Genomic DNA, 57,671 nt, shown 5'->3' on the forward strand with positions numbered 1-57,671 from the left:
TCTGACTTTATTTTTACAACTCCAAATTAATTTTACTCTTTTTTTTACCCATCCCCCAATTCCCTGATTCCCACCTTTTTACTATGCTCATGCTATGTAACGCTCAGTGTTTCTTCCATTTTTGGGACTGCAAAGGTACGCCTCTTTTTACCCTTTGTCAAGGCCTTTCCCCAAAGTTTTTTAGCCCCTATTCCTTACTCCCCTTATCCTCAGCTATTTATAAATTACCCCATCCCTAAAGTTTATATTAGTTCTTGGTTTTGTGCAATAATATAAGGCAATAAACGCCGGATTCAGCATATTCGCTCCGAATTATACAATTATTCATTCTTATTACCAGCCACGGCGCCAGTATTTAGAGGCTGCAAAAACTTAATAAACCGATTCTTTGTTATGACCCATACACTTCTACTATATATAATAGGTATGCTCTGATACTATATATATATAAGTAGAAAACCACTGACACTTATATTATATGAAAATCCCTGTCAATCTCATTACCGGCTTCTTAGGCGTGGGTAAAACCACTGCCATCAAACATCTGCTGGCGAGCAAGCCCACAAACGAGCGTTGGGCTATTATTATTAATGAATTCGGTGCTGTTTCTATAGACCACGCCGCTATTGATGAAAAAGATGGGCTCACCATCCGGGAGGTGGCAGGGGGGTGCATCTGTTGCACGGCCAATGTGCCGATGCAGTTTACACTCACCACGGTTTTGCGACAACAAAAGCCAGACCGTATTCTGATAGAACCCACCGGGATGGGGCATCCGGAAAACATACTGGATTTGCTGCGTAACAAATTCATGAAAGATATACTGGAAGTAAAAGCAACTATCTGTCTGGTTGACCCAAGGCGTTGGGCGCAGACAGACTTCAATGCACACGAAACTTTTCAGGATCAGATAAATCTGGCTGATGTACTAGTTGCCAGCAAAACTGACCTGGCCGGTGAAGCATTAACGCAGCAGTTTACTGAATGGGCAAAGGCGTTGTACCCTCCAAAATTATTGGTAGAGGCGGTAAGCAATGGCGAGTTAGATTATCGCTGGTTAAATATTGATGCTTTCGCAGAGAGAAAGGCACAGTTTGCACCACACACGCATGAACATACCCATACCCACCAACACGAAGAAGAATTACAGGTACCTGCTGTTGGTAATCCGGTAAAAAAAGAAAGTCATGGCCTGGGGCTGTATGGCTGCGGCTGGATTTTCTCTCCGGATGAACTTTTCAATCTGCCCAAGTTGCGTCAGTTTTTCAGTACCCTGACGGGAATAGAACGAGCCAAGGGTGTTTTCAGAATCGGGAAAGACTGGGTTTTGATTAATGCCGCCGACGGGCAATTTACTGTACAATACATTGCTTACCGACGCGACAGCCGAATTGAGCTGATTGCACCTCAAAAACCAGACTGGGCTGGCTTGGAACAAAAACTGATGGCCTGTTTGCTTGAAGTACCCGTGGCCTGAAGCCTTATACTATATACATTATATATATAAAGAAATTAAACTTAAATTTGCATTATCTATTTTAGATAGGCAATACCTCAAGGAACGTTATACGATAGATTAATCTGATTATTGAAGAACCTATATGCAGAACCTAAAAATTTACAATACGCTTTCACGCCAAAAAGAAGAGTTTAAACCGATTAATGCCCCCTATGTGGGTATGTATGTTTGCGGGCCTACTGTATATAATTATGTACACCTGGGCAACGTGCGTACATTTCTTACTTTTGATGTGCTTTACCGGTACCTGACCGAGATTGGCTATAAGGTTCGCTATGTAAGAAATATTACCGATGTGGGCCACCTGGTGGGTGATGGCGACGAAGGAGAAGATAAAATTGGCAAAATGGCCAAACTGGAAAAACTGGAGCCGATGGAAATTGTGCAACGGTATACCAACGATTTCCACAAAGTGCTTGAGCAATTCAATTTTCTGCCGCCTAGTATTGAGCCTACTGCCACCGGCCACCTGGTAGAACAGATTGAAGCCGTAAAAATTTTGATTGATAAAGGCCTGGCTTATGAGTCGAACGGCTCTGTTTATTTTGATATCAGTAAATATAATGCAGCAGGTAACGACTACGGTAAGCTATCAGGAAGAATTCTGGAAGATTTGCTGAACGAAACCCGCGAGTTGGACGGACAAGCAGAAAAGCGAAACCCGCTTGATTTTGCCGTCTGGAAAAACGCAAGCCCCGAGCATATTATGCAATGGAAGTCGCCCTGGGGAATGGGTTTCCCGGGCTGGCACTTAGAGTGTACCTGTATGAGCACCAAGTATCTGGGCAAACAATTTGATATTCATGGCGGTGGTATGGATTTGAAGTTTCCGCATCATGAGTGTGAAATTGCTCAGGGCGTAGGCATTACCGGTACAGAGCCTGTTCGTTACTGGATGCACTCAAATATGTTGACAGTAAACGGACAGAAGATGTCGAAATCGTTGGGAAACTCATTTTTACCTGCTGAGCTTTTTGCAGGCAGCCACCCGCTGCTTGACCAGGCCTATAGCCCCATGACGGTTCGGTTCTTCATGTTACAATCTCAATACCGCAGTACTCTGGATTTCTCGAACGATGCTCTGCGTGCGGCTCAGAAAGGTTATAGAAGATTGATTAACGGTTTACGAATTGTGAAGACCCTTACAATTGGTATTAACGATAAACCGGCAGACACGGTTCTGAGTGAGTTGATAAATGATGCGCAATCTGCGGTAGTTGACAAGCCGGCAACGGCAACCCCGGCAGTAGAGATAGCAGTCGACCAAAAGAAAAAAGAAGACATTGAGAAGACCGTTCAGGCTTTTTATGAGGCCATGAATGATGACCTGAACACCGCAGTGGCCATTGCACAGCTTTTTAATTTGCTGAAATATGTAAACATGATATACATGAATCAGCTGAACCCGAGAGCCCTTGGCGAAAATACCTTCAACTTATTGAAAGAAAAGTTTGTGGTATTTTTGGAGCAGATTTTAGGTCTTAAGGAAGAACCTATAGCACAGGGCGATGGTATTCTGAGCGGTATGTTGTCGTTATATAAAGAATACAAATCAAGCCAGAGATACGACAAAGTTGATGAAATAAGAGCTTACTTTAAATCAAACGGCATGACAATTAAAGACATGAAGCACCGCATTGACTGGGCATGGGAGGAGTAAAGCACGGTGTCGACTTCAGTCGGCACATATCTGTTAGCAATGTTCTCTATTTAAATAGCGCTCGACTTTAGTCGGTTTTTCGAATTAGAAAGCAACAAAAAAGGTAGCATTTTAACGTGCTACCTTTTTTGTTGACATCGAGGCATTGGCCACTCCTCAAGCACAATTACTTTTACTTACTCTTCTCCTAAAAACGGATATTTATAATCAGTCGGCGAAACAAAGGTTTCTTTAATGGTACGTGGTTGTACCCAACGGAACAAATTCAGGATAGACCCGGCTTTATCGTTAGTGCCTGAAGCACGGGCTCCACCAAATGGTTGCTGACCTACTACTGCTCCGGTTGGTTTATCATTAATATAGAAGTTTCCGGCTGCATCTACCAGCTTTTTAGTGGCCAGATCAATGGCATAACGGTCTTTGGCAAAGATAGCCCCGGTTAACGCATAAGGCGAAGTGGAGTTAACCAGTTCCAGGGTTTGCTCAAAATCAGCGGCTTCATAAACATAGATTGTGAGCACCGGGCCGAAAATCTCTTCACACATGGTTACATACAGTGGGTCTGATGTTAATAAAACAGTTGGCTCAATAAAATACCCTTTAGATTTATCGTAGTTTCCCCCTGCAATTATGGTTATTTTGTCGCTCTTTTTAGCATTATCAATATAAGTAGCAATTTTGTCAAAAGCTCTCTCATCAATAACCGCATTTACAAAATTAGTGAAGTCTTCGGTGCCGCCTATTTTTATCTCTTTCAAATCTTCCACTATGTATCCTTTCACTTCTTCCCAGATATTTGAAGGAATATAAGCACGCGAAGCCGCCGAACATTTTTGTCCCTGATATTCAAACGCCCCACGAACCAAACCCGTTGCCAAGGCTTTGGCATCGGCCGACTCATGTGCCATCACAAAATCTTTACCTCCGGTTTCACCCACAATACGCGGATACGATTTATACAAATGGATGTTCTCGCCAATGGTTTTCCAGATGGTTTGGAAGACCCTCGTACTACCTGTAAAGTGAATACCGGCAAAATCTGGATGTTTGAAAATCACATCACCGGCCACTGGGCCATCTACATAAATAAGGTTGATTACGCCATCAGGCAGGCCCGCCTCACGGAAAACCTCCATAATTACCTGTGCTGAGTATATCTGGGTATAGGCAGGCTTCCATACTGTAACATTACCCATCATGGCAACGCAAGAAGGCAAATTACCTGCTATGGCCGTGAAATTGAATGGTGTTAAAGCAAATACAAAACCTTCTAACGGACGATACTCCAGTCTGTTCCACATTCCTTTTGATGACTCCGGCTGCTGAGTATAGACCTGCTCCATAAAGGCTACGTTGAACCGCAGAAAGTCTATGAGCTCGCACGCTGAGTCAATTTCTGCCTGATAGGCATTTTTAGATTGCCCCAACATGGTAGCCGCATTGATTCTGGCCCGGTATGGCCCGGCCAGTAAATCGGCAGCTTTCAGAAAAATGCTGGCTCTTTGCTCCCACGAGAGTGCTGCCCACGCCGTACGCGCCGCCAAAGCGGCATCAATAGCGCGTTGCACATGAGATGCGTCACCCTCGCTGGCATACCCTAATATATGTTGGTGGTCGTGCGGAGGCGAAAGTTTAATCTTGTTAACGGTATAAACCAGCTCACTGCCAATATACATAGGCACGTTTATCTGTTTCGAACGGGCATCGGCAATGGCTTTTTTTAATGCAATTTTTTCAGGAGAACTTTTAGCATAACCCAGAACCGGTTCGTTTACCGGAGCAGGTACTTTAAAGACAGTGTTATTCATGATTGATGAAGGGGGATTTTTTGCCAAAATTAGAGGAAAATTCAGATTTGTCTGAATAAATTTCCGGTCTATTTTGCTGTACCTGAATGTATAACAGATTTAGGCGGGTTTGAGTTTAGATGTGCACCAAAAAACAAAGCCCATCTGTACACCGGAGTATTCAGATGGGCTTGTAACTATTTGCGTTTCACCTCTACAACTTCACCCCCGACAATCTGCTGATTTCCAGTTTTGCCAGTAATATCTGATAATCATATTGCAACAGGCTGAATTTTGCTTCCTGTACAGCCGTTTCAGACGTCTGAATTTCCAGTGGAGTACTCACCCCATTTACCAGACGTGCTTTGGCCAGTTTCAAACCGTACTCTGCCTGATACACATTTCTTTCGGCTAAAATACGTTTTTGGGTGGCTACTTTTATATCATTAAAAGCATTTTCAATGTCACGGTTTATCTGCGTTTTCTGTGCCTCGGTGCTTTGTTTGGCAGCATCCAGATTAATGCGGGCAATTTGTGTGTTATACGCACCGCGCTTTCCGGTATAAATCGGGATATTGAGCTTTACACCCAGTAAGGTATTGAATCGCCATGCGTCAATGTTGGGTTGATACCCATTTCTGATACCCACAGCTCCGTTGGCCGCCAGTTGTGGCAGGTTTGTCATTGACGATATCTTCACGTCTTGTGCCAGTGCGTTTTCGCGGGCCAGTGCCGTTTTTATGTCCTGATTATTGGTAACGGCCTCGCTGATAGCCCCCTGAGCATCGGCAATCGGATAGTTGTATTGCAGCTCAGCATTGGCCGGAACCTGCTTTCTGGCATCAGAGCCTATCAGCGCGCTTAAGAAAATATATTGTTTTTCTAGTTGCCCCTGCAAATCTACTACCCGTATCTCGGCATTTTTATAGCGTACCTGTACTTGTACCAAATCATAGTCCAGGGCATCGCCACTTTTCAGGCGGTCGCTGATAATTTTACCGTTTTCTTCTACCAGCTTAACCTGGTCTTGCTGCACAACAATGGCCTTTTGGATATAAATAATACTATAATACAACTGCGCAACCTGATAAGCCAGAGTTTGTTTAAGGCTCTCAATGCTCTCGCGCTGTTGCTGCATATCCAGCAGGGTTTTCTGTACACCCGCCTTAAAACGGCCCCAGTCATAAATAACATAAGAGGCATTTACGGCCGTATTGTAGTTGTTATGAGGCTGAAACTGCAATTTACCGTCGAAACCCTGAATCGGTATAACGGCTTCGGCTACGGGGTCAAGTCTTGTGTAGCCCACCTCTCCGCTAATCTGGGGTTTCAGCCCGCTTTCCTGCACTTTAATTCGGTAGTCGCCGGTATTCAGTAATTGCACCTGTTCTTTTACTCTTGGCGAATACTCAATGGCCTGCTTCACTAAAGAAGCCAGCGCCTCATTCGGGTTCTGTGCAAGGGCTACCTGACTGAGAAGCAATAAGAGAGTTATGGTTATTTTCGGAAATTTCATTGTTAAAAACTTAAATATTTTTGAATGATACCTGTCATTAATGAGACTCTGCGGCAGCCTTGGCGGCCTCTGCTGCTTCGGCAGCACTTTTCTTTTTAGTGCGCAGCAATACAACAAGGGGCAATACACATATAAAGAATAATGATATGATTCGGAAGGTGTCCAGATATGCCAGATAATACGCCTGCCTGTCTAGCAGCAACTCCAATTGCCTGTATGCCTGTGTGGTGGCATGTATTGCATCGCCCGACTTCGACAGGAATGTCATCTTGAGACCATTGAGCCGTTCCATAAATAATGGGTTACTCGGTACGTAGTTGGATACCAGATCTGACCGGTGCTGTGCATACTGTATAGCCACATAGTTGTTGGCCAAGGCAATACCGAAAGCCCCACCCAACTGGCGTATCATATTGGTTAGAGAGATACCCGCCCCAAACTCATTGGGCTTTAAACCTGCCACCGAGGCATTGATAAGGGGTAGCTGCAAAAGTACGGTTCCTAGTCCGCGCATCAGCTGCATGGGGTAGAAATCCCAGCGGCTCATATCGGTAGTTGCGGTACCACTATAAAAACCAAAGAAGGCAAATATGAGAATACCGGCAACGACAAATGGTATTGGTGATGCGCCAGCCGACATCCGCCGACCAAGAATAGGGAACAACGGCAGGATGGTTAAAGTCGGGAACAAAAGTGAAAGGCCCGTTTCATAAGGTGTAAAACCATTGATACGCTGCACCAGAACCGGATATACGAACACAGAAGTAAACAAGCCAAAGCCTGAAACCATTACAAAAATGCTTGAAAACGCAAAGTTACGGTTTCCGAAAACCCTGAGATTAACCACAGGGTGGTCTGTATTGAGCTCCCGGCCTATGAAACCCACAATGCCTAATACTGCCACCAGGCTCACAATCATTATTTCTTTTGATTGAAACCAGTCTTTCGATTCTCCCTTTTCAAGCACATACTGCAGGGCTCCAATACCAATCATCAATAATAATATACCCGGGTAATCAATCTTTATCTGGTCTTTTTTAGTACCCTCACCAGCTTTTTTAGGTATATAAAGAATGGTCAGAATAGTAGCAATAATACAGATGGGTACATTAATAAAGAAGATGTCGCCCCATGTATAATTATCTACGATGTATCCACCCAGAGTGGGGCCGAGTGTAGGGCCTAATACAATACCCATACCAAAAAGCCCTGAGGCTGTTCCGCGTTCTTTACCCGGGAAGGCGTCAAACAAAATAGCCTGAGACGTTGACAGCAAGGCTCCGCCGCCTATACCCTGTATGAACCTCCAGAACACCAGTTCCCAAAGACTACCCGAATTACCACAGAGGTAAGACGATATACCAAACACAACCATTGATACGAGGTAGTAATTCTTTCGCCCGAAATACTCTCCCAAAAAGCCTGTCATGGGTATAATAATTACGTTGGCTATGGCATAAGAGGTAATAACCCAGGCAATATCTTCAATGGTAGCCCCTAACGAGCCAGCCATCTGATTCAGTGCTACGTTTACAATCGTTGTGTCTAGCAGCTCCATTATGGCTGCCGTCACTGTTGTGAGAACGATAATAAACCTGGAAGCACCTACAGCTTTATTTTCTATTTCTACTGTATTTTCCATGTAATTTTTTTGTGGGTGTATGCCTTACTTCAGTTTCACTTCCACTTCAAGGCTCATGCCTGCGCGTAGTTTGTCGCGGTATTTTTCTACATGGTCAATGGCAATTTTTACTGGTATTCGCTGGGTAACTTTCACAAAGTTTCCACTGGCGTTATCTGGTGGCAGCAATGCATATTTGGCTCCGGTGGCATCAGAGAAATCAATAATTTTGCCTGTCAGCTCCAAATCAGGGAAGGCATCCAGCTTAATAACCGCCTGCTGGCCTATTGCCAATCTGCTTATTTGCGTTTCTTTAAAGTTAGCCACAACCCAGTATAATGAGTCCTGCACAATGGTGGCCAAAGTTTGTCCGGGTTGTATGTATTGCCCAGGCTCAACGCTTTTCCGGCCTATTTTACCATTTTCGGTAGCATAGATTTTAGAGTAAGTCAGTTTTAGTCTTTGCTGGTCAATTTTAGCTTTTTGTACAGCCAGCGCTGCTTCTGCTTTGTGTAGGTTACTGCCTAGTATATCCAGGCGCGATTTAGTAGCGGCAATGTCTTGTTTTTGACCATCATACTGGGCATTAAGCACATCCAGACCCGACTGGCTGTCTTCTGCCTGGCGGCGGGTAATGGCATTGTCAGCCAGTAGCTTAGCATCTCTCTCTGAGTCTCTTCTAGCTTTATCTTTTCGCAAAGCGGTAGCCTTCAGGTTAGTTTCAGCCGCGCTGATTGTCATTTTTGTGTTTTTTATGTTGGCTTTTGCGTTTTCAACATCTGTTAATAATTGCTGATAAACGGCTTCCATTTCGGCCAGGGCCAGTTGTTGTTCCTGGTCGTCTATATCTACCAGTAGCTGGCCTTTCTTTACCTGTTCAAAGTCTTTCATGTTTACGGTATTCACGTAACCCCCTACACGTGGTACCACCGGTACCGAATAAGTTTCTATCTGGGCATTATCTGTTGACTCGTGCCCCTGCCCATACTTGTAGCTTTGGTAAGCATAGATGCCGGCGGCAAGCACAACGATAAGTAAAATGATACGTGGAATGTAATTTTTAATGCTTTTTTTTTGCGGAGTAGCCATCTTAATCCGATTGTTTTGTTTTTGCGTTTGTTCTTAGAATTAGTCAACTAAATTGACGATGCAAATGTAAACCAAGTTTACTAAATTAGTCAAGCATATTGACTAATTTATTTTTTCTATATAATTTTGTATCAGTACACAAGAAATCATGAAATTTAGTGTTTTCATTATGCATCAATATGAGTGCTTTGAATCTGAACAACAACAATGAACGAAGAAATTTTCAAGGAAATAGTTGCTTTTAAATCTAAAAAGGAACGATTAATGGGACGGCTTTTAAGCAAGACCTACAGGTATTTGAGCGATCTGGCAGGAGAATATGTGCAGAGTATCGGCTATACCAATTTCAGAATAGGCCACATTGTAGCTTTGGTACACATAGATTTAGAGGGGACCAACATCAATAATCTTTCTCAGCGCGCCTGCGTAACCAAACAGGCCATGAGCAAACTGATAAAGGAATTACAAAATGAAGGATATGTAAACGTGGTAAAAGACCAGGCAGACGCCCGTGCGCTGATAGTAAGACATTCTGAAAAGGGGCTGCAGGCATTGCTTGACTGGAAAAGGTGCATGGAACATGTGAACGATAAATTTGCAGAAATAATAGGAGCCGAAAAACTTGAGCAGCTAATGGATATTCTGTTTGAGCTGGTAAGCCACTATGAAGGCACGCAATACGGAAAAGTAAACGACCTTAAGCATATTATTACACATGGGCATTTGCTTAAAATGAAAAACATTGCCTTTAGTGGTTCGCCGGCGTAGGTTAAGGCCTGTTATTTAAACTTATTACATAGCCAAAGTGTCTCGCCATACCCGGCCTTATTGTTTTTGGGCTATTTTGTGTAAATACTTTATGCACTTCTGCTTTATTGTATATCAGAATATTCCATCGTAAATGGTTAATATCAGCCGCCTGATTGATATTTTTACAGACAGATTTGATTTAATCTTTGACAAACAATTCTGAATAGAATAGTTTTGTATGATGAAACTTAACTCTGCAAAAAAAAACAGATAGATACGTGTTGAAGAGAATCCTGACCATTGCCCTGATTGTATACGTTGCCGTTTTCGGATTAGCCGTATTGTTTCAGCGTTTTATTATACTACACCCAGAAAAACTGGACAAAGATTATGCTTTTGAGTTTAAAAATGCCCAGGAGTTTTATTTTGCTACTGAGCCTAAAATTAAGCTGAATGCCCTGATGTTTACAACGGCGGCTAACCCGCGTAAAGGTGTGGTTATGTATTTGCACGGCAACTCGCGCAATATAAAAGCCTGGGGTAAATATGCCGAAGACTTTACCTCAAGGGGATATGATGTAATTATGTACGACTACCGGGGGTTTGGAAAAAGTAATGGCCGCCTGGATGAAAAAAATCTGTTGAGCGATGCACAGACCGTGCTTAAAGATATTCAGCGGAGATACCCACCCAGAGACATTATTATTTACGGGCGCTCGCTGGGCACCGGAGTAGCCACCAGACTGGCTATGGATAATGATGTAAAAATGCTGATTCTGGAAACACCCTATACCAGCCTACCTGCTATTGCGTGGAGCCGCCTGCCAATTTATCCGTATAGCAAAGTCAGTGAATTTATTTTACCTGCTGAAGAGTGGATAACGAAAGTAAAAGCCCCGTTGTATCTATTTCATGGTACCGACGACCAGGTAATTCCGTACAGCCATAGCCTGAAACTGGCTGAGATATTAAAGAAAAACCCCGATGACATACTCACTACCTTACCGGGAGGACGCCATCGGGGTTTAAATAATTTCAAGGAATATCAGACCAAACTAGATGAGATTCTGAAATAATGCCTAGCGGAGTTTGAGCGTTACCAGACACGCCACCGCCAGCACAATGCCTACTATCAGAAAACGGGTTACAATCTTTGACTCATGGTAACCTTTTTTCTGAAAATGATGGTGTAATGGCGACATCAGGAAAAGCCGGTTTTTCTGAGCAAATTCAAGCCCTCGCCTTCTTTTCTGATATTTGAAATAACTTACCTGCAAAATCACCGAAATATTCTCTACCAGAAAAATACCGCACATAACCGGTATCAATAGTTCTTTACGCAAAGCCAACGCCAGCACCGCAATAACACTGCCCAGCATAAGGCTACCGGTATCACCCATAAACACCTGTGCCGGATACGCATTATACCACATAAAGCCTATACAGGCCCCCACAAAGGCAGAGCAGAAAATCACTACCTCGCCAGAGTTCGGGATCATCATGATGTTAAGATATTGTGAAAACACCTTATTGCCTGATAAATAAGCAAAAATGGCTAATGTTAAACCTATTATGGCCGATGTACCAGCAGCCAGGCCGTCAATACCATCAGTAATGTTAGCCCCGTTTGATACCGCCGTAATGATAAAAATCACTATTAATACATACGGAATCCAGGCCATGCTTTCTGGTAAAAAACTACCTAGAATCTGATAATCTACCTCATTATTTTTGGTAAAAGGCACCGTGGTTGTCAGTGAGTGTACATCTACATACTTTTGCACTTCTCCTACTGCCGTGCTTATTTTTGCTTTTTCATAGACTCTGATTTTTACATTATCGTTGAAGTACAAAGTAAGACCAACAATCAGCCCCAGGCCAACTTGCCCTACTATTTTAAAACGGCCTTTCAGCCCCTCTTTATCTTTCTTAAAAACCTTTATGTAGTCGTCGGCAAAGCCTATGCCGCATGTCCAGATGGTAGCAATAATCAGCAATACAATGTAGACGTTATCCAGGCGTGCAAATAATAATACCGGAATCATGAGCGATGCCAGAATAATGAAGCCACCCATGGTAGGTGTTCCTTTTTTCTGCATTTGGCCTTCAAGACCCAGGTCTCTGATGGTTTCACCAATCTGAAGTTTACGGAGATAGTTAATGAGCCGTATACCAAAAATTGCCGCAATTAAAAGCGATAAAACAATAGAGCCCATGGCACGAAAAGTAATGTACTGAAACACCCCCGCACCCGGGAAATTGAAGGTCTTGTCAAGGTAAGCAAATAAGTAGTAAAGCATAGGACATTGGTTTTTAGGAAAGTGTAGCAAAGATAGTTTTTTTTGAAGTTTTCAGAAAAAAAACGGTTTTTTTTTGATTAAATACACTAAAAGTTAACAATCAACAACGAACGGAATATTGTGGCCCATGCCTGTATACGGGTACGCGTAATGCGCCGGATGTGATTCCTGGTTATTCTGATACTTTTTTGACAAAACATGACTATATATTATCATAGATTAAAAAAAACAGGGTAAATATTTGATTATACAACGTTTTTTAACTTTTTTTGTATGGTATATTTAGCGTTTGACAACAGAATTTATTGATATAAATTTCCGTAACTTCTTTATTGAAGTTCAAAGATTTTGAATCCTCCGCCAGTCGGAGTATTCATCATAGGTTAAAGTATTTTCGTCTTGGAAAGGCATTCGGGAATCCTGAATGCCTTTTTTGATAAATAAGAGACTGCATAAAATAAAAGTATTAGCCAAATGCGTATTATTTTTGCGTTCTTTACAGCCAATACTCTTTAGCACAGAGGTAATATTTATGAAGATACCGCTTTATCGGCAAATCCAGGCTCATTTAAAAGAGGCTATTACTTCAGGGCAACACTCAGAGGGTAGTTTGCTCCCATCTGAAAACGAACTGTGCGTTGAGTTTAATGCCACCCGCATGACCGTCCGGCAGGCACTAAACGAACTAGTGAAAGAAGGATACATTACACGCCAGCACGGCAAGGGCAGCATTGTAACCGCCAACCGGAAATCGCTGGGGTTGCTTTCTTTGAAAGGCTGGACAGACGTAGTAACTGCCAGCGACCGCCACGGCACCACCAGCATATTAGATGGGCCAGTAATACATACCATTACCGAGCCTATTTTTAAACACTTACTTCAACAGGAAATTCATACAGAATTTGTATTTTTGAAGCGCTTGCGTTTTATGGACGAAGTGCCCATAATGCTTGAGCAAACGTATTTTCCGAATGTTAACCTGGAAGGTATGACAGACCAACCACTGATTGATGGTTCGTTGTTCCGCACGTTATTTATGCGGTATCATATTGATGTTACCAGTATGCAGCAGGAAGTACGGGCAATTGTTGCCACCAAAGATATTGCCAGCCTGCTTAAAACCAGGGTGAAGTCGCCGGTTTTGCAGATTTTACGTAAATACGGCACATCAAAAGAAGGATTTTACATATATAGTCTGATATACTGTAATACAGAAAAATACGCCATTAGTAGTTTTAATTAAGATACCGCACAGCGGTTGCCCCCACCCCTGAAGGGGGCCTTATTCTTTAACCAAAATTAATTCCTCATCAGGGGACAGAGGTTTTATTTCACTATGAAAAAAATTAAAGTTGCCGTTGTCGGAACGGGTTTTATCGGGCCCGCTCACATTGAAGCCCTACGCCGTTTACCCAATGTAGAAGTGGCCGCACTTTGCGAAGCTAACATTGACCTGGCTACTGAAAAAGCTGCCAGCCTTGGAATTGAAAGAGCCTATATCTTTGAAGACTTGCTGAAACAGGAAGACATTGAGTGTATTCACATCTGTACGCCTAATTTCCTGCATTATTCTCAGTCAAAAGCAGCTTTACTGGCTGGCAAACACGTAGTTTGCGAAAAACCTCTGGCTACCAAAATTGAAGAAGCCGAAGAGCTGGTAAAAATAGCAGCCGAATCAGGTCTTGTTAATGCCGTTCATTTCAACCTGAGATATTATCCGTTGGTTCGTCAGATGAAAACCATGCGCGAAAAAGGCGACCTGGGTGAAATCTACTCTATTCTGGGTTCGTATCTGCAAGACTGGCTTTTCTACCAGACAGACTACAACTGGCGTTTGGAGCCGGACAAATCTGGCGATTCAAGAGCTATTGCCGACATCGGTTCACACTTACTTGATGTAACAGAATACATTACAGGCCTGAAAATCACCGAGGTAATGGCTGATTTCTCAACTGTACACAAAACACGTCTGAAACCATTAAAAGCTATTGAAACTTACTCTGGCAAAATGTTGCAGGCTTCTGATTACCAGGAAGTACCTATCAATACCGAAGACCACGCCAACGTATTGCTGAGATTTGATAACGGCAATAAAGGAAGCGTAACCGTTAGCCAGGTTTCGGCGGGTCGTAAAAACCGTTTGAACCTTGAGATTTCGGGTTCAAAAGCTAATTTTGAATGGTGCTCTGAAAAACCAAACGAAATGTGGATTGGCAAACGTGATGGCGCCAACCAGGTTTTAATGAAAGACCCATCGTTGTTTTATCGTGAAGCCACAAGCCTAATCAGTTTCCCGGGTGGGCACAACGAGGGTTTCCCGGATACATCAAAACAATTGTTTAAAGAAGTTTATGCTGCCGTAGCAGAAGGCAAACAACCGGAGAACCCGACGTTCCCTACATTTGCTGATGGCTTGCGTGAATTGCTTATTTGTGAGAGAATTATTGAAAGCCACCGCAAACAAGCGTGGGTTAAAATATAATTATGGCTCTTACCAGCCAGGAGGGCGGTCATTCTTTTATAGAGTGGCCGCCTTTTTTATATATTTGTGCTTGATTTTCACACTAAAAGAAGCAACATGAAGATCGGTTTGTTTTTTGGTTCGTTTAATCCTATTCATATAGGACATCTGATTATTGCCAATACAATGGCCTATACTACCGACCTTGAACAAGTTTGGTTTGTGGTGTCGCCTCAGAACCCCTTCAAGAAAAACAAAGGCCTGTTGCATGAATTTGACAGGCTGACCATGGTAGAAAAGGCGATTTCGGATAATTATAAGCTAAAAGCAACAGACATTGAGTTTTCAATGCCTAAACCCAGCTACACCATAGATACACTAGCCAAATTGACGGAACGGCATCCAAACCATGAATTCAAGCTGATTATGGGCGAAGACAATCTGGTACAGTTTGAAAACTGGAAAAACTACGATAAGATACTGGAGTATTATGCACTGTATGTGTACCCCAGGCCCAATACGCCTGAGCATAAGTTCAGGAACCACCCGAAGGTTAAGTTTATAGAAGCGCCTTTGCTTGATATATCAGCCACATTTATACGCAACAGCATTAAGGCTGGCAAGCCCATACGCTATATGGTAAGCGATATTGTAGAAGAGTATATACGCTGGAAAAAATTCTATCTGTAAATCAGGCTCCTATCTGTTTGGCCAATATCTCTATGCCCTCGGTAAAGCTAACAGGGTTGTATCCCAGCACTTCGTTCGATTTCGTTAAATCAAAACCTGTTCTTGGCGGGCGTTTGGCAGGTTGCGTAAAGGTGGTGGAGTCTGCCTTGGAAATTAATGATTTATCAAGGTTAAAGTAATCGGCCGTCATGATGGCCATTTCGTATGGAGTCAGGAAGTCTTTTCCTGAAATATTATAAATGCCTTCTGCTTCTTTTTCTGAAATCAGCAAACATCCTTTGGCTAAATCTTCAGCCAGTGTAGGGGTTCTCCACTGGTCGGTTACTACTTTTATGTTTTTCCCGTCTTCAAGCGATTTCTTCACCCACAGAATAATATTGGTACGGCTCATATCATGAGCAATGCCATATACCAGCACAGTGCGGGCAATTGCCCAGCGAATATTGCTGTTTATTACTATTTTCTCTGCTGCATATTTGCTCCAGCCATAGAAGCTGATAGGGTTAGCCTCGGCGTCTTCTTTGTAAGGGCCGTTTTTACCATCAAAAATGAAGTCGGTTGATACATGCAACAAAAAACAACGGTTTCTTTCGGCTGCTTCAACCAGATACTCTACTGCGTTTACGTTCTGTTTCCAGCAATCGTCTTTGGCTGTCTCGCACATGTCTACATTGGTCATGGCCGCCGTATTAATAATTACTTCAGGTTTAATGCGGTCTATAACCTCTTGCACCTGGGTTTTATCAGTAATATCCATGGGTGTGTAGGTATAGCCTTTAGTAAACGGCAGCCGGTTTTCACCTCTTGCTGTTGCATATACGTCATGATTAGTTGTGTTAACCAGAAGCTCAACCAGCTTTTGCCCCAACAAACCATTTGAACCTGTCAGTAAAATTTTCTTCATATCTTGTGTATTTCTTCTACGCTTTATTGATGGCTATTTTTTGTTCGTGGAAATCAACGGATTATCAATCCGTTGTACGTTTTGACGGATTACCAATCCGTCCTACTCATACTTATACCCATACCGCTTCATGATTTTTTTCTTCTTCATCTTCTTCACTGTCATGCTCATTTTCACGTCTTTTAGCGGTCGGTCGGCTTTATCACGTGGTTGGGCGGCAATGGTGTCTATCACATTCAGGTTGTCAATTACCTCACCAAAAACGGTATAATTATTATCAAGGCGGGGGGTACCACCCATGCCCAGGTAATCGACTCTTTGCTGGTTGGTGTAATTCATTTTGTTGCGCCCGGCCACTGTGGTCAGCTCATCGTCTGTCAGCTTTTTGCCTTGTACAATATAAAACTGGCAGGCACTTGATTTCTTCTCTGGGTTATTATCACGGGCAGCAGCCAAAGCCCCTTTTCTGTGCACATGGTTAGGCTTAAACTCAAATGGTATACGTTCCATGTCTCCACCACCATTGCCCAACATGTCGCCGGGTTTAGCTTTTCGCGAATTAGGGTCACCACCCTGAATCATGAAACCATCTATAACACGATGAAACAAAAGGCTGTCGTAAAACTTTTTCTTAGCCAGTCTGATAAAATTTTCTTTATGCAGCGGCGTATCATCAAACAAAACCATGTGCATGGTTCCGTAGGTGGTTTTCAGGGTAACAAGATAGTCTTTCTTTGATTTTTTTTGAGCAAAAGTCAGTGAAGAAACAAGCAAAAAACTAACAACAAACAGACCTTTTTTCATGCTTTGATTAATAATATGAGAGGCACAAAAATACAATAATTATTGATAGCGCTAAACATTTTTTGGTGGCTCCCAAAGTTCTATTTTGTTACCTTCGGGGTCTAGTATCCAGCCAAACTTACCGTATTCGGTATCATCAGGCCCGCCAAGAATGGTTACACCTTCATCTTTCAGCGCCACCAGCAGTTCATCCAGATTTTCTACCTGGTAGTTAATCATAAAGTCTTTTTTGCTTGGCTCAAAATAGGTGGTATCCTTCTTAAAAGGGTTCCAGGCAGTTGAGGTCAGGTCGTCCGGATTATCCTTTCTACGCCATTCAAAAATACCTCCCCAAGCCTCGGAGTCAATACCCAGATGCTCTTTGTACCAACCCCTTAAAGCTGTGCTGTCTTCCGATTTAAAGAATACACCACCAAGGCCTATTACCCTTTTTTCCATTACAATAATGTTTTATGATAAAATATAATTGTTTGACACAAACTCATTGAAGGCCTCGCTTTTCAGAATCTTCCTGAACCAAACTGTGTAATAATGTGGGTTTCTTTGTGCCTCTTCAGTAATTTCTGCTACCGAAACCCACTTGTAAGCAATCACCTCGGTGGGGTTTACTTCAAATGTTTCATTATATATACCCATAAAAACGTGGTCTATTTCGTTTTCTGTCAAGCCGTTGTCAAAATGAGCTATGTAATGAAACTTGTATAGAAAGTCGAGAGAGGTAGTGAAACCCATCTCTTCTCCTAATCTTCGTTCGGCGGCAGATTTTATTTCCTCATCTACATTAGGGTGCCCGCAACAGGTGTTTGTCCATAAACCACCAGAATGGTACTTGTCTAATGCGCGTTGATGAATAAGTAATTCGTTGTTATCATTGAATACCAGAACTGAAAAAGCCCTGTGTAGCAAACCCTGCTGATGCACCCACAATTTCTGCCCGCTTCCGGTTGCTTCATCAGCATCGTTTACCAAAATAATTTCTGTTGTATCTATGCTCATGCTTTCGTGTTTAGTTTTTACACTAAACGCTATATTAATCAAATTGTTTAGGCCGCTGTTCAGGATTTCTCTGCCAGAAGCTTATCTATCAGACGGTTAAAATCACTCACAAACGCATCGTAGTACTTACCTGTACCGGGGCCCGAAAACCCGGTGTGAATTTTACGTACCTGCCCTTTTTTATCAATAACAATAGTGGTCGGGAAACCAATAACCCTGTTCAGCATAGGTAGTGTTTTTGATGCTTCATCTTTATTGTTGGTTCCTGCCAGCAACACCTGGTAATCAATACCGAAACGCTCTTTCATGCGCTTGATTTTCGGAAAGGCAAACGTTGTATCGGTGCTTTTTTCATACGCCAGCCCTATTATCTCAACGCCCCTGTCTTTATTCTTCTTGTACCACGGTGCCAGAAAGCGGCTTTCGTCCATACAGTTGGGGCACCACGAACCCATAATCTGTATTACCAATACCTTGCCTTTATAGGCTTCATCGCTCAGCGATATCGGCTTGTTGTCAGTATTCTGAAATTTGAAATCTACTGTCTTATAGCCTTCTTTCAGATACGTTAATTTTGTTACGTCTGGTAATGTTGCGCTACTGTCTTTGGTGGCTGTCCATGACTCATAGCCACTAACACCAGACCAGAAACCTCCCGTCAGGTTATCGCCATCAATTTTTGCCTTAAACAAAAACGCGTGCGTACCATCAAAGCAAGACAACTTCAGGCTGTCGCCCACAATATCGCCGGCCAGATATCGATAATCTCCGGTGGTAGTCAGAAAACTACCCTGTACCTGTGACCCTTTGGTTTGAAACACACCAACCGATTGGGTTGAGTCTTTTTTATCGGCAGATAGAAATAAAACACTGTATTTGTCTGCCAATACGGCTTGGGGTGCATCGCTGGTCTCGGAAAAGCGATAGTTTTTACCATATTCAGCCGAGAATTTGCCAGACACAAATGTAAAATCCGAACGCATTTTTTTCCAGTATCCGGTCATTTTATCACCTTCCACTTTTGCTACTATCTCAGAGTCAAAAATCTCCATGGGTATATGCAACGAATCGTCTTTCAGAAACGATTGGTCCATTTTCAGTTTTTCATCGCCATTAATTACCAAAACATTGTAGGCTTCGCCTTCTTTTCGGATATCCAACCCAAAAGGCAGGTCACCGCCTGCAGTGAGTATAACAGCACGCCATGTACCGGTTTTAACTTCAGCTGTTTTCTGACATGACGCTAACGCAACAAGTGCTAGCAGGAGTACTTTTTTCATATTTTCTTCGGATGTTAAGACAAAGATAAAAATTTGGATTAATTAGTCAAGTATGCTCATTGGCGGCTTTTGCTATATTTTAACATATCCACATAACTTTTGAAGAAGCTTTTTCGTTTGATTTCGCGTATATATAATTTTAGCTGAAAAAGCCTGATTAAAAGCGCGCGCATTAAATGAAAACCAAACTGATGATAATTATGAATTGTTTACCCGGGTTTTATGTTATTAATTACTGACAGTTTTTTACGCTTTCTGCTATTGTATTTTTCTTAGTTGAAAACTTTACACGCGCCACCAGGAGTTTAGAATCTTTCTAAATTACGAAAGCTGACAAAAATCATAACATTCCATAACAATCAAATTGTTTAATGACTGTAAATTTGCAGTGTATTTATAGAATGACATGTACGGACACTTTAAAGCGATAACCATTTCTCATAAAAATGCCTCTCTTAACATAAGAGAGCAAATTGCACTTAATGAAGAGGAATGTAAGAATCTGATGCTTAAAATTCGTGAAACATTTGATGTTTCCGAAACACTTGTGCTTTCTACCTGCAACCGTACCGAGATATATTACTACGCCGAAAACAATATTAGCGAAGATATTATACGCCTGCTGGCAAGCTTAAAAGTACTGAATTCGAATGAAATTCTGCCTTATTTTAATTTTGTCAATAACCATCATGAGGCAGTTAATTATTTGTTTGAAGTGGCGTTAGGATTACAATCTCAGGTGGTGGGCGACCTGCAGATACCGAATCAGGTGAAACATGCCTACCAATGGTCGGCTGATGCAAATATGGCCGGGCCGTTTTTACACCGCCTGTTGCATACTATTTTCTTTACCAACAAAAGAGTGGTACAGGAAACCGCCTTCAGAGACGGTGCCGCATCTACCTCTTATGCAACGGTTGAGGTACTGGAGAGCTTCCTGCCTTTATTATCGAATCCGAAAATTCTGGTTGTAGGCTTAGGTGAGATAGGCGAAGATGTTTGCAGAACCCTTGCTGATAAAAATTACCAGAACATTACTATAACCAACCGCACTGCAGCTAAAGCTGAGGCGCTGGCGCAGGAGCTGGGCTTTAAAGTTTCTGACTTTAGCACAGTTCAGGAACAAATAATGGAGGCCGACATTGTGATTTCGTCGGTGCGTGTAGAAGAGCCTTTGATTACCCCTGCTACACTTAAATATAAAACGCTTGCCGTTAAATATCTGATTGACTTATCGGTGCCGCGCAGTATTGCCCCTGAAGTAGAAGACCTGACAGGCATTGTATTGTATGACCTGGACGAGATTCAACGCCGTGCGAACGAAGCATTACAACGCCGTTTAGATGCCATACCGCAGGTAAAAGGTATTATTGAAGATGCCCTGGGCGAGTTCAACAACTGGTCGCAGGAAATGATTGTTTCGCCAACTATTCAGAAACTGAAAGGCGCTCTGGAACAAATCAGAAAAGAAGAGATGGCGCGTTTTGTTAAAGAATTGTCGGCAGAGGAAGCAGAGAAAATGGATAAAATTACAGCCAGCATGATGCAGAAAGTAATTAAACTACCTGTATTGCAACTGAAAGCTGCCTGTAAACGCGGAGAAGCCGAAACACTGATTGATGTATTGAACGACCTGTTTAATCTTGAAAAACAGGTTATCTGATAATCCTTGTATACTCTATAATGAAGAAGCCGACTTTGCAGTCGGCTTTCTTTTTATATAATAGTTATCTCAATTGTTCAAGTTCGGCCTCTACAAATGCCATCAGTTCGGCAATGTATGCTTTCGAGAAGTCAAATCTTACGTTGGCTGCCTCATAAATTTTGCCTATTGGTGCGGTGTATCCTAAACGAAGTGCGTTCAGGTAGCCCTCTAATCCTTTTGCGTTATCGTGCTTATAATTGCGCCATACGCTGATTGCCCCCAGTTGAGCCATTCCGTATTCAATATAGTAGAACGGCACCTCAAATACATGAAGCTGTCTTTGCCACACATATTTCTTGAAACGCTCAAAGCCTTTCCAGTTCGTAACCGAATCTGAAAACAACTCATATATCTTCAACCATGCCTCTTGACGTTCTTGGATACTATGGGTTGGATTCTCGTAAATCCAGTGCTGAAATTTATCGATGGTGGCTATCCAGGGCAGTACTTCCAGAATATCTTCCAGATGCTCTACCTTGGCGCGTTTCAGGTCATCCTCATTCTCAAAAAAGGCACCCCAGTGCTCCATTGAGATTAACTCCATAGACATTGAGGCCAGTTCGGCCACTTCTGACGGTGTGCTGCGGAAAGTGTTGAGTGGTAAGTCTCTGATTTCAAAAGAGTGAATGGCGTGGCCACCCTCATGCACCATAGTTACTACGTCTCGCAGGCTTGAGGTAGCATTCATAAAAATAAAAGGCACACCTATTTCTTCAAGCGGATAATTATACCCCCCCGGCGCTTTACCTACACGAGACTCCACATCAAAATGCCCCATGGTGCGCATAATACGGATATAATTGGCCAGCCGGGCATCTATCTCATTAAAACATTGAATGGTCTTATCAAGCAGATTTTCTCCGTCTGTGAAAGGCTTTAAGGCCGGTTTGCCATCGGTATCTACTTTCAGGTCCCAGGGGCGTAGTTCATCTACCTTTAGCTTTTCTTTTCTTTCTTTGGCCATTTTATTAACCAAAGGCACTACAGTTTCGGCCACCGCCTCATGAAAATTAAAACAGTCTTTCGGGGTATAATCAAAACGCCCCATAGCGGCAAACATATAGTCGCGAAAATTGGCAAAGCCTGCATTGGTGGCAATCTGATGGCGCAGGTCTCTCAGCTCGTTAAAAAGGCTGTCCAGTTGCTCATGGTCCTGGTAACGTCTCTCCGATATTTTAGTCCAGGCATCTTCCCGAACCGCTCTGTCGGGCGACTGTAACAAGTCTCCGGCTTTGGGCAGTGTCATTAACTGTCCGTTAATGGTTACCGTCATGGCGCCAACAATAGACTGATACTCGGCCTGTTTGGTTTGAACAAGGGTTTCAAGCGGTATATTATCTTCACGAAAAATCTCTACTGCCTTTTTCATTCCCCGAATGGTAATATCAAAGCCTTTGTCTTCCAATGCGTTCAGGTATGGGCTTTCCAGTGCTTTTTTATTCAGCTGGTCGTTATAAGACGATAGCTGCGGCTGGATTTCTTCCACAAAAAACTGGTAGTTTTTCTGGTTGTCTTCGCTGGCAGTATCACAGGTCATTTTTATATACCGCCAGGCCATGTTTTCAGACAGGTATGACTCCAGCTCGCTGCGGTCAATAAACCACTGGCGTAAGTCCTGAACACTTTCAATATTACGGTTAACCAGATTTTCATACAGGGGCTGCACTTCTGCCCATGAGGTTAACGAAAACGCTTCTCCAATAAATTTGCGGGCTTTCCGCTGAGGGATTACTATTTCTTCCATATACTGTTTTCCTATCATTTTTGAACGTCACAAAGATAAACGAATGACCGACAAACTACTATAAATAACAAAAACTGTTGGCAAAGATTCAGACGTCTATGCTATCGGTCATTTCGCCTAATTTTTCAGATTTTTATCAATAGGTTTTTCATTTTTCGATACTTTCGTAAAATAATCTATGAAACTATGAAGATAAAACCCTTACTATTAACTATTGCGCTGGTTGCCCTTTCTATTGCCTGCCATAAAACGCTTACCTACCAGGCAGTGGGCGAAAAGTTTACCCTCAATTATGAGGTAAATCGCTCCGAAAAAGAGATACAGGCTTTTGAAAAAGCCGATGCTGCCATAGGGCTGCACAAGCTGCAGGGGCAAATTGTATTCTACGGCAGCTCTAGCATACGCCTCTGGAAAACCCTGAAAGAAGACTTTGCACCACTGCCCGTTATTAACCACGGTTTCGGTGGTTCTACCTTCCCTGAAATGACTTATTATGCCAACCGGATGCTGGTACCATATAAGCCCAAAATAATAGTGCTGTATTGCGAAAACGATTTGTTTTCGGGTAAGGAGAAAACGCCCGAGCAGGTATTTGATGCCTTTGCCGAACTGGCAACCCTGATACAGAACAAGCTGCCAAAAACTAAAGTGTATTACATTTCGATGAAGCCCTCTATATCAAGAAAAGACAAATGGAATCTTACCACTACGGCCGACGCGCTCATCAGAGCCTACATAGATAAACACAAAAACTTTAGTTTTGTTGATATCAGACCCGTAATGTATGCCCCGAACGGAAAAGTTAATGGTGAATATTTTATTAAAGACAGCCTGCACATGACACCGAAAGGTTATGCGCAATGGACATCGGTAGTAAGGCCCATCTTATTAAAAAACTATAAATAACCTGTATTATCAACCTCTATTCAACATGAAGAAAATTTTTGTTATGCTTGGCCTGTTCCTTATCACGGGTCTGGCTTTTGCACAGCCTGCCGAACGGCTCATTAAAGTAATTGTAGCCCCCGAACATGAAGACTGGACTTACAAACCGGGCGAACCGGTTAAGTTCTCTGTTATGGTGCTAAAGTATGGTAACCCGCTTAAAAATGTAAAGATTGTGTATCAGATAGGCCCCGAGAAGTTTGAAAACAAAAAAGACAGCATTATTCTGAAAGACGGGGTTATCAAACTGGATGGCGGTACCATGACCACAGCCGGGTTTTTAAGATGTACTGTTATTGCCAAGGTAGACGGTAAAGAATACCGCAACCTGGCTACTGCTGCCTTTGAACCAGAGAAGATTCAACCGGCTGTAGAATTACCAACCGACTTCGTGCAGTTCTGGAATAAAGCCAAAGCAGACCTGGCCAAAGTGCCTATGGATGCGCAGATGACGCTGCTCCCCGAACGTTGCACCGAGACCGTTAATGTTTACCATGTAAACCTGCAGAACTACCGTGAATACGGTACAGTACGCCTGTATGGCATCTTGTGCGTACCCAAAAAAGAAGGGAAGTATCCGGCCTTATTGAGAGTACCGGGCGCAGGCGTAAGACCTTATGGCGGAGATGTAAAAACTGCCGAGAAAGGCATTATTACCCTTGAAATTGGTATACACGGTATTCCGGTTACTATGGATCCTTCTGTATATGCCAACTTAGGAGCAGGGCCTTTGAATGCCTACTGGACTTACAACCTTGATAACCGAGACTTGTATTATTTTAAACGTGTGTATCTGGGCTGTGTGCGTGCCAACGATTTTCTGGTGAGCCTGCCGCAATATGACGGAACAAATCTGGCAGTGACAGGCGGAAGCCAGGGTGGGGCCTTGTCTATTGTTACGGCAGCCCTGGACCCCCGCGTGAAATGGTCGGCACCTATTTACCCTGCTTTGTCTGATATGGCAGGTTACCTGAAAGGGCGTGCCGGTGGCTGGCCACATATTTTTGATAAAAGCAATGCGCATAACCATACCGATGCCAAGATAAAAACAGCAGCCTATTATGATGTGGTAAACTTTGCCAAACAACTGAAAGTACCTTGCTTCTACTCGATGGGCTTTAATGACGAAACCTGTCCGCCAACTTCTATGTGGGCAGTTTATAATGTGATTAATTCGCCAAAAACATTGAAGCTCTATCAGGAAACAGGCCACTGGACTTTCCCGGAAGAAAATGAAGCGGTAATGAACTGGTTATTAGATCAATTATTGGCTAAAAAATGAAATTTAACGCATTTCCTGTCATTAGGTACTTACTGTTTTTTATTGCAGGAATACTTGCGTATTTACAAACCCACTATTTCCACACAACTTTTTATTTAACATTCATTAGCCTGGTGCTAGGCCTTTTGGCCTCTGTTTATGGCAAACAGGCTATTATAAGAGGCACTCTGGCATGTTTATTATTCTTTTTCTCTGGCTGGATAATAACTTACCGGTCAACCGCTATTAATAATCCAGCGCATTTTAAAAATCTTGGAGGCATTCAATATTATCAGGCGGTTATTATTTCCAATGCTGAAACAAAACCCAGAACCTTTAAAGCAGAGGCAAAAATTGAGGCAGCGCAAGCGGGTAGCAAGTGGAAAAACACCACCGGAAAAGTAATTTTATACTTTAGTAAGGATGATTCTTTTAAACCCGCCTATGGAGATGTATTGCTGATTAAAGGCACACCGAAAGAGGTGGAGTTGCCGAAAAACCCTGAGGAGTTTAATTATAAACAATATCTGGCCAATAAAGGAATCTATGCCTCGCAATTCTTAAAAAACAAAGACTATCTTCTGCTAGGCAACAAGCCGCCTTCTGCTTTACTTAAAACTGCGTTTCAGGCCAATTTATATGCCGATAGCGTTTTTAAGGCATGGGTACAAACACCCCATGAATATGCCATTGCCAACGCAATGATTGTGGGTATAAGAGACGATATTGATGACGATTTACTGAGCGCCTATTCTGCATCTGGCGCCATTCATGTGTTGTCTGTTTCAGGAATGCATGTGGGGATTTTGTTCTGGATTATTGGAATAGCTTTGGGCTGGCTAAAGAAAAAAGGCAAACACGGGCCCTGGATTTTCCTGCTCATTACACTAAGTATCTTGTGGACCTACGCTCTTTTTACAGGCTTGTCATCAACAGTACTAAGGGCAACCGTTACTTTTTCTTTTCTGCTTGTAGGTACCTCTTTAAACCGGTCGCACAATATTTATAATATACTGGCGGTTTCTGCATTGGTTTTACTGGCCTGGAACCCCTACTGGTTGGCCGACATCGGCTTTCAGTTGTCTTATCTGGCTATTTTCGGCATTGTATATCTTTATTCATATCTGAATGAATTGGTTAACCCAACGAACCCCCTCATTCGGATAATATGGGAAGGAACCGTCATTTGCTTTGCTGCTCAATTGTTTACCACCCCACTTAGCATTTACTATTTTCACCAGTTTCCGGCTTATTTTCTTATAGCCAACCCCGTCGTTGCCTTTTTTTCTTTCAGTATTCTTCCGGCGGGGCTATTCTTATTGTTTTTTGCCAGCGTTCCCATACTTTCTCATGTTTTGGCTTTTATCTTAAAATACTCATGCCTTTTATTGAATGAGTCTGTTTTTGCTTTTCAGAAACTGCCCCTGTCAACCCTTAAAGGCTTTTCTATATCTATGCCAGAATTACTGGCATGGTATGCTATTTTGGGCTTAAGCATTGCTTTCTTCCGATATTCAGAATTGAAGTATCTACGCATAGCTACAGGGCTATTTAGTATATTGGCTTTAGCCAATGTATATGAAGATTACAAACAGAGTAATCAAAAGGAACTGACGTTCCATGCTATCAATAACCATGCAGGGGTAAGTTTAATAGAAGGGAAGTCTGCAACCTTTATGGGTGACTCGGGTGTTATACACGATAAGAAGATTTATAATTTTAATTTGAAGAATTATTACGACAGAATGGGCGTATCAAACCAGAATCTTTTGGACGTGGCGTCTTATACCAACCATCAGGGTATGACAGTTTTTGAGTTTGACGGTAGAAAAATACTTTGGTTACAAAAGCCTTTCAAGGGCAAACTCATAGGCCGAACCAATTATGTGCTGCTCTCAAACAATGCCATCAGAGACCTGAGGGCTTTTGAAAGTTTAAAGCCGGACTTGATAATTGTTGATGGCTCTTATAAGCCCTATCTGGTCGAAAATCTGAAGAAACAGGCCGGTAATATAGGCTTGCCTCTGGTTGTGTTAAATCAGACAGGAGCCTACTCTGTCAGGCCAAATTGAGCCAAAATTCAACTTCACAAAAAAATCAGCAGCTATCTAAAATCTTTATGCAATTGAAACACTTTACTATTCTTGTTACATTTTTTACTGGTTTTTCATTGTTTGCGCAGGCACAGGAAACAGACACCACTATTGCCACGCAACAGTTGAACGAAGTGGTAGTAAGAGGCTTTGAAACCGAAAGAAAGCTCACCGAGACAGCCGCTTCGGTAGGCGTGCTGACAATTAAAGATATTGAGAGATTCCAGAACACAACCCTGGTGCCTGTTTTTAATACCTTGCCGGGTGTACGCATGGAAGAGCGCTCTCCGGGCAGTTATCGCCTTTCCATCCGGGGTAGTTCTCTCCGCTCTCCTTTTGGTGTTAGAAATGTAAAGATTTACTGGAATGATATTCCGCTTACTGATGGTAACGGTAATACTTTTCTGAATGCCATAGATATGAATACCGTTGGCAATATTGAGGTAATTAAAGGCCCTGCTGGAAGCATTTACGGTGCCGGAACAGGAGGTGTGATACTATTGGGTGGTAATAAGGCACTGGCGCAACAGAGCTCAAAAGAAAAACCTACCAGCTACATAAATACTACCTTTGGCTGGGGAAGTTTCGGATTACAGAACCGGGCCATTTCATGGAATCTGGCTACAGAGAAAATTAACTCAGTATTGAGTTATGCCCATGCACAGGCAGACGGTTACCGCCAGAACAGTGCCACAGTACGTGATGTGCTCAGCTGGCGTTCAAATTTCTTTGCGTCTGCACACAGAACGTTTAATGTATCGGCCCTGTATTCTGATATGCATTATCAAACGCCGGGCGGGCTTACGCAGGCACAGATGGACCAGAACCCCAGGCTGGCGCGCCAGCCTACACCAACAATACCGGGGCCAATTCAACAAAAGGCAGGTATTTACCAGAAAGTATTTAATCTGGGGGTATCGCAGGAATACCGCTTTAATGAACACTGGACAAATGTGACAGCTTTATACGGAACTATCACCGAACTACGGAACCCATTTATTACCAATTATGAAATCAGGAATGAGCAGACTTTTGGCGGACGAACCCGCACAACCTACGCGTTTCGAACAGGTACATTTTCTAATCGCCTGTCAGCCGGAGGAGAGTTTCAGCAGTCATACTGGGTGATTCGTAACTTTGGTAACAGAGGCGGCAATATTGATACCCTGCAAACCAACGATAACGTGGGCGCCATGAGTTATTTTCTCTTTACACAACTGGAAACAGAACTACCACAAAACATTATATTGACAATCGGTGCCAGTTATAACAGTGTAAAGTATAACTTCACCCGGGTTTCAGACGCGCCGAACATCAAACCAATTGATAATTTTCTGCCGGCTGCCTTTTTACCCAGAATAGCTTTATTGAAAAAAATAAAAGATAAGATAGCTGTTTTTGCCAGTGTCAGCAGCGGGTTTTCTCCGCCGTTAGTAAGTGAATTTACTGCCGGATACCGAAACAGCACCTTTGTGCCTACGCTGGCCTCTGAAAGAGGTACTAATTATGAAATTGGTACCAGAGGAAACCTGTTTAATCAACGATTGTCGTTTGATGTAACGGCGTACTCTTTCCGCCTGCAGAATACTATTGTAAGACGTGTGAACGAAGCAGGAACCGAATACTTTGTAAATGCCGGAGGCACCCTGCAAAACGGGCTGGAAGTATTGCTGAACGGCTGGCTTGTAAAAAAACCCGAAGCAACAACAGTGCGGGAAGTAAGGCTTTTTAGCAGCTTTACACTGGCAGACTATCAGTTTAAAAACTATAAGCAGGTACAAACTGATTTATCTGGTAAAAGCCTGACGGGTGTACCGCGGCATGTATGGGTATCTGGTCTTGACATCGTTAGTCAGCCGGGTTTTTATCTGAACTCAACCATTAACTTTACCGACCGCCTGCCGGTGAATGATGCCAATACAGTTTATGCCAACAGCTACTGGTTACTCAATGCCCGGGTGGGGTATCAAAAAACATTTAAGCCGCTGGCTATCAACATCTTTGTAGCAGGCGACAACCTGCTGGACAAGCTCTACAGCCTGGGCAACGACCTGAACCCGGTTGGCAATCGTTTCTTCAACCCTGCCCCAACCCGAAACTGGCAGGTAGGTGGCAATGTGAGGATATTTCTTTAAATGAAGGGGGCCGGTTAGCGGCCCCCTTTTATTTTACTTTGCTGCCTTTATCATCTTCAAACAAACCGGCATGGACACTTTCACTTCTTTACCTGTGGCTGTCAGCGTTCCAGTCTTAGCATCTCTTTTAAAAAGTACAATATTATCGCTATCCTGATTAGCCACCAAAACCCATTTACCGGTTGGGTCTATCATGAAATTTCGGGGAGTCTTGCCCTGAACCGACTGATTGGCAATGTAGGTAAGTTTTCCTGTTTTCTGGTCTATACTGTAAATAACCAGATGGTCATAAAAACGATTGGATCCATACAGAAACTTGCCATCGGCAGAAATATGAATATCAGCGCAGGCATTCCGGCCTTTAAAATCAGGTGGTAGGGTAGATATGGTCTGCATTTCCTCCAAAGCGCCTTTGCCGTAGTGATAGGCCGTTACAGTAGAATTCAGCTCCTGAATGACATACGCCCAATTACCATTGGGATGAATCTTGAAATGCCGCGGCCCGGCGCCATCGGCCGTTTTGGTAGCCGGAGGATTGCCCGCACTCAGGCGTCCGGTTTGGGCATCTAACTGATAACTCACAATTTTATCAATGCCCAAATCTGCCACAAAAATATCAGTATTGTTGGGGGCAATGTTTACCGAATGTACATGTGGTTTCTCCTGCCGGCTGGCATTTACACCCTTGCCCTCATGCTTAATGGTTTGGGTAGGTGCACCCAATGACCCATCTTTTTCAATTGGCAATATGCTCAGGCTGCCGCCACCATAATTACCAACCAAAGCCCATTTTCCGGTTTTGTCAACCGATATATGGCAAGGCCCCGAACCACCTGCCGACTGCGTATTCAGTTTGGTCAGCTTCCCTGTTTTATTATCAAAGCTGTAGGCATTTACCGAACCGTCTTCTGTCTCGCCAACGGCATAAACAAATTTCTGATTGGGTGCTACATCCAGAAAAGTCGGGTTTTTAATTCCACCGGTTACACTTACAGGGGCGAAATCTCCGGTACGGGTATTAAATTTATAAACATACAAGCCCTCGCTTCCTTTGCTGGTGTACGTACCCACCAACAGGTAATAGTCATTATTTTGTGCATAACTGCTGAATGTTACGAACATAAGCAGTGAGCAACAGCGTATCAGGTTTCTGAAATTCATCATAAGTAACGGTTGAATAATGTTCAATAAATGTACACCAAAGATAGCTACTTTTTGGCTTTTTTATTTATTTGCGGCTTTCAATTAAAGATATGCAGGCTCCAAACATTACCACCGTAAAAACAGCTGCCGATGTAAGAGGTATTCTGGCACTTCAACAAAAAAACCTTAAAAAGAACCTCACAGCCGAACAAATAGAAAGCCAGGGCTTTGTAACTGTCGAGCATAATTATGATGTTTTAAAAGCCATGAACGATGCGCAAGCGAGTATAATTGCCAAAGACGGCGATACCGTTGTGGGTTACTGCCTGGCCATGCTGCCCCAGTTCAGAAATGATGTGCCGGAAATCAGAAGTCTGTTTGATACTATTGACCTGATTGAGTTTGAAAACCGCCCCCTGAAAGAGTTTAATTACGTAGTAATGGGGCAGGTATGTGTAGGAGAAGGCTACCGGAGCATGGGGCTTTTTGATGGTATGTATCAGAAATTACGAGAGGAGCTTTCAGATAAATTTGATATGTGTATCACAGATATATCGTCCAGAAATCTTCGTTCGCAAAAGGCACATACGCGTATCGGGTTTCAGAACATCAAAGATTTTCATGATACCGAACTGAACGAAATCTGGCGTGTGGTGCTGTGGGACTGGCGTAGCTAAGTTAGCAATATTCAGATTGTGGGCACAGGAAAACCATCGTAATTTTGGTTTATAAACACGTAAATGCAGATGGAAACGTTAGAGAATCAGGACAACATAGATTATAGCCGAATTGAAAAGGCCATTCATTTTATTGAAGATAACTTTCAGCTGCAACCAAGCCTGAAAGAAATTGCAGACCACGTAGCCCTGTCAGAATTTCATTTCAACCGCTTATTCAGCAAGTGGGCAGGCACCAGCCCCCAACGGTTTATGCGTTTTCTTACCAAAGAATTTGCCAAAGAAAAACTAACCCAGAGCGATAATCTTCTGGAGGCTACGTTTGAATCGGGTCTGTCGAGTACCAGCCGCCTGCATGATTTATTTGTCACTTATGAGGCCATGACCCCTGCCGAGTTTAAAGCCAAAGGCGATGGGCTGACCATTCATTATGGCATCCATGAAACGCCTTTCGGTCAATGCCTGATAGCCGTAACGGGTCGGGGCATTACCGATTTACGCTTTATTGAAACAGAGGGCCATGAAATGGCTATTTCGGAAATCAGAACTGATTTTGCTAATGCAGAATTTGTTTTTGACAAAGAGTTTACCCGACCATTTATTGAGCAGATATTTTACGGAACAGAAAAAACCTTAACCCCGATTACATTGCTTTTAAGAGGCACCAATTTTCAGATAAAAGTTTGGGAAGCACTGTTGAAAATTCCGTTCGGGCAAATGGTCAGTTATAATACCATTGCTCAAAATATTGGTCAACCCACTGCACATAGAGCCGTAGGAACAGCCATCGGCAGCAATCGCCTGGCTTATGTTATTCCGTGCCACAGGGTTTTACAAAAGGTAGGAGGCATCGGCGGATATCGCTGGGGCATCACCCGTAAAAAGGCAATGTTGGGTTGGGAAATGGGGAGATTGTAGTGTGGCGTAGCAGTAGCACGGAATGATATTCCGTCTCACGGGCTCATCCTTTCCACAACAGATATTTCTCCCTCATACAAACCGCGCAGGGGCGATATCCACAGTTCATTGCCTCTGCTTCATTCTCAAAAAATACACGGTTTTTTACTTTCATCTTTTTTCCTGACCGGCAGTCTAATCTTCCGTAAATCTTCAATTTCATATTCCCGGCCATAGTTACCTCTTCATTCCTTATTTTCTTCCACAAGGCTCTGGCTCTCGTAAAACGGCTGGCGCCTAAAGCTGAGTGCTGTATCATGGTGCATCATGAAAAATAACGCCCAGATTAAACCGCTGCCCTTTCCTTACCTCACTTACTCCATGCCGCACGGTGGCTCGGTAGTAACCTTTTGTACCTAAAACAGGTCTGTAATTAGTAGTAAAAATAACAGCATCACCCCTACTGGGTTGTAACACAATGGGCTTCGACTGCATTCTTGGGCGGTTCTCCACCATCACAAACTCGCCACCTTCGTAATCCAAACCAGCCTGTGTAAGGAATACAACCATCTGAAACGGAAAGTAGACCTCACCATACAAATCCTGATGAAGGGCATTCCAGTCCCCGGCCTGATATTTAAGAATCAAGGGCGTAGGTCTGGTTTGCCCAGCCTGCCGGCATTCTTCCAGAAGTCCCTCCAGGGCCTCGGGAAAGTCTTTACTAATCCCAAGTTTAAACATCCACTCATTCGCCACCTTAACCAGATGCGGATAAACTGATTGGCGTAGTTGAGTAATTACATCAGGTAAGGGATATTGGTAATACTTATACTCGCCACTGCCGAACTGAAATCGCTTCATGTTAATGATACTCCGGTAAAGCTCATTATTATTATAGTTTTCAATCAATTGCCTGCATTCTTCATCTGTATGGATTTGAGGTAAAACGGCGTATCCTTTTTCATTCAGACTGTCTGCATGGTGTTGCCAATTCTGGCTTTCTACGCGTTGCGCTATTTCCGCTAACATATTAACTGGGTTTGTTGCAGGCAAAAGTCTTAAAACCATTTAGACTTATCCAGCCGAATCTTGCTCTATTTCACAAAAAGCAAAAACAGCATGAAAAATTAAGCCCCTTGTTCTATTTTTGGACAATAATTAGCAAAGCAATGAAGCAGGAAGGTTTAACGATAAACACTTTCAATAAAAATAGTTTGGTTGTAACAATTATCGGTTTTGAAATAGACAATCCGAAGCATCATCAGGCATTTAAGGAGATTAACTATAACTGGATAAACCAATACTTTAAAGTTGAGCAGGGAGACCTGGATTCGTTAGAAAACCCGGAGAAGTATTTTCTGGCTACCGGTGGTGCCATACTGCTAGCTAATCTGGACAATGAAATTCTGGGGACAACAGCCCTGAAACCCATGCCTAACAATAGTTTTGAACTCTGCAAAATGGGCGTAAGTGATACCGCCAAAGGCCTGGGCATCGGCTTTGCATTGGGCAGGGCTGCTATTGAGAAAGCCCGTGAGCTTGGCGCTAAAAGAGTATATCTGGAGACAAACTCTTCGCTAGCCCCGGCTCTGAACCTCTACAAAAAGCTGGGTTTTACAAGGGTGGAAGATTTCACATCACCATATAAACGAGCCGATGTAGCCCTGGAAATGTACTTATAGTTTTTCATGAAAAACTATTATCTTCGCAAATCAAATAATCAAAGAACTAATTATATGAGAAAAAAAATTGCCGCTGGCAACTGGAAAATGAATAAAACTTTTGAAGAAGGCCAAATCCTTTTGTCAGAAGTAGTTAATATGGCTAAAGACGAAATCGTGAACCCTGATGTACAGATTGTCGTTTGTGTTCCGTTTCCTTATTTAGGCACATTCGGAAAACTGATTGACAGCCCAAAGGTAGCTTTGGGTGCACAAAACTGTTACCCAAAGGCCTCAGGAGCTTACACGGGCGAAGTATCAGTACCAATGTTGCAATCGGTAGGTGTTCAGTATATCATTATCGGTCACAGCGAACGCCGTCAGTATTTCAATGAGTCTGATGCTTTTCTGGCTGAGAAAGTAAACGCAATTCTTGAAGCCGGATTAACTCCTATTTTCTGCTGCGGCGAAACCCTTGAACAACGCAACGAGGGCATCCATTTTGATTTCGTAACGGGTCAGTTAACCAACGGCCTTTTCCACCTATCAGCTGACGATTTGAAGAAAGTCGTAATTGCCTACGAACCCATCTGGGCTATTGGCACCGGCGTAACTGCCAGTAACGACCAGGCACAGGAAATGCACAAAGTGTTGAGAGACCACCTGGCTTCTAAATACGGTGCTGAAGTTGCTGAAGAAATTAGTATTCTATACGGAGGCAGCGTAAATGGTGCCAACGCACAAGAACTATTTGCCTGCCCTGACGTAGACGGCGGCCTTGTAGGTGGCGCTTCGTTGAAATCAAGAGAATTTGTAAATATTGCCAAATCGTTCTGATATATAAAAGTGTGCCGGGTACATATCCGGCACGCTATTCAACAGAATCGGCTTTGCTTTTAAGTGGCTTAATAAAGTAAAAAATTCCTGCTACAGAAGCTACCAATAATATAATTAGCAGTATTTTCTGCACATTCCCTTCATTGGGGTTCTCCAGCAATTTCCTGATTTCATTGGCCTGTTGGCCCGTCCATACAGCCAGTATTGTTCTGGGTATCATACCCAAAAACCCTCCTAACAAGATATTCTTTAGTTTAGCGCCTGATAACGCAAAAACAAAGTTGGTTAAAGCAAAAGGCAAAACAGGCGATAGTTTGGCGAAGAAAATAATCTTCAGTTCCTGTTGTTGAATTGCATCTAACAGGTCTTTTGCTTTCTTGTTTTCCTGTAAGTAATTTCTGAACCGGTCTTTATCAAGCCTGCGTGTAATGGTGTTTACCAGCACAATGGCCGCCATGTTCATTAATAACAACGGTAATACAGCGCCCCAGCCTAAAAAATAACCAAAAACCAGCGCAAGAAATGTGGGTGGGGTAACCGCCACTGCTGATGTAATACAGCAAAGCAGTGTGATAAGTGCCCACCGGGTGGGGCTGTATGTTATGATCTCTGCCTCATTTGTTATTACCCAGACAGTAATAATTGAGGTGAAAACCAACGGAACAACTGTTAAAAAAACAGACGAAACAAGTGCGAAAGAGTATTTGCCGGAATTATTCAAGTATGGCTCATTTTTACAGGCCACAAAAATACGCATTACAAATACCTGAAGCTAAAGATTATTAAAGAAGAAATCCGAAGCGAACAACAATAGGTGAGTTATTGCCACCTAAGCCCTGCGGACTGATAAAACCCCGGTTAGGGTAGCCCAGGTTGTACATCAACGAAATAAAACTGCCTCTGTTTCCGCCGCGCCCCTGATAAAACCCGGCTCCTAGTAGCGGTGAGCCTTCCCACTTCTTTTTAATGTCGGTAACGGGAGTATTCGGATTAAAAGAATAGAACTGACTGGCATAGGCATTCATCATTTCATATTCTGCATGTATAAAAATAGATCTGAAAACCTGCTGCCTTACAAAAAGCTTGGGTCCGTAAACCAAATTGCCGTTCTGGTTAAAATTACCCTGGTATATCAGGTTGGCGCCCAGCCCGGCAACAGTTCCTTTTTCCCCCAGTTCATACCCTACCATAGGCGACACATCAATGTAAAAAGCGCCAAAGAAACCAAGCCATAAATTACCTCCATACCTTAGTTTTTCTTTCCAGGCGGGCTTTGGCTGCTCAAAAAATATGGGCTTTTCTTTCTGTTGTGGTTCTTCTTCCTGTGCAAATGCCGCAAAGGCACAAATAAGTAAGGTAAGGGTTAAAAAAGCTTTACGCATGTGTTAATGCTGTTTCTTGTAAAAAATCAGGCAGTTCAATGGTCTCTAACAATTGTTCTTCAAGCATATTTGCCCACTCTAGTAAATAAACGATAACATCTTCTCTAACATTGTGGCGCAAATAGCGTTTTTCTACAGGTAGGCGAGACAAAACGTCTTTGTCTGATAGTTTCTCAAGATTTTTCAGGTCTTCTAACGTAAACCCTGCTGTCAGCATTTCAAAAATCAGCAGGTCAATGGGCATGGCACTAACACCACAATAATCATTCAGTTGTTCGTTCCAGTCGCCGCGCCCCTGCATGGCGTATGCATGTATTTCTGCTTTGGTTTTCCGGGTTACTTCCTGCGCCAGATTGCCGCAGTTACAACTACCCATGTGCCCCCACATATATTGCGTACCGGCCTGAAGCTTGCCGGCGGTACGCCTGAGAGCATCTACTATTTCTTGTTTTACCTGTGCCATTGCTTAATTTTTTTACTTTCTTGCTATAAAACCATATTAAAGTTAACAAAGTTTATATTTTTTTAAAATTCAGATTTCATTACAAGACAGGCACCGCCCAAGCAATAACGTATCTCATAGAAAACTAAAAACCGGCTTAAAGAGGGCTTTATATTAAGACAATATCGTTGGCATTGGCCACTTCAAAATTCTGGGTACTTAAATTGGCTCTCAGTTCGGCAGATGTAACCCTGATACGTGCCACACCTACCATTACACCGTGGCCATCTGTTATCTCCACCACCTCTCCGGCTTCAAACTCTCCCTTAACTTTTTTAATACCCACTGCCAGCAAACTGCTGCGTTTCTGAAGGGCTTTTACGGCTCCGGCATCAATTTGTAGTGTGCCTACGGTTAAGCTACCGCTTGCCAGCCATTTATTACGCGATGAAAGATTTACCTCCTGCGGCAGAAACTCGCTTCCGGCTTGCCCCTGCAATGCGTTCAGGATACCATCTGGGGTTTTCATGCCGAAAATAATCACCTTAATACCCATGCGGGTAGCCAGCTTGGTAAACGTTAACTTAGAGGCCATACCCCCCGAACCCAAAGCCGACTTACTGTTATCAACCAGGCCTAATATCTGGTTATCAATGGTTTCTATTTTTCTGATTATGTTCTTTTCTTTATCCAGCAAGCCGCCAACCGATGTACATATCATCAGGGTTTCGGCGCCAAAGCCAGTGGCTATCAGGGTGGCTAGTTCATCATTATCTGAAAACTTCAACTCGCGGTTACTCACCACATCGTTTTCGTTGGCAATTGGTATGATACCATTTGCCCACAACTCCTGATACGTTTCTTTCAGTTGCAGAAACTGCTCACGGTTACCAAAGTGCTGGCGCTCGCACAAGCTCTGTGCAATTTGTATATTGTATTCAGAGAAGTACCTGGAATAAATATTTAATAACAGCGGATTGCCAATGGCTGCGGCGGCCTTCCTTTCTGCAATTTGGCCTGAATACTGTTTTATATAGTGCTTGCCTGCTCCTACCGCGCCCGACGACACAATAACAATATGATACCGGGCATGTAACTCAGAAACCTGCCGGGCAATATCGGCAATAATGGTTTCGTCTGGCTCGCCGTTGGTTTGCGTTATAGAAGCAGTACCGAATTTAATGATAAGAATAGGCAATTGGGTCATTGGGTGGGTTGCTTAATGCTTGTTACTGTTTACTGTTGTCTCTCTACTATCAGGGTAAACAAAAAAGACGCAAGGTTTTGCGTCTTTTTTGTTATGAAGATTTTATTTCTAAACTTTCGCAGGCCCTGCGGGCGGCTTCCTGTTCGGCTTTTTTCTTGTTCCATCCACCACCGGTGCTAATGGCCTCACCATTTACTTTTACCTGTGCCACAAACTCTTTATGGTGATGCTTGCCGTTTTCCTGCACAATCTCAAAAACAATCTTTTTGCCTTCTTGTTGTGCCCAGCTTAACAGAATACTTTTATAATTGGTATTGGTCTGAATTACGGTGTCGAGGTCGAAATAATTGGCTATCAGTTTTTTCAGAATGAAAGTTCTGGTAAATCTGAAGCCTTTGTCGAGATAAATGGCGCCGATGAGGGCTTCCATGGCATCGCCATACATCGATGTACGGCTGTGGGCAATGCGCTGGCCATCAAACTGAATGAGCTTCTCTAAACCAATCTTGCGTGCTACCTGATTCAAAGATTCGCGGTTAACAATTCTCGACCTGATTTCGGTTAAGAACCCTTCATCCTTGAACGGATATTTCTTGAAAAGGTATTCGGCTACTATCATGCCCAACACCGAATCACCCAGATATTCAAGCCGTTCGTTAGACTCGCGAAAACCACCAATATTGGTTTCTTTTGACGCAGAGGTATGTCGAAAGGCCAACTGATAGAGCAAAGGATTACTCGGCTTTTCACCAATAATTTGCTCTACAGCTTTTCTAAACTCACGTTCTTTTGAACTCGTTTTAAAGAATCCCCAAAAGTTACTAGCCTCCGACAACACGTTTCGAAATTAGATTTTCTTAAATATTAGCGTAGCATTATGTCCGCCAAAACCAAAACAATTACTCAAAACTACATCAATTTTTTTTGATTTCGCCACATTTGGGGTTAAATCTATTCTTGGGTCAATTGCCTCATCAATATTGAACAGATTTATGGTTGGCGGAACAACCTGATTTTGGATAGCCAGTACCGCAGCAACAGATTCAACTGCTCCGGCTGCTCCAAGTAAGTGGCCTGTCATTGATTTGGTAGAACTGATGCTCATCTGGTAGGTATGATCACCAAACAACTGCTCAATAGCTTTAATTTCCTGTGGGTCACCCAGTGGTGTTGAGGTACCATGTGTATTGATATAATCAACCTCTTCAGGTTTCATGTTGGCATCTTCCAGGGCATCCTGCATAGAAAGAAACGCTCCTAAACCTTCGGGGTGTGGGGCTGTAATATGATAGGCGTCTGAAGACATACCACCACCTACTATCTCACAATATATTTTGGCTCCACGTGCTACTGCATGCTCATACTCTTCCAGAATCAATGCTGCACCGCCATCGCCCAACACAAAACCGTCACGGTCTTTGTCATAAGGTCTTGAGCCCGTTGCAGGGTCATCGTTTCTTTCAGACATGGCACGCAAGCCGTTGAAACCACCAATACCCGCTTGAGTAATGGCAGCCTCTGAGCCACCTGATATACAAATATTAACTCTACCTAAGCGTATGTAATTAAATGCGTCTATGATGGCATTATTGGTAGAGGCGCATGCCGATACAGTAATGTAGTTAGGACCACGGAAGCCATATTTGATAGAAATCTGGCCCGAGGCACTGTCGGCAATCATTTTCGGAATGAAAAACGGATTGAATTTCGGGGTACCGTCGCCACTGGCAAAGTTAATCACCTCTTCTTCAAAGGTTTTCAGACCGCCAATACCCGACCCCCATATAACACCGGCTTTATTTCTATTGATTGTTTCCAAATCAATACCAGAGTCTTTCACAGCTTCATCGGCTGCTACCATGGCATACTGGGTAAATAAGTCCATTTTACGGGCATCCTGCCTTGGTATAAATTGCGTTACGTCAAAGTTTTTAACTTCGCAGGCAAATTTTGTTCGGAACTTACTGGCGTCGAACTTAGTGATAAAGGCTGCGCCGCTCACACCGGTTGATAATCCGTGCCAGAACTCTTCTACCGTATTACCGATAGGCGTTATAGCCCCCAATCCTGTTACAACTACTCGTTTGAAAGCCATAAAATGAGGTTTGAAGTTTCAAAGTTATAAAGTTTCAAGTTTCAGGCTTGTATCATGAAACTTGAAACTCGCAACTCGAAAATTATTTAGAATTTTCTTCCAAGTATGTTATAGCCTGACCTACTGTCTGGATATTTTCTGCCTGGTCGTCTGGGATTGATACGTTAAATTCTTTTTCAAATTCCATTATCAATTCCACAGTGTCTAGTGAATCTGCTCCCAAATCATTGGTAAATGATGCCTCAGGAGTTACTTCAGACTCTTCAACGCCGAGTTTTTCTACGATAATTCTCTTTACTTTAGATGCAATTGCTGACATTTTGAACTGTAGTTTGGTGAAAAACGACTGCAAAGAAAATGCTTTTCAACGAAAACAACAAAATACCGGAAAGTTTTTTAGTGTCAGAAAACTTTCGACATTTGTATTTGTTTTTCTATTAAAGCCTGAAATACGAAAGAAATTTTGGAAAAACGCTCCGGAATAGAAATATTCCATCAATTAATTAAGAAAAACCTACTTTATAGTGGGCAAAAAAAACATTTAAAGTGCTGAAAGTCAATCAATTAAAAAACCAGAATTCGGGCAATTTTTTCTTAATTGCCGGGCCATGTGTGGTAGAGGGCCATGATATGGCTCTTGAAATTGCCGAGAAAGTAAAGAAAATTACCGACCGCCTGCAGATACCTTATATATTTAAGGCGTCGTATCGGAAAGCCAACCGAACCAAATTGAACTCTTTTACAGGTATTGGTGATGAACTTGCCTTGAGTATTCTAAAAAAAGTGGGTGACACGCTTGAATTGCCAACCATAACAGACATCCACGAGTCTCATGAGGCCGCCATAGCTGCCGGGTTTGTAGATGTTTTGCAGATACCTGCTTTTCTATGCCGCCAGACCGAACTGCTGGTTGCCGCTGCTGAAACCGGCAAAGCTGTTAATGTTAAGAAAGGACAATTTATGCACGGCTCAGGAATGGGCTTTGCCGTTGAAAAAATTAATGCCGTAAACCCTGACGCACAGGTAATGCTGACCGACCGCGGGAATTCGTTCGGGTATTCTGATATTGTGGTCGACTACCGCAATATTGTAGAAATGCAGGCCTTTAACGTGCCCGTAGTAATGGATTGCACACACTCGCTTCAACAACCTAACCAGTCATCAGGTGTTACGGGTGGTAAACCGGCTCTGATTGAAACCATAGCCAAAGCAGCCATAGCCGTAGGAGCCGACGGAATATTTATTGAAACCCACATGAAGCCATCTAAGGCTAAGTCAGACGGTGCCAATATGTTACCGCTCAACCAGCTTGAATCTTTATTGGAAAAACTGGTCAGAATCCGCGAAGCGGTAAAGAAAAACTAATTTCCATAAGCATAAATAGCTGAAAAAGAGCCACTTAAAGGCACATTACAAGCAAATACCGCTCAATAATATTTACCGATTAAATTTCATTTATTAATATTAAAAAATATATTTTCGTTATATTTACAGGGCAGCGTGCCTTCATAGAAATTAACATTTTTCAAGAATATGGCAAAGAAGAAAGATGCTCAGGAAGAGCCTGAACAACAAATAAATATTGAATTATCGGAAGAAATGGCAGAGGGAGTATATGCAAATCTGGCTATGATTGCTCATTCTAATACCGAGTTTGTAATTGATTTTATCAGATTAATGCCCGGTGTACCCAAGGCCAAAGTAAAATCCAGGGTTATTCTTACACCAGAACACGCCCAACGTTTGTTAACCGCCCTGCAAGACAATATTTCTAAGTATGAAGATAACTTTGGTTCTATCAGAGAAACCAACGAACCCCTGCCTTTTCCGATGAATTTTGGCGGCCCTATGGGAGAAGCATGATACATACCTGCTCTTCAAAACAAAAGCTCTGAAACCGGTTTCAGGGCTTTTGTTTTGGGTAGTCAGAACTCAATCCCCAATCTTACAACCAGTCTCTTATACTTTCGGTCTTCCTTCAATTCATTCCAGTAAATCCCGTCTACCTGGCGTTCCTGCCGGTATTCAGCCTTTTGAAATCGGTATCCAAAGTTAATCAGCCAGGCAGAACCGTTTCTCATAGGTAACCGGTACCCAACTGTAGGGCTTATCATTAAGCCGCCTGAGGTCTTAAAACCTGTGTTGTCTTCGTTCAGCCAGGCTGTTGAATAACCTGCATCAAGACCACCCATAAGGCTGCTTCCTTCCTCTCTTTTCTGATGTATGTTTCTTCTTATGCCCAATGCTAAAGGCATCAATATGGTTTCGCCGTACCCATCAACCCCCAACGTAAGGCCGGCCGCAGTTTTTGAGTTTATATAAACGCCATTGAATGTCTGCCCTGAAACATTTACCTGCTTGCTTACCTGATATATTGCCGGAACCCCAAATGAAGGCCCAGAGTAAGGATACCACCCGCCATAAGAGGCCAGATACTTTGTGCGGCCAAACAGAACGCCGAACTCCGTCATATTCACAAATCTGTGTTTCCTGAAAAACTTCTCTTTGGTTTCCTGCGCCTGGGTTTCATTACTACTACCTGCAATGCTCATCAACAAAAGGCTTACTGAAATAATATAAATATTAAGGTTTTTCATCTGATGTGCCGTTTTAGGGTTAATGTCTATTGTTTTACCGGAATTACACTCAATAGTTTCATGTCTTTCAGATTACTTGCATCGTACTGATACAAGCCATCTTTACCAACCATCAGCAGGTGTTTTCCACCTAGCGGAATCACATCAAAGGCATCCAATTTATCAATATGCTGCTGCAATTTTATGTCTGACGCGCTACTGGCATCAAAAGATTTAAGACCAAATTTGCCCTCACAGATAAAAAGACTGGGGAAGTCTACACCCAAGCCGGCGGGGTTCTGCATTTCATAGCTTTTAATTAACCTGGGTGCAGAAAGATTGGCCACATCTATTACATCTAGCCTGTTGGGTGCAACACCGCACCAGCCAGCGCGTAGCGTTACGTAAGCAATGTTGTTATGCACCACCACCGGGTCGCAGGCGCGGGCGTGCTGAAACATAGACATCAGCTGAGGCTTTGAGGGCTCTTTATTATCAAAGATATAAAGCCCTGTGTTTGACCCGATAAACAGTTTGTCCTGATAAGGAAAAATAGTTTCGATACCCCAACCAAGATTTATCTTGTTTTCCTGAACGGGTTGGCTCTGGTTCCGGATATTAAAAAGAACAAGGTCATTTTGTGAAACTGTGTAAAGGAAGTCGTCATACAGGGTAAACCTTGCCATAGAGCCGCCCTGACCCGTACTGCTGGACGATGACGAGCCGTTTGAACTGGTAGGCCCTTTAGAACCATTATAGTTGCTCAGATCGTAGTAAACAGGGTTAGGGCTTACAACCGAAAAACCACAGTTTGAACGATATTTTTCTGTTACAATTTTTATTTCATAATCGGTCAGCAATTTGATATTCTCATTATAATACCAGGTTACACCATCTGCCATGCCACTAGAAAAAACATCTTTTACCCTGCCCGATTCTTTAATATTTTTAATGTCGGCGATATCAAAGGTAACCAGGTCTATGTAGCTGTCTGTATAGAGCGTGTTACCTTTCACGGCCATGTCTATCACCCCGGGTATTTTCAGGAAACCCATGTTTACCGGGTTCGCCGGATTCGTATTATCAATGATATGTATCCCTTGTTTTATTTCATTAACAAAGATGTAATTGTCTTTCACATAAATCTTTCCCGGATTGATTAAATCCTGTGGGGCTTGCCAGGCTATACCGGCGCGTATCTGGTCAACAGAAATAGTAAAGGCCCGGGTGGTTCTGTAGGTACGGGTAGTTTCGCAGTCGTCCGTACAGGATTGCGTACCAGCCGCCATACCTAAGCAGAATATAATTGATAAACACTTGAGGTAGAATTTTTTCATAGTTTTAGTTTTTAATCTGTTTAAATAAAAAAGCCATGTGAAAGATGGGAATCTTTATATCACATGGCTTTGCGGATTTATTTTAATCGGATTACTCCAAAAATTATATGCTACACTTGGCGGTGCAGGAAAAGAATAGTTTTAAAATTTATCATGCACCTTACAGATTCGAAATTTTACCTGTAAATAGAATGGTGTTTGATTGTTTCTCACTAATTACAAACAAAAACGGGCGGTTACAAACTACCTGCGGATAAGCGGGCAAAGAAGTAACTACCACACCAATGGTTGTTACGGCTGCCGCCTCAGTACCCTTTTCGTCAACACCAACGTAGGTATTCTGTTTTACCATCCCCACTTTTAAATCACCGGCTTTACCAGCAATTTTCGACAGGTCGGCCCCATTGGTAAAGGCGGCATTAATACCCATTTCCATCAGCACTTTTTTCAGGTCTGTTTCATACTCAAGTGTAAACTTGGGCAGGCCTACAATTACTTTTTGCTCTTTCAGGGCTCCGCTTAGTGCCTTCCATTCATTGACAGAAAAGTTTACCAGTGTGGCATCGGTAGATTTATCCGGCAAAATTACTGTCATTACATAATTGCCGTCTCCATAAGGCAACTCTATGGCCTGGTAACTATCGCGTTTGGCATACTTTACATTTTCGGTCATGTTCATCATCTTCACGCTCTTTGTTCCTTTGGTACCGGTAAAGTTGTCGTTCTGGGTATTTGCTTCTTTAAATTGGGTTTTCCAGTCGCCTTTAAAGTACAGCGCGTTCATCAGAAACAGCACCTGGTCAGGGCTTATTTCTTCAATCACTTTCTTAATCTTGCCGTTGGTGTTGTCACTTGCCCAGTTGTTAATTTTACCTACTGTCTGGCTATCATCAAAGTTTTCGGCAAAAACCCCTGCATTAAAATATGTTTTGAGGTTATTGAAGTAAGACTGATTAACATTAAAGGTGTTTCTGTACCAAACCGAATTGGCTATGGTGTTTTTTACTTTAGGGTCACTCAGCGGAAGATTATCAATCAGGTCTTTATAAATACCATTGGTAACTGACATATCTGATGAGACCCTCAGCACTTTCTGAATTTCCTCTTTTGTTTTTTCATCAGCTCCGTTGAGCAGCATTCCTAATGCAATGTGTAGACTTAGCGGGGAAACAAAATAGCTTTTATCAGGAGCCTCAGAGGCATCGTGTTTTTTCCAGAAATCAAAGGCAAACTCGCTGGTCTGGTCAGCAAAAGTGCCGGGTATGGCCTTCAGTTGGTTATTAGCTTTCTCGGTATCCGGCGATACCTGGTTTTTATCACTACAACTTGCCGCAGCCAGAGAACATACTACTGCTAACAATGCAATTTTAAGTGTTTTCATGTAAAGGTTGATTTAAATAATTAGGTTGTTCTTTTACTTTTTCTCAAAATACAAGGCTTCATTTGCCGGTGATGACACATACAATACCAATATGTTTCTGTCTTTCAAGTCGTATTTTTCAACATTACGCAGGCTTTCATAGTAGGTAAGCTCGAAAGAGTTGGCATCTGGAGTGCCTGCAATTTTTGTTGAGCCAATTGCCGGTATCCTGAAGGTTCTTTTGTTTTCGTCAACCATCGGTTCGGCAAAATAAAAATTCACTGAACTACGCCCGTAAATTGTAACTTTCTCTTTCTCATTCTTTAACTCCATTGTTACATCAAACTTTGGCGTTTTCCCGTCTGAATACCCTTTAAATTTCCATTGGCCAAGTAAATCAGACCCTCTCATTGCCTCAAAAGAAGGATATGAGGCTTCTATTTTTTCATCCTTGCAACCGCCCAATCCTATGGCAGCTGCTACAAACAACACAAGTACTTTTTTCATCTGATTTAAAATCTTCTGTTTCCATATAACTGTTGCCGGTTTTTTAATACGGCCAGAACCAACAACTCAGTCCGTCAAGGGAATAAACAAACGAGCATGTTTTTCCCCTGACTTAAACAAATGTTTTGACTGAGGCTCAGTACCCTTTTCAATAGCATAGATACCTGATTATTAAAAATGGTTGGAATAGCCACTTATTTTTTAAATAAACAAACAACAAGCCCGGCTATAACAATATATAACCGGGCTTGTTCAATCTTAAAAAATTAATGTTTTTTATCAGAACCGCTTCAAAACCAGTTCGCTCACTGTCTGACCAATTGAGAGAGACGAAGTGGCCGCAGGTGATGGTGCATTGCACACATTAACGGCGCGCTCGTTTTCAAAGATGGCGAAGTCGTCTAGTAAGCCGCCGTCATAATCACAGGCCTGAGCTCTTACACCTGCTCCGCCTGGTATCAGGTCATCTTCCTGTATTTCGGGTATCAGTTCCTGCAAGGCTTTGGTAAAAGCGGCTTTTGAAAACGAACGATACATTTCGCCAAAGCCTGTGCGCCAGTATTTAGCGGCCACTTTGCGAAACCCTCGCCAGGTGAGGGTCTCGAACAACTCGGCCAGATTAATATCGGTTTTTTTGTAGCCTTCACGGGCAAAAGCCAGCACGGCGTTGGGGCCGGCCTCTACCCCACCGTGAATCATACGGGTAAAATGCACACCCAGAAACGGGAAGTTAGGGTCTGGCACCGGGTAGATAAGGTTTTTTACCAGATATTGTTTTTCTGGTTTTATTTCAAAGTATTCACCTCTAAAGGGTGTAATTCTTAATCTTTCGGCACGTTGGTCGGTCATTTGCCCTACTTTATCAGAATACAATCCGGCACAGTTTACCACCAGCCTGGTTTGGTAAGACCCCCCGTCAGTATTAACCACCGATGTGTTCGCCTGAGAATTTATACCCGTTACCTTTTGCCCAAAAACTATTTCTCCACCCAGCTCACGTGTTTTTTGCAGGTATTTTTCACACACCTCGGTATAGTCTATAATACCCGTCTGGGGAACAAAAAAGCCTTTGAGGCCATTTACGTGTGGTTCGTATTCTTTCAACTGCGCAGGGTTGAGCATCTTAAACCCATCCAGTCCATTCTGTTTGCCGCGTTCAAAAAGCCCATCCAGAATAGGCACCTGCTCAGGGCGGGTAGCAACTACTATCTTGCCGCATAAGTCATGCTTTATGTCTTCATTGCGACAGAAGTCAAGAAGCATCTCATAACCCCGTATACAATTGGTGGCTTTTAAACTACCCGGCTTGTAATATAAACCCGAATGTATAACGCCGCTATTGTGGCCTGTCTGATGTTGGGCAACTTTGGTTTCTTTTTCAATAATCAACAGTTTCAGGGTTGGATTGCCCTGTTTGATTTTCAAAGCAGTTGCAAGCCCGACAATTCCTCCACCAATAACAATTACATCGTAGGTCATATTCAAATCAAGAAAGATGGTTTTTTTGCCGTAAATATACAACAAAAGCCTGTTTTATCTGAAACAATAGCCCGCTAAAAAGCAATCTGGTTTTTAGCTTAAAAAGTTTTACAGGCCATAAACGCAACACTTTTAAAGCAAAAACACCAACTGTTGGCGCAGATGGTGTTTTTGTAACTATTTAATAACGGCCTGCTAAGGGTCAAGCGGGTCGTAAGGGTCCATGTGCAAGCACTCCATTACCGGATAAAACTCTATTACGTGATTAGACAATTGCTTTTTACGGGTATAAGGTGTGTATCCCAACTCGCGTATGTTGCGCGTATCGAAACTACCCGCTGCCGAGTACTTGGTTTGCGACATAGAAGTAACAAACAACGATGGCATATCTACCGGTATACCATAGCGAATCATGAGCCGTACAGAATTACGGATATTGGTGGTAGTATGCCTTGCCTGCGGCTCTGCAATAATAGCAGAGGCAGGAATGTTATACTTCTCCATCAGGTATTTTTTCATTTCTACCGCTTCATTATAAATAGTCTTGAAAGGATAGCAATAGCCACCAGTAGGAATAATGAAGGGGGCGTCACCTGCCAGATAACTACGGGCAGCGGCATCACAATGTAGTTTTCCTTCATGCCCTATTGGTATATGCAGTTCAGGGCCTGCACCCGGAAGCACAATGACGGCGTATTTGTATTTCTTCCAGTCGGTTTTTTGAATTTGCTCATAGGCTGCTTTGTTTATTCCTTTTTCCAGCGGTTCAAGCCTTGCCGGTTCGTCCCTGTCGTTTGCCTGCATTAACTGCATGGCTACTGCCAACGACGGCTTATAGAAAACATCAAAGCTTTTGCTACTTTCATTGAGCGACGCCACCAGGTCTTTCAGCATAATGCGGTACGAACGCGAGGTTACCACATAACTGGCTGAGTCAATATGCGGATATCTCATTTTTTTACCCAAACCAAACTGATTGATGATGTAATCCATTCCATAAAAGCACTGGTTCCAGGCTTTAGCCAGTAAAACTTCGTTCGATAAACCTACAAAACGTTGATAATAGCCCGAAGGACGTAAATGCCCATCAATTATTTTATCGAAAGCTTTTTTATTGGCTGCATAAACCGTTTGCAGTTCTTTTGCCAATACGGCGGTATCCTGTTTCCAGAAGAAGTCACTGAGCAATGATACCGGGTGCGAGCAGGTGTCTGTTACGTGTGCTTTTAAAACCTCTACTTTCTTTTGCAGAAGGCTTTTCAGCGTTGCATTATTACTTAATATCGTTTTTACTTCGGGCGTTTTTTCAATTACCGTAATCAGATAAAAGTTTTTATCGACGGTTAAATCGCCGGAAGAAAGCAGACGGTAGTTTTTATTGTACCCCTGCCCGGCCACATTTATTATAAACAGTATTGAGATAGAAAGGGTGTACAGTAACTTTGTTTTCATAGGGTATAAATGTTGAAAAAGTAAAGAGGGTAATGCGGAAGTCGCATTACCCTTTTATATGAAAATCAATAACCTGGGTTCTGATACATCTTTACGGGGTCAAGTTTGCTTTCATCGAACGGAATCGGGAAGTAAACATCCTTTGTTGATACGTTTTTCAAATCTGAAATACCGTAATCGGCCGGGTTTTTACTCTTTAAATAATTTACAAAACCCTGAGGATTATCTCCAAAGGCACGTAGTAAATCAAATAAACGGTGGTTTTCAAAAGCCAGCTCTGATCTGCGTTCGTGCAGAATAGCAAGTTTCAAGGTCGGGTACTTGGCATGATACGCCGCATCAGAGGCTGCGTAGTCTGGCAAACCGGCACGTTTACGTGCCTGATTCAGATAACTTATTGCTTCTGTATTGTTACCCAGCCTTTCGTTTACTTCGGCAAGCATCAATACAATGTCAGCATATCTCATCAGAATAAAATCATTTCCACCCCAACCATTGGCAGCTGCGGCTTCACTTACGTCGCGATACTTGGTAACAAACCAGGCTTTTGCACTGGCGTGGTCTGCCCATTTTACCGAGAAGTCTTTTCTGATGTCTCCTGCTTCATATTCATTAACCAGATCTGGATTCACAAAAAACCCACGACCCGTTGATGGTCTTTTAGAGTTGATGGTTTCGCCGATTGACTGGTTACGATACGCAATACCAGAGGCATAGTTCTGGTCGCCTTGTTTATACACAATCTGAAAAATAATCTCCGGGTTTGTGTTCTTTTTATTTACATCAAATACATCAGCATAGGGGATGTCTGACAACTGCCCGAAGGTTCTCATGGCATAGGCTGCTTCCAGATACTGCTTGGCTTTAGTGAAATTGGCTGTTTTGTTATCTGCTAAAACAGAGCCCATTGTAAGGTAAACCTGGCCAAGCAAACCATTAATAGCTGCTTTGCAAGTACGGCCTTTGCCTGAAGCCGGCTGGATATTCGGTAAATCAGCGTTTAATGCTTTTGTGAGGTCATCAACAATTTGTGCATAAACCAGCCCTTTTTCTACCCTGAAAGTGCTGGCTACGATTTCGTCATAAGACGCCATGAACTTGGTTACCATAGGCACGTCTCCCCATTTACGAACCAAATGAAAATAGGCTAGCGCACGAAGGAAAAGCGCCTCTGATTTGTAGATAGCGCGGTTCTTTTCATCAGTAAACTTAATTGCGGTGTTATCAACGTTCGACAACACATAGTTGGCACGCGATACAATGGTATACAGGGCATTCCAGTGGCCGGTCATTTCAGGATTGGTAGGCACTAATGTAAAGTTTGTGAACTGGAAAGGCGTACCTGCCGACGACTGGTTATCTGTACGCCCTGCATTATCACTGCGCTCTTCGCTATACAAATCGCTTGTTTCGCCAAGCGCACTGTTACTTCTTATGGCAGTATATATACCTGCCACGGCTTTCTGTACATCAATTTCAGAAGAAAAATACTTGTCGCTGGCAATGGCGTTGGGGTTTTCTATTTCCAGGTAATCTTCGCACGACGAAGACACCAACGCAACCAATATTAATAATATGCTTAATTTTTTCATGATTCAAATTTGTTTTAGAATTGAACTTTTAATCCGGCATTGAAAGACCTCATTAAAGGGTATTTACCGTAATCTACACCCGGAGTCAAGTTAGAGCCATTGTTGTAATCTACCTCAGGGTTATAACCTCTGTACTTCTGAGCCGTGAAAGGGTTATCTGTTGATAGATAGATGCGTACATTTGAAATGGCATTATTGGTAAGCGCTGCGGTGTTCCAGTTGTAGCCAAGTGTTACGTTGGTAATTCTGAAGAACGAACCATCGTTCAGATAGAATGTAGACAAACGCGTACTGTTACTCTGGGTACCACCACGGGCCGCGCGATAAATCTCACCACCACCGGGATTTTCAGGCGTACGGAAACGATCATCGACAACAGCATACTGGTTGCCAGAGCCTTCCATATTCAGGTTGTAATAGTTTTGCCCGTCAAGCACTTTGTTGCCATGCGTACCGTTGGCAGATACCGATAGGTCAAATTTCTTGTAACGCCCTGAAAGGTTGAAAGCATAAATGAAATCAGGGTATGGGTTGCCGATGATGGTCTTGTCAAGGTCGTTTACAATCCCATCTTTATTAGTGTCTTCAAAAAGCAGGTCGCCCGGCTGAATTTTCGTGCTTTGCGCAGCTGAACGTGCCGGTATATCATCATTCACATCAGGGGCATTATTAATGGAGTTTGCCTGTTCCTGAGTTTTCACCATCCCAATTACTTTATAGCCGTAAAACATACCAACCGGTTGGCCTTGCATGGTAATGTGGGTATCATAGCCGCGTTCAGCACCTCTGGTAAGAATGGTAGAGGCTCCACCCAAATCAAGCACCTTATTACGGTTAGTAGAGATGTTTCCGCTGGCACGCAATTCAAAATCATTTGTTGAGAGTATAATTCCGTCCAACTGAAGGTCGAAACCACGGTTATTGATTTTAGAATCAGGCAAGTTGGTCAACATCGATGTTGAGCCCGATACGGCTGTAATAGATTTAGAGAACAACAGGTTATAGGTGTAGCTGTCGTAGAAGTTAGCAATAACCTGAAGACGGTTGTTGAACAGACCCAAATCAAGACCAATATTGGTTTGTGATGTTGACTCCCAACCCAATTTGTCATCGCGGAAGGCACCCGGGAACATGGCTGTTTGCACGGCATTGCCAATAACCGTACCGGTTTTGCCCATTACCTGCTGGAAGTTGTAGGCGCCAATACCATTGTTACCACTCACACCCCAACTGGCGCGGAACTTCAGTGAAGTTCTTTCTCCGACCAGATTTTTGTAGAACATTTCATCAGAGATTGTCCAGCCTCCTGAAATCGAAGGGAAATAAGCCCAACGGTTTTTAGGCCCGAACAAAGATGAACCATCGCCACGGAAAGAAGCCGTTACATGATAACGATTCAGGTAATTAACGTTAAGACGCCCGAAACCCGAAGCCATGGCATATTGGGTAATACCCGTAGAACCACCTCTTGAAAAGTTGGCGGGGTCTGAGCCACCACCGGTAATAAATGGTATTTTGTCGTCAGTAAAGCCATTGGCTGTTACGTTAATCACATCAGTCACGTGTGATTGTGACGACGCACCTACTACCCCACTTACATTGAAATTGCTGACTTTTTTATTGAAGTTCAATGTAAACTCAGTCAGATAATCTCTTTCGTCGGTGCGGGTGTTCTGCGCATTGGCAGCAGTAATGGCTTGTGGAGAGTAAGGTGCATTAACACCCGAAGTGATACTTGTAGGGCGGTAGTACTCCCAGTTGTTTGTAAAGTTATATGTACCAAAAGACAATTTAGCTGTCAAGGCCTCTACTATTTTGTACTGTCCGTAAACGTTGTAGGTTGCTCTGGTTGTTTTACGGTAGTTTTTAACCATTTGTGTGTAAGCTATCGGGTTTTCAATGTCACTCTGAAAAGCATAGTCGCTTGACTGTGCCGACATTTCGTATTGTGCCGGTGTGCCATCAGCATTGTAGGGCTTCAGAAACGGAAGGTAAATCAAGGCTGCCATTACCGGGCTTTGGTTAAAACGCCCTTCGGTTACTTCGTTACTTTTGGTATCCGTATATGCCAGGTTAGCGCCTAAAGTTATTTTTTTAGAAACATCTACATCAATATTAGAACGTAGATTATATTTCGTCATATCGGTATTGAGCATGATACCATCCTGGCTCTGATACCCTCCGGAAATGGCATAACGCACTCCGGTACGGCCGCCAGCAATTGACAAATTGTGTCGGTGGTTTGCTGCATTGCGGTAAAGTTCATTTTGCCAGTCGGTGTCGTATTCCGGCTTTTTGATTGTTCCGGTAGCAAAATCATACATATAATCAGGTATCCTGATTGTGTTTGCGTTTACGTTATTGGTACGGGTTGTACGTACCGTATTGTTGTCTTTTACGTAATCATCAGACCACACCTTTCCCTGCGATACCATCAGGTCTTTATAGGTTTTGTTGTGTGCATCTACAAAGAGGTCAAAAAACTGCTCAGCATTCAGCACTTTCACTTTACGCGCAAGCTGGTTAATACCAAACTGGTAATCGTAGGTTACCATTGTTTTTCCTTCTTTACCTCTTTTAGTGGTAATCAGAACCACACCACCCGATGCCCTTGAACCGTAGATGGCCGCAGAAGCTGCATCTTTCAAAACCTCTACAGACTCTATGTCTTCCATGTTAAGGAAAAGGTCTCCGTTAGCCGGATACCCGTCTATGACATACAGGGGGTCTGAACTGGCGTTGATAGAACTTGTACCACGCACCCGTATTTTGGTAGTATTGTAAGGGGCGCCACTTACCTGCGATATCTGCACCCCGGCTACTTTACCTACCAGCGCCTGACCAACCGTTGGTGTAGAGAGGTTCAATTCACTTGCTTTTACGCTGGCAATAGCACCTGTGATGTCGCTCTTGCGCATAGTCTGATACCCTACCACTACTACTTCCTGCAACGTATTTATATCGTTTTCCAAAGCAACGGTTACGGTAGCACTAACCGGCACCTCTGTTGTTTTGAAACCAATAAATGAAATAACCAGTGATGTTGCTTCTGATGAAGCCACAAGTGTAAATTCGCCCTTTGCATCGGTCAATGCCGCTGTCTTTGTTCCTTTTACCTGAACGGTAGCGCCAGGCAACGGTTTCCCTGTTGCAGCCTCTGTAACCTTACCCTTTACCTGCCTGCCCTGTGCGGCAGCGGGTACTGCATTGTATATAAATAATACAAGGCACGTTAACGTTGTGAGAATTGATTTAAGTACTTTTTTTTTCATTGCGAGTGGTTTTAAAAATAAATTTCCCGCAAAAGAAACCAGCCATTATTAACATTAAATCACCATCATGTAATCTAATTGTTATCAAACAGCGCGCAAAGACTAAAGTAGAAGTAAAGCAAGAGCCGATATAAATAAAAAAAGAGGCTGCCTGTGTAGCAGCCTCTCAGGGCAAATTTATTGTTATGGAAGTGGCCTAGTTTTTAACCGCCATTCCTTTTTGCTGAATCATGTCGTCCATCACATTAATGGTTTCGTTCATGTACACATCTTTTTTCAGGAAATTAATCCAGAAAGTATTGCGGTCTTTTTTCAGTGAGTCAGAGTTAATCACTTCCAGGTCTCCGGCCAGATTGGCTACTGATAAATCGGTTTTCAATTTGGTTAAATCGCGCACTTTTCCGGCCACATCTTTTATTTCTTTTAACTGCACTTTATAGTTTTTCAACTCTAGCGAGCGAGAAGTTTTCCGGTTATCGGCCAATATATTTGTATTGTCTTCTATTTGCTTAAACACATCATTACCTGCCAGACGTGCTTTGCTTTTTTGCTGCAAAAGAGCAACATCCGGAGAGGCCGTCCAGGTTTGGTAATTAGCTTTGGGCATCTCATCCCAAACCAATGCGTTTGGCGAGTCTTTCTCACGCATTTTGTAGGCTTCATACACGCCTGTCAGAACGATGTCTGACTCGACACCCTTTAACTGGGTGGCTCCGCCATTAACACGGTAATACTTTTGAAGCGTTAAGTGCACAGCACCCAGGTCTCCGGCTCCGCTGCCATTGCCCATACCACCAACCGGGAACGCCCTTTGCACTGTACCTTTGCCATAAGTAGAGCTTGAACCTATTACAATACCTCGTTTGTAATCCTGAATGGCAGAAGCAAAGATTTCTGAAGCTGAAGCGCTGCGCTCGTTCACCAACACCGCCAACGGGCCATCATACAGAACAGACGGGTCGTTGTCTCCCATTTGAGAAGGGCGCCCTGCACGGTCACGAATCTGCACTACCGGGCCTGTCTTAATAAACAGACCTACCATGTTTACCACCTCTTGCAGGCTTCCGCCACCGTTATCTCTGATATCAATAATGATTCCGTCTACACCTTCGGCTTTCAGTTTTTCTACTTCTTTTGCTACGTCTTTAGAACAACGTGCAGCCTGCGGACGTTGGAAGTCGGCATAGAAAGCGGGTAAATCAATAACTCCTATTTTGTTTTTGCCCGAATTAATAATGGCACTTCTGGCAAAGGTTTCGTCCAGTTTCAGTTCGGCACGGATAATCGGCACTACCTTCTGCGTGCCGTCGGGCTTCTGAATTGTCAATCTTACCTCTGAGCCTTCTGCTCCTCTTATTATTTTTACGGCATCGTCAGTGGTAGACCCCGTTAAGTCTTCGGGTTCGCCTGTGCCCTGAGCAACCTTCAGAATAATATCATTGGCTTGTATCTCACCTGACTTCCAGGCCGGGCCGCCTGCGGTTACACTTCTGATTTTTATTTTGTCGTCTTCCTGCATTAACAAAGCGCCGATACCAAAGAAACGGCCACTTAGCCTTTCATCAAAAGAACGTTTTTCAACCGGCGGAAAGAAGTCTGTATGTGGGTCCATTTCATTGGTAATGGTGCCTACAAAAACGGCAAATCTTTCGTTTTCATCAAACTTGTTTTTCAGGCGGTCAAAGTACTTGTCCATTCCTTTTTTCACCTTGCCGCGTGCTTCTATTTCAAGCGCTTCGTTTGTTTTGGCTACAAAATCGGCCTTGGTTTTATTCTTTTCCTGCTGCTCAAGCAGGTCGTTATAACGCTCCAGTGTCTGAAATTTCAGATATTTTCTCCAGCGGTCTTTTCTTTCGGTTTCGTTTGATGCAAACTCTGTTTTATCCCAGTCTAATTCTATTGTTTCGTTTTTGTCAAACGTAAACGGTTTTTCAATCAGCTGTTTGTAAATATCCTCAGCCTCTACCAGCCTTACTTTGTAGATTTCATCAAGAGCGGCAAAGAAATCAAGCGGGGCACCGTGAATCTCGTCGTCAATTCTGGTTTCAAATTTGCGAAGCCTGCTTACGTCTTTTTCAAGTAAAACCCTTTTGCTTGGGTCTAGTCTTTTCAGATACTCAATAAAGATTTCTTTCGAAAAAGCATCATCAATTCTCTTCGGACTATAGTGCCCTTGTTCGAGCATGGCACCTACGGTGCGTAGAATAATTTCGTTTTTGGTAGGCGGATCATTCTGCAAGGGCATGGCTGCCATAAAAACAGCGCCGACGATTCCACCGAAAAGCATTAAAGACAATACACGCTGCTTTCTCATAAGTTAATCTCCTCGGGTTAAATAATTTCGTTAAAACACTACTGACTAAAAATCAGTATGGTATATAACGTATTTCTGCCAAATAAATTTCGGGCTGGCATCTAAAATTGATAAAAGGATTTTTTCAGGTATAAGCGCTATTGAAAACAGGCAAGGGTGCTTTCAAGCCCCATTCCGCGCGAACCTTTAATCAACACAAACGAATTTTGTATCTGCCTGTCCAGCAACCAGTTGTGTAATGAAAACTTGTCAGGAAAATAAAATGCTTTCGGAAGCGGGTCTAGTGCTGACGCCATCAGCTTGCCTGCAAGTATCACCAGGTCAATATCACCCCTGGCTACCAGCTCTCCAATGGCTCTGTGCTCGGCAGGTGCCTCCTCTCCCAGTTCAAGCATATCACCCAGAATCACCACTTTCTGTTTGTCTGTTTTCAGATTAATGAAGTTCTGAATAGCGGCAGACATAGACGATGGATTGGCATTGTAGGCATCTAACAATATGCTGTTGGTTCCTTTTTGTATAATCTGCGACCGGTTGTTGTCCGGATTATACGCGCTTACTGCTTCAGCGGCATCTTCCAGGCTAACGCCAAAATATAGGCCAATGGCCATAGCCGTTGCAATGTTTTCAAAGTTATAACGGCCGGGCAGGTTAGTTGTATAGGTTTTCCGGGGGGCGTTATTACTGTTAACCGAAAATACCACTACCGGTGAGTCTTCCAGCATCAGCAGGGTATCGTCATGCAGGTAATTAACCGTTTGTTTAAAGCTGCGGGTTTGAGCCATTCCCGTCAGGTTTTCATTACTGGCATTGAGAAACACCGTTCCGCCTGATTTCTGTAGAAAATCATAAAGCTCACCTTTGCCTTTTTTTACGCCTTCTACTCCACCAAAGCCCTCCAGATGTGCTTTACCTACATTGGTAATAAACCCATGTGTAGGCTCGCAGATATTACTGAGGTCTCTAATCTCTCCCTGATGGTTGGCGCCCATTTCAATAACAGCTATTTCATACGTTTCATCAAGCCCCAGCAATGTAAGCGGCACACCAATGTGGTTATTAAGGTTACCTTTGGTATAATACGTCTTGTACTTCTTTGCCAATACGGTTGCCACCAACTCTTTTGAAGTGGTTTTACCGTTAGAGCCTGTAAGCCCGAGAATCGGAATACTGAATTGCTGGCGATGATAATTAGCCAGTTTCTGCAGGGTATACAATACATCATTTACCACAATGCAGGCATCGCCGGTGGCATATTGTTCTTCATCAATTACCACATACTTTGCACCTTTTTCCAGTGCCTCTTTGGCAAAAGTGTTGGCATTGAATTTTTCGCCTTTCAATGCAAAAAACATTGTTCCTTCTCCTATTTTGCGCGTATCTGTCGAAACCCCGTTGCAGGTTTTCAACTTCTCATATATTTCAGCTATTGACATTACTAATGAAACAGGTTTTTAATTTCCTGTAAATTTAATGTTAAACTGCCAAATACTATTCAATGCACAATTCATTTCTTTTTGAAAGCGTCGGTACTAAATAAATTCTGCTGAAAAAACAAAAAGCCTCCAAAATCAGGAGACTCTTATGCCTATTAACAAAAAACATGATACTTACTTATTACTTACTACGCCTTTGGGGTCAATGATTTTATCATCTACCTTTGAGCCATTAGAAACCTGCACATAAAGTGCGTTGGCATCGTAAAGGTCCCCGAATTTTTCTTTCAGGTTTACCTCCAGCAGATGGTCCAGAACTGCCGCACATTCAATGCCGGTGCCGTGTTCTAAGGTTACTACCAGATTTACTGTAAGCGGATATGACTTGCGGATGATACCGTCCCATACCACCTTATAGTTGCTGGTTAAGCAGCCACCCGTTACGGCAATTTTCAGCAAATCGTTTTCACGCTTTACTTCTTTTATATCAAAGGGCCGGCTCTGGCCTGTAGTGCGGGTATTAATTATTGACTTATACTTTGTTTCGCTTACTTCAAAGGCAACAGTGCTTTTATCTGGAGCAGGCTCGGTGGCTTCTGGTTTACAAGCGGCTATGGCGAGCAATAGAGACAGACTAACAAAAACTAGTGTGATAGCTTTCATAATTCTTTATTTAAAATGGTTTGTAAAATTAGCTTTCAATGAATGATTCTTTTTAAACCAGAGTGGTTGTAATACCTCCTGT

The 57,671-nt window shown here is 42.9% G+C and carries 50 protein-coding genes; 18 read left to right on the forward strand and 32 right to left on the reverse strand.

Features of this window, described 5'->3' with window-relative positions; translation table 11 throughout:
* The first annotated feature begins 478 nt into the window (after positions 1-478).
* A complete protein-coding gene (locus tag NZ848_RS20305) occupies positions 479-1,477 on the forward strand; it encodes a CobW family GTP-binding protein (RefSeq protein ID WP_259017043.1) in 999 nt (332 codons plus the stop codon).
* Positions 1,478-1,601: 124 nt separating this feature from the next.
* Positions 1,602-3,179 carry a cysteine--tRNA ligase gene (cysS, locus tag NZ848_RS20310; RefSeq protein ID WP_259017044.1) on the forward strand — a complete coding sequence of 526 codons (1,578 nt, stop codon included), beginning with the start codon at positions 1,602-1,604 and terminating at the stop codon, positions 3,177-3,179.
* A gap of 176 nt (positions 3,180-3,355) precedes the next feature.
* Here cysS and pruA read toward each other — a convergent pair whose 3' ends face one another.
* From pruA to NZ848_RS20330, 4 genes are all read right to left on the reverse strand, one after another.
* The gene (gene pruA, locus NZ848_RS20315; RefSeq protein WP_259017045.1) at positions 3,356-4,987 is read right to left on the reverse strand and encodes an L-glutamate gamma-semialdehyde dehydrogenase; all 1,632 of its coding nucleotides are present in this window, start codon (positions 4,985-4,987) and stop codon (positions 3,356-3,358) included.
* A 193-nt stretch (positions 4,988-5,180) separates the two neighbouring features.
* Positions 5,181-6,482 carry a TolC family protein gene (locus NZ848_RS20320; RefSeq protein ID WP_259017046.1) on the reverse strand — a complete coding sequence of 434 codons (1,302 nt, stop codon included), beginning with the start codon at positions 6,480-6,482 and terminating at the stop codon, positions 5,181-5,183.
* 37 nt (positions 6,483-6,519) lie between these two features.
* Positions 6,520-8,124 (reverse strand): DHA2 family efflux MFS transporter permease subunit, encoded by a 1,605-nt coding sequence (locus tag NZ848_RS20325; RefSeq protein ID WP_259017047.1) that lies wholly within the window; start codon positions 8,122-8,124, stop codon positions 6,520-6,522.
* A 24-nt stretch (positions 8,125-8,148) separates the two neighbouring features.
* Complete coding sequence (locus NZ848_RS20330; protein WP_253531995.1) at positions 8,149-9,192, reverse strand: HlyD family secretion protein; 1,044 nt, start codon at positions 9,190-9,192, stop codon at positions 8,149-8,151.
* Between the two features lie 207 nt (positions 9,193-9,399).
* Between NZ848_RS20330 and NZ848_RS20335 the strand changes: the two genes are divergently transcribed.
* Both NZ848_RS20335 and NZ848_RS20340 read left to right on the forward strand, forming a co-directional pair.
* A complete protein-coding gene (locus tag NZ848_RS20335) occupies positions 9,400-9,960 on the forward strand; it encodes a MarR family winged helix-turn-helix transcriptional regulator (protein WP_253531993.1) in 561 nt (186 codons plus the stop codon).
* A gap of 260 nt (positions 9,961-10,220) precedes the next feature.
* On the forward strand, positions 10,221-11,018 hold the full coding sequence (locus NZ848_RS20340; protein ID WP_259017048.1) for an alpha/beta hydrolase: 798 nt from the start codon (positions 10,221-10,223) through the stop codon (positions 11,016-11,018).
* Between the two features lie 3 nt (positions 11,019-11,021).
* Here the strand turns inward: NZ848_RS20340 and mraY are convergent, their stop codons facing one another.
* On the reverse strand, positions 11,022-12,242 hold the full coding sequence (gene mraY / locus NZ848_RS20345) for a phospho-N-acetylmuramoyl-pentapeptide-transferase (RefSeq protein WP_253531983.1): 1,221 nt from the start codon (positions 12,240-12,242) through the stop codon (positions 11,022-11,024).
* Positions 12,243-12,774: 532 nt separating this feature from the next.
* On the opposite strand from mraY, the gene NZ848_RS20350 reads away from it, so the two are divergent.
* From NZ848_RS20350 to nadD, 3 genes are all read left to right on the forward strand, one after another.
* Entirely contained in the window at positions 12,775-13,485 is a 711-nt protein-coding gene (locus tag NZ848_RS20350) for a GntR family transcriptional regulator (RefSeq protein ID WP_253531981.1), read from the forward strand.
* A gap of 93 nt (positions 13,486-13,578) precedes the next feature.
* Positions 13,579-14,724, forward strand: a complete 1,146-nt coding sequence (locus NZ848_RS20355; RefSeq protein ID WP_253531979.1) for a Gfo/Idh/MocA family protein — start codon at positions 13,579-13,581, stop codon at positions 14,722-14,724.
* Between the two features lie 96 nt (positions 14,725-14,820).
* Positions 14,821-15,393 (forward strand): nicotinate (nicotinamide) nucleotide adenylyltransferase, encoded by a 573-nt coding sequence (gene nadD, locus NZ848_RS20360; RefSeq protein WP_259017049.1) that lies wholly within the window; start codon positions 14,821-14,823, stop codon positions 15,391-15,393.
* Position 15,394: 1 nt separating this feature from the next.
* Here nadD and NZ848_RS20365 read toward each other — a convergent pair whose 3' ends face one another.
* The 5 genes from NZ848_RS20365 to NZ848_RS20385 form a co-directional block, all read right to left on the reverse strand.
* The gene (locus tag NZ848_RS20365; RefSeq protein ID WP_259017050.1) at positions 15,395-16,297 is read right to left on the reverse strand and encodes an SDR family oxidoreductase; all 903 of its coding nucleotides are present in this window, start codon (positions 16,295-16,297) and stop codon (positions 15,395-15,397) included.
* Positions 16,298-16,399: 102 nt separating this feature from the next.
* Positions 16,400-17,101 carry a peptidylprolyl isomerase gene (locus tag NZ848_RS20370; protein ID WP_259017051.1) on the reverse strand — a complete coding sequence of 234 codons (702 nt, stop codon included), beginning with the start codon at positions 17,099-17,101 and terminating at the stop codon, positions 16,400-16,402.
* 51 nt (positions 17,102-17,152) lie between these two features.
* The gene (locus NZ848_RS20375; RefSeq protein ID WP_101724981.1) at positions 17,153-17,539 is read right to left on the reverse strand and encodes a VOC family protein; all 387 of its coding nucleotides are present in this window, start codon (positions 17,537-17,539) and stop codon (positions 17,153-17,155) included.
* 12 nt (positions 17,540-17,551) lie between these two features.
* Positions 17,552-18,097: an isopentenyl-diphosphate Delta-isomerase gene (gene idi, locus NZ848_RS20380; protein WP_259017052.1), complete on the reverse strand. Its 546-nt coding sequence runs from the start codon at positions 18,095-18,097 to the stop codon at positions 17,552-17,554.
* Positions 18,098-18,156: 59 nt separating this feature from the next.
* Positions 18,157-19,377: a peroxiredoxin family protein gene (locus NZ848_RS20385; RefSeq protein WP_259017053.1), complete on the reverse strand. Its 1,221-nt coding sequence runs from the start codon at positions 19,375-19,377 to the stop codon at positions 18,157-18,159.
* Between the two features lie 406 nt (positions 19,378-19,783).
* Between NZ848_RS20385 and hemA the strand changes: the two genes are divergently transcribed.
* Entirely contained in the window at positions 19,784-21,040 is a 1,257-nt protein-coding gene (gene hemA, locus NZ848_RS20390) for a glutamyl-tRNA reductase (RefSeq protein ID WP_253531966.1), read from the forward strand.
* A 64-nt stretch (positions 21,041-21,104) separates the two neighbouring features.
* Here hemA and NZ848_RS20395 read toward each other — a convergent pair whose 3' ends face one another.
* Positions 21,105-22,826, reverse strand: a complete 1,722-nt coding sequence (locus NZ848_RS20395) for a M3 family oligoendopeptidase (RefSeq protein ID WP_259017054.1) — start codon at positions 22,824-22,826, stop codon at positions 21,105-21,107.
* A 186-nt stretch (positions 22,827-23,012) separates the two neighbouring features.
* On the opposite strand from NZ848_RS20395, the gene NZ848_RS20400 reads away from it, so the two are divergent.
* From NZ848_RS20400 to NZ848_RS20415, 4 genes are read left to right on the forward strand one after another with little or no spacing between them, the layout of a single operon-like run.
* Complete coding sequence (locus NZ848_RS20400; protein WP_259017055.1) at positions 23,013-23,732, forward strand: GDSL-type esterase/lipase family protein; 720 nt, start codon at positions 23,013-23,015, stop codon at positions 23,730-23,732.
* Positions 23,733-23,757: 25 nt separating this feature from the next.
* Positions 23,758-25,053 carry an acetylxylan esterase gene (locus NZ848_RS20405; RefSeq protein WP_259017056.1) on the forward strand — a complete coding sequence of 432 codons (1,296 nt, stop codon included), beginning with the start codon at positions 23,758-23,760 and terminating at the stop codon, positions 25,051-25,053.
* Complete coding sequence (locus NZ848_RS20410; protein WP_259017057.1) at positions 25,050-27,104, forward strand: ComEC/Rec2 family competence protein; 2,055 nt, start codon at positions 25,050-25,052, stop codon at positions 27,102-27,104. Before NZ848_RS20405 ends, NZ848_RS20410 begins: the two co-directional genes overlap by 4 nt.
* A 47-nt stretch (positions 27,105-27,151) precedes the next feature.
* Complete coding sequence (locus tag NZ848_RS20415) at positions 27,152-29,260, forward strand: TonB-dependent receptor (protein WP_259017058.1); 2,109 nt, start codon at positions 27,152-27,154, stop codon at positions 29,258-29,260.
* A gap of 33 nt (positions 29,261-29,293) precedes the next feature.
* Here NZ848_RS20415 and NZ848_RS20420 read toward each other — a convergent pair whose 3' ends face one another.
* Positions 29,294-30,424 carry a lactonase family protein gene (locus NZ848_RS20420; RefSeq protein ID WP_259017059.1) on the reverse strand — a complete coding sequence of 377 codons (1,131 nt, stop codon included), beginning with the start codon at positions 30,422-30,424 and terminating at the stop codon, positions 29,294-29,296.
* A gap of 89 nt (positions 30,425-30,513) precedes the next feature.
* On the opposite strand from NZ848_RS20420, the gene NZ848_RS20425 reads away from it, so the two are divergent.
* Complete coding sequence (locus tag NZ848_RS20425) at positions 30,514-31,080, forward strand: GNAT family N-acetyltransferase (protein WP_259017060.1); 567 nt, start codon at positions 30,514-30,516, stop codon at positions 31,078-31,080.
* Positions 31,081-31,149: 69 nt separating this feature from the next.
* Entirely contained in the window at positions 31,150-31,998 is an 849-nt protein-coding gene (locus NZ848_RS20430; RefSeq protein ID WP_259017061.1) for a methylated-DNA--[protein]-cysteine S-methyltransferase, read from the forward strand.
* Between the two features lie 43 nt (positions 31,999-32,041).
* Here the strand turns inward: NZ848_RS20430 and NZ848_RS20435 are convergent, their stop codons facing one another.
* Together NZ848_RS20435 and NZ848_RS20440 are read right to left on the reverse strand one after the other, a co-directional pair.
* Positions 32,042-32,296 (reverse strand): Ada metal-binding domain-containing protein, encoded by a 255-nt coding sequence (locus NZ848_RS20435; RefSeq protein ID WP_259017062.1) that lies wholly within the window; start codon positions 32,294-32,296, stop codon positions 32,042-32,044.
* Complete coding sequence (locus NZ848_RS20440; protein WP_259017063.1) at positions 32,293-33,006, reverse strand: 2OG-Fe(II) oxygenase; 714 nt, start codon at positions 33,004-33,006, stop codon at positions 32,293-32,295. Before NZ848_RS20440 ends, NZ848_RS20435 begins: the two co-directional genes overlap by 4 nt.
* A gap of 140 nt (positions 33,007-33,146) precedes the next feature.
* Between NZ848_RS20440 and NZ848_RS20445 the strand changes: the two genes are divergently transcribed.
* Entirely contained in the window at positions 33,147-33,659 is a 513-nt protein-coding gene (locus tag NZ848_RS20445; RefSeq protein WP_259017064.1) for a GNAT family N-acetyltransferase, read from the forward strand.
* Positions 33,660-33,713: 54 nt separating this feature from the next.
* The gene (tpiA, locus tag NZ848_RS20450; protein WP_253531926.1) at positions 33,714-34,475 is read left to right on the forward strand and encodes a triose-phosphate isomerase; all 762 of its coding nucleotides are present in this window, start codon (positions 33,714-33,716) and stop codon (positions 34,473-34,475) included.
* A gap of 34 nt (positions 34,476-34,509) precedes the next feature.
* On the opposite strand, the gene NZ848_RS20455 is transcribed toward tpiA, so the two are convergent.
* The 7 genes from NZ848_RS20455 to NZ848_RS20485 all read right to left on the reverse strand — a co-directional run bounded on the left by NZ848_RS20455 (position 34,510) and on the right by NZ848_RS20485 (position 39,920).
* Positions 34,510-35,196, reverse strand: a complete 687-nt coding sequence (locus NZ848_RS20455; RefSeq protein WP_253531924.1) for a TVP38/TMEM64 family protein — start codon at positions 35,194-35,196, stop codon at positions 34,510-34,512.
* Between the two features lie 61 nt (positions 35,197-35,257).
* Entirely contained in the window at positions 35,258-35,857 is a 600-nt protein-coding gene (locus NZ848_RS20460; RefSeq protein ID WP_259017065.1) for a hypothetical protein, read from the reverse strand.
* On the reverse strand, positions 35,850-36,320 hold the full coding sequence (locus tag NZ848_RS20465) for a hypothetical protein (protein WP_101724966.1): 471 nt from the start codon (positions 36,318-36,320) through the stop codon (positions 35,850-35,852). Before NZ848_RS20465 ends, NZ848_RS20460 begins: the two co-directional genes overlap by 8 nt.
* Positions 36,321-36,468: 148 nt before the next feature.
* The gene (proB, locus tag NZ848_RS20470) at positions 36,469-37,506 is read right to left on the reverse strand and encodes a glutamate 5-kinase (protein WP_259017066.1); all 1,038 of its coding nucleotides are present in this window, start codon (positions 37,504-37,506) and stop codon (positions 36,469-36,471) included.
* 91 nt (positions 37,507-37,597) lie between these two features.
* Positions 37,598-38,344 carry a ribonuclease III gene (gene rnc / locus NZ848_RS20475; protein ID WP_101724964.1) on the reverse strand — a complete coding sequence of 249 codons (747 nt, stop codon included), beginning with the start codon at positions 38,342-38,344 and terminating at the stop codon, positions 37,598-37,600.
* A gap of 9 nt (positions 38,345-38,353) precedes the next feature.
* The gene (gene fabF, locus NZ848_RS20480; protein WP_253531920.1) at positions 38,354-39,601 is read right to left on the reverse strand and encodes a beta-ketoacyl-ACP synthase II; all 1,248 of its coding nucleotides are present in this window, start codon (positions 39,599-39,601) and stop codon (positions 38,354-38,356) included.
* 82 nt (positions 39,602-39,683) lie between these two features.
* A complete protein-coding gene (locus NZ848_RS20485; protein ID WP_101724962.1) occupies positions 39,684-39,920 on the reverse strand; it encodes an acyl carrier protein in 237 nt (78 codons plus the stop codon).
* A gap of 230 nt (positions 39,921-40,150) precedes the next feature.
* On the opposite strand from NZ848_RS20485, the gene kdsA reads away from it, so the two are divergent.
* Together kdsA and NZ848_RS20495 are read left to right on the forward strand one after the other, a co-directional pair.
* Positions 40,151-40,966 (forward strand): 3-deoxy-8-phosphooctulonate synthase, encoded by an 816-nt coding sequence (gene kdsA / locus NZ848_RS20490; protein ID WP_390890902.1) that lies wholly within the window; start codon positions 40,151-40,153, stop codon positions 40,964-40,966.
* Between the two features lie 168 nt (positions 40,967-41,134).
* On the forward strand, positions 41,135-41,464 hold the full coding sequence (locus NZ848_RS20495; protein ID WP_101724960.1) for a DUF3467 domain-containing protein: 330 nt from the start codon (positions 41,135-41,137) through the stop codon (positions 41,462-41,464).
* A gap of 62 nt (positions 41,465-41,526) precedes the next feature.
* On the opposite strand, the gene NZ848_RS20500 is transcribed toward NZ848_RS20495, so the two are convergent.
* The 11 genes from NZ848_RS20500 to NZ848_RS20550 form a co-directional block, all read right to left on the reverse strand.
* Positions 41,527-42,198, reverse strand: coding sequence for a hypothetical protein (locus NZ848_RS20500; RefSeq protein WP_259017068.1), 672 nt, complete (start codon positions 42,196-42,198; stop codon positions 41,527-41,529).
* A 26-nt stretch (positions 42,199-42,224) separates the two neighbouring features.
* Positions 42,225-43,514: an LVIVD repeat-containing protein gene (locus NZ848_RS20505; protein ID WP_259017069.1), complete on the reverse strand. Its 1,290-nt coding sequence runs from the start codon at positions 43,512-43,514 to the stop codon at positions 42,225-42,227.
* 160 nt (positions 43,515-43,674) lie between these two features.
* Complete coding sequence (locus NZ848_RS20510) at positions 43,675-44,895, reverse strand: serpin family protein (protein ID WP_259017070.1); 1,221 nt, start codon at positions 44,893-44,895, stop codon at positions 43,675-43,677.
* A 33-nt stretch (positions 44,896-44,928) separates the two neighbouring features.
* Positions 44,929-45,381 carry an META domain-containing protein gene (locus NZ848_RS20515; RefSeq protein WP_253531903.1) on the reverse strand — a complete coding sequence of 151 codons (453 nt, stop codon included), beginning with the start codon at positions 45,379-45,381 and terminating at the stop codon, positions 44,929-44,931.
* Positions 45,382-45,660: 279 nt separating this feature from the next.
* Complete coding sequence (lhgO, locus tag NZ848_RS20520) at positions 45,661-46,860, reverse strand: L-2-hydroxyglutarate oxidase (protein ID WP_259017080.1); 1,200 nt, start codon at positions 46,858-46,860, stop codon at positions 45,661-45,663.
* Between the two features lie 195 nt (positions 46,861-47,055).
* Positions 47,056-48,312, reverse strand: coding sequence for a YdcF family protein (locus tag NZ848_RS20525; protein WP_259017071.1), 1,257 nt, complete (start codon positions 48,310-48,312; stop codon positions 47,056-47,058).
* A 65-nt stretch (positions 48,313-48,377) separates the two neighbouring features.
* Positions 48,378-49,904 carry a RagB/SusD family nutrient uptake outer membrane protein gene (locus tag NZ848_RS20530; protein ID WP_253531893.1) on the reverse strand — a complete coding sequence of 509 codons (1,527 nt, stop codon included), beginning with the start codon at positions 49,902-49,904 and terminating at the stop codon, positions 48,378-48,380.
* 14 nt (positions 49,905-49,918) lie between these two features.
* Positions 49,919-53,176, reverse strand: a complete 3,258-nt coding sequence (locus NZ848_RS20535) for a SusC/RagA family TonB-linked outer membrane protein (RefSeq protein WP_259017072.1) — start codon at positions 53,174-53,176, stop codon at positions 49,919-49,921.
* Positions 53,177-53,372: 196 nt separating this feature from the next.
* Positions 53,373-55,490, reverse strand: coding sequence for a carboxy terminal-processing peptidase (locus NZ848_RS20540; protein ID WP_259017073.1), 2,118 nt, complete (start codon positions 55,488-55,490; stop codon positions 53,373-53,375).
* 137 nt (positions 55,491-55,627) lie between these two features.
* A complete protein-coding gene (locus NZ848_RS20545; RefSeq protein ID WP_259017074.1) occupies positions 55,628-56,926 on the reverse strand; it encodes a UDP-N-acetylmuramoyl-tripeptide--D-alanyl-D-alanine ligase in 1,299 nt (432 codons plus the stop codon).
* Between the two features lie 174 nt (positions 56,927-57,100).
* A complete protein-coding gene (locus tag NZ848_RS20550) occupies positions 57,101-57,589 on the reverse strand; it encodes a hypothetical protein (protein WP_259017075.1) in 489 nt (162 codons plus the stop codon).
* Positions 57,590-57,671: the final 82 nt, after the last annotated feature.

Origin of the sequence: Emticicia fluvialis, from assembly GCF_024793945.1 — a bacterium.
In the GTDB taxonomy this organism is placed as follows: Bacteria; Bacteroidota; Bacteroidia; order Cytophagales; family Spirosomataceae; genus Emticicia; species Emticicia fluvialis.

Bases quoted from the DNA above. Each gene is read 5' to 3' on its own strand.
- NZ848_RS20305 (WP_259017043.1), top strand. From the start codon at position 479: ATGAAAATCCCTGTCAATCTCATTACCGGCTTCTTAGGCGTGGGTAAA.
- cysS (WP_259017044.1), top strand. From the start codon at position 1,602: ATGCAGAACCTAAAAATTTACAATACGCTTTCACGCCAAAAAGAAGAG.
- pruA (WP_259017045.1), bottom strand. From the start codon at position 4,987: ATGAATAACACTGTCTTTAAAGTACCTGCTCCGGTAAACGAACCGGTT.
- NZ848_RS20320 (WP_259017046.1), bottom strand. From the start codon at position 6,482: ATGAAATTTCCGAAAATAACCATAACTCTCTTATTGCTTCTCAGTCAG.
- NZ848_RS20325 (WP_259017047.1), bottom strand. From the start codon at position 8,124: ATGGAAAATACAGTAGAAATAGAAAATAAAGCTGTAGGTGCTTCCAGG.
- NZ848_RS20330 (WP_253531995.1), bottom strand. From the start codon at position 9,192: ATGGCTACTCCGCAAAAAAAAAGCATTAAAAATTACATTCCACGTATC.
- NZ848_RS20335 (WP_253531993.1), top strand. From the start codon at position 9,400: ATGAACGAAGAAATTTTCAAGGAAATAGTTGCTTTTAAATCTAAAAAG.
- mraY (WP_253531983.1), bottom strand. From the start codon at position 12,242: ATGCTTTACTACTTATTTGCTTACCTTGACAAGACCTTCAATTTCCCG.
- NZ848_RS20350 (WP_253531981.1), top strand. From the start codon at position 12,775: ATGAAGATACCGCTTTATCGGCAAATCCAGGCTCATTTAAAAGAGGCT.
- NZ848_RS20355 (WP_253531979.1), top strand. From the start codon at position 13,579: ATGAAAAAAATTAAAGTTGCCGTTGTCGGAACGGGTTTTATCGGGCCC.
- nadD (WP_259017049.1), top strand. From the start codon at position 14,821: ATGAAGATCGGTTTGTTTTTTGGTTCGTTTAATCCTATTCATATAGGA.
- NZ848_RS20365 (WP_259017050.1), bottom strand. From the start codon at position 16,297: ATGAAGAAAATTTTACTGACAGGTTCAAATGGTTTGTTGGGGCAAAAG.
- NZ848_RS20370 (WP_259017051.1), bottom strand. From the start codon at position 17,101: ATGAAAAAAGGTCTGTTTGTTGTTAGTTTTTTGCTTGTTTCTTCACTG.
- NZ848_RS20375 (WP_101724981.1), bottom strand. From the start codon at position 17,539: ATGGAAAAAAGGGTAATAGGCCTTGGTGGTGTATTCTTTAAATCGGAA.
- idi (WP_259017052.1), bottom strand. From the start codon at position 18,097: ATGAGCATAGATACAACAGAAATTATTTTGGTAAACGATGCTGATGAA.
- NZ848_RS20385 (WP_259017053.1), bottom strand. From the start codon at position 19,377: ATGAAAAAAGTACTCCTGCTAGCACTTGTTGCGTTAGCGTCATGTCAG.
- hemA (WP_253531966.1), top strand. From the start codon at position 19,784: ATGTACGGACACTTTAAAGCGATAACCATTTCTCATAAAAATGCCTCT.
- NZ848_RS20395 (WP_259017054.1), bottom strand. From the start codon at position 22,826: ATGGAAGAAATAGTAATCCCTCAGCGGAAAGCCCGCAAATTTATTGGA.
- NZ848_RS20400 (WP_259017055.1), top strand. From the start codon at position 23,013: ATGAAGATAAAACCCTTACTATTAACTATTGCGCTGGTTGCCCTTTCT.
- NZ848_RS20405 (WP_259017056.1), top strand. From the start codon at position 23,758: ATGAAGAAAATTTTTGTTATGCTTGGCCTGTTCCTTATCACGGGTCTG.
- NZ848_RS20410 (WP_259017057.1), top strand. From the start codon at position 25,050: ATGAAATTTAACGCATTTCCTGTCATTAGGTACTTACTGTTTTTTATT.
- NZ848_RS20415 (WP_259017058.1), top strand. From the start codon at position 27,152: ATGCAATTGAAACACTTTACTATTCTTGTTACATTTTTTACTGGTTTT.
- NZ848_RS20420 (WP_259017059.1), bottom strand. From the start codon at position 30,424: ATGATGAATTTCAGAAACCTGATACGCTGTTGCTCACTGCTTATGTTC.
- NZ848_RS20425 (WP_259017060.1), top strand. From the start codon at position 30,514: ATGCAGGCTCCAAACATTACCACCGTAAAAACAGCTGCCGATGTAAGA.
- NZ848_RS20430 (WP_259017061.1), top strand. From the start codon at position 31,150: ATGGAAACGTTAGAGAATCAGGACAACATAGATTATAGCCGAATTGAA.
- NZ848_RS20435 (WP_259017062.1), bottom strand. From the start codon at position 32,296: ATGATACAGCACTCAGCTTTAGGCGCCAGCCGTTTTACGAGAGCCAGA.
- NZ848_RS20440 (WP_259017063.1), bottom strand. From the start codon at position 33,006: ATGTTAGCGGAAATAGCGCAACGCGTAGAAAGCCAGAATTGGCAACAC.
- NZ848_RS20445 (WP_259017064.1), top strand. From the start codon at position 33,147: ATGAAGCAGGAAGGTTTAACGATAAACACTTTCAATAAAAATAGTTTG.
- tpiA (WP_253531926.1), top strand. From the start codon at position 33,714: ATGAGAAAAAAAATTGCCGCTGGCAACTGGAAAATGAATAAAACTTTT.
- NZ848_RS20460 (WP_259017065.1), bottom strand. From the start codon at position 35,857: ATGCGTAAAGCTTTTTTAACCCTTACCTTACTTATTTGTGCCTTTGCG.
- NZ848_RS20465 (WP_101724966.1), bottom strand. From the start codon at position 36,320: ATGGCACAGGTAAAACAAGAAATAGTAGATGCTCTCAGGCGTACCGCC.
- proB (WP_259017066.1), bottom strand. From the start codon at position 37,506: ATGACCCAATTGCCTATTCTTATCATTAAATTCGGTACTGCTTCTATA.
- fabF (WP_253531920.1), bottom strand. From the start codon at position 39,601: ATGGCTTTCAAACGAGTAGTTGTAACAGGATTGGGGGCTATAACGCCT.
- NZ848_RS20485 (WP_101724962.1), bottom strand. From the start codon at position 39,920: ATGTCAGCAATTGCATCTAAAGTAAAGAGAATTATCGTAGAAAAACTC.
- NZ848_RS20495 (WP_101724960.1), top strand. From the start codon at position 41,135: ATGGCAAAGAAGAAAGATGCTCAGGAAGAGCCTGAACAACAAATAAAT.
- NZ848_RS20500 (WP_259017068.1), bottom strand. From the start codon at position 42,198: ATGAAAAACCTTAATATTTATATTATTTCAGTAAGCCTTTTGTTGATG.
- NZ848_RS20505 (WP_259017069.1), bottom strand. From the start codon at position 43,514: ATGAAAAAATTCTACCTCAAGTGTTTATCAATTATATTCTGCTTAGGT.
- NZ848_RS20510 (WP_259017070.1), bottom strand. From the start codon at position 44,895: ATGAAAACACTTAAAATTGCATTGTTAGCAGTAGTATGTTCTCTGGCT.
- NZ848_RS20515 (WP_253531903.1), bottom strand. From the start codon at position 45,381: ATGAAAAAAGTACTTGTGTTGTTTGTAGCAGCTGCCATAGGATTGGGC.
- lhgO (WP_259017080.1), bottom strand. From the start codon at position 46,860: ATGACCTACGATGTAATTGTTATTGGTGGAGGAATTGTCGGGCTTGCA.
- NZ848_RS20525 (WP_259017071.1), bottom strand. From the start codon at position 48,312: ATGAAAACAAAGTTACTGTACACCCTTTCTATCTCAATACTGTTTATA.
- NZ848_RS20530 (WP_253531893.1), bottom strand. From the start codon at position 49,904: ATGAAAAAATTAAGCATATTATTAATATTGGTTGCGTTGGTGTCTTCG.
- NZ848_RS20535 (WP_259017072.1), bottom strand. From the start codon at position 53,176: ATGAAAAAAAAAGTACTTAAATCAATTCTCACAACGTTAACGTGCCTT.
- NZ848_RS20540 (WP_259017073.1), bottom strand. From the start codon at position 55,490: ATGAGAAAGCAGCGTGTATTGTCTTTAATGCTTTTCGGTGGAATCGTC.
- NZ848_RS20545 (WP_259017074.1), bottom strand. From the start codon at position 56,926: ATGTCAATAGCTGAAATATATGAGAAGTTGAAAACCTGCAACGGGGTT.
- NZ848_RS20550 (WP_259017075.1), bottom strand. From the start codon at position 57,589: ATGAAAGCTATCACACTAGTTTTTGTTAGTCTGTCTCTATTGCTCGCC.